Annotated in this window: 47 protein-coding genes and 1 tRNA gene (1 of these 48 running past the window's edge); 20 read left to right on the forward strand and 28 right to left on the reverse strand. The window is 47.3% G+C overall.

Features of this window, described 5'->3' with window-relative positions; translation table 11 throughout:
* Positions 1–345, reverse strand: a 345-nt coding sequence (locus ACEW9O_RS20895) for an ABC transporter ATP-binding protein (protein WP_373552144.1), incomplete at its 3' end; no start/stop codon positions are given.
* Positions 346–366: 21 nt separating this feature from the next.
* Entirely contained in the window at positions 367–2769 is a 2403-nt protein-coding gene (locus tag ACEW9O_RS20900; RefSeq protein ID WP_373552145.1) for an ABC transporter permease, read from the reverse strand.
* Between the two features lie 535 nt (positions 2770–3304).
* Here ACEW9O_RS20900 and ACEW9O_RS20905 point away from each other — a divergent pair.
* The 5 genes from ACEW9O_RS20905 (at position 3305) to ACEW9O_RS20925 (ending at position 12479) form a co-directional block, all read left to right on the forward strand.
* A complete protein-coding gene (locus tag ACEW9O_RS20905; protein WP_373552146.1) occupies positions 3305–4171 on the forward strand; it encodes a sugar phosphate isomerase/epimerase family protein in 867 nt (288 codons plus the stop codon).
* 82 nt (positions 4172–4253) lie between these two features.
* Complete coding sequence (locus tag ACEW9O_RS20910; protein WP_373552147.1) at positions 4254–7106, forward strand: PVC-type heme-binding CxxCH protein; 2853 nt, start codon at positions 4254–4256, stop codon at positions 7104–7106.
* Between the two features lie 310 nt (positions 7107–7416).
* Entirely contained in the window at positions 7417–9138 is a 1722-nt protein-coding gene (locus tag ACEW9O_RS20915) for a lamin tail domain-containing protein (RefSeq protein ID WP_373552148.1), read from the forward strand.
* A gap of 158 nt (positions 9139–9296) precedes the next feature.
* Positions 9297–10382, forward strand: coding sequence for a hypothetical protein (locus tag ACEW9O_RS20920; protein ID WP_373552149.1), 1086 nt, complete (start codon positions 9297–9299; stop codon positions 10380–10382).
* A 243-nt stretch (positions 10383–10625) separates the two neighbouring features.
* On the forward strand, positions 10626–12479 hold the full coding sequence (locus ACEW9O_RS20925) for a stage II sporulation protein M (RefSeq protein ID WP_373552150.1): 1854 nt from the start codon (positions 10626–10628) through the stop codon (positions 12477–12479).
* A 15-nt stretch (positions 12480–12494) separates the two neighbouring features.
* Here the strand turns inward: ACEW9O_RS20925 and ACEW9O_RS20930 are convergent, their stop codons facing one another.
* Positions 12495–13670 (reverse strand): aspartate aminotransferase family protein, encoded by a 1176-nt coding sequence (locus tag ACEW9O_RS20930; RefSeq protein WP_373552151.1) that lies wholly within the window; start codon positions 13668–13670, stop codon positions 12495–12497.
* A 271-nt stretch (positions 13671–13941) separates the two neighbouring features.
* Here ACEW9O_RS20930 and ACEW9O_RS20935 point away from each other — a divergent pair, with 271 nt between their 5' ends.
* The gene (locus tag ACEW9O_RS20935) at positions 13942–14646 is read left to right on the forward strand and encodes a glycoside hydrolase family 25 protein (protein WP_373552152.1); all 705 of its coding nucleotides are present in this window, start codon (positions 13942–13944) and stop codon (positions 14644–14646) included.
* A gap of 41 nt (positions 14647–14687) precedes the next feature.
* On the opposite strand, the gene ACEW9O_RS20940 is transcribed toward ACEW9O_RS20935, so the two are convergent.
* From ACEW9O_RS20940 to ACEW9O_RS20950, 3 genes are read right to left on the reverse strand one after another with little or no spacing between them, the layout of a single operon-like run.
* On the reverse strand, positions 14688–14942 hold the full coding sequence (locus ACEW9O_RS20940; protein ID WP_373552153.1) for a HypC/HybG/HupF family hydrogenase formation chaperone: 255 nt from the start codon (positions 14940–14942) through the stop codon (positions 14688–14690).
* Between the two features lie 12 nt (positions 14943–14954).
* Positions 14955–15833 (reverse strand): hydrogenase nickel incorporation protein HypB, encoded by an 879-nt coding sequence (gene hypB, locus ACEW9O_RS20945; protein ID WP_373552154.1) that lies wholly within the window; start codon positions 15831–15833, stop codon positions 14955–14957.
* 3 nt (positions 15834–15836) lie between these two features.
* Positions 15837–16184, reverse strand: a complete 348-nt coding sequence (locus ACEW9O_RS20950; RefSeq protein WP_373552155.1) for a hydrogenase maturation nickel metallochaperone HypA — start codon at positions 16182–16184, stop codon at positions 15837–15839.
* 392 nt (positions 16185–16576) lie between these two features.
* Between ACEW9O_RS20950 and ACEW9O_RS20955 the strand changes: the two genes are divergently transcribed.
* From ACEW9O_RS20955 to ACEW9O_RS20970, 4 genes are all read left to right on the forward strand, one after another.
* Positions 16577–17701, forward strand: a complete 1125-nt coding sequence (locus tag ACEW9O_RS20955) for a hydrogenase small subunit (RefSeq protein ID WP_373552156.1) — start codon at positions 16577–16579, stop codon at positions 17699–17701.
* A gap of 10 nt (positions 17702–17711) precedes the next feature.
* Complete coding sequence (locus tag ACEW9O_RS20960) at positions 17712–19430, forward strand: nickel-dependent hydrogenase large subunit (RefSeq protein ID WP_373552157.1); 1719 nt, start codon at positions 17712–17714, stop codon at positions 19428–19430.
* A 141-nt stretch (positions 19431–19571) separates the two neighbouring features.
* Positions 19572–20285: a Ni/Fe-hydrogenase, b-type cytochrome subunit gene (cybH, locus tag ACEW9O_RS20965; RefSeq protein WP_373552158.1), complete on the forward strand. Its 714-nt coding sequence runs from the start codon at positions 19572–19574 to the stop codon at positions 20283–20285.
* 211 nt (positions 20286–20496) lie between these two features.
* On the forward strand, positions 20497–20961 hold the full coding sequence (locus ACEW9O_RS20970) for a hydrogenase maturation protease (protein WP_373552159.1): 465 nt from the start codon (positions 20497–20499) through the stop codon (positions 20959–20961).
* A 96-nt stretch (positions 20962–21057) separates the two neighbouring features.
* On the opposite strand, the gene ACEW9O_RS20975 is transcribed toward ACEW9O_RS20970, so the two are convergent.
* Positions 21058–21300, reverse strand: a complete 243-nt coding sequence (locus tag ACEW9O_RS20975) for a MoaD/ThiS family protein (protein ID WP_373552160.1) — start codon at positions 21298–21300, stop codon at positions 21058–21060.
* A 454-nt stretch (positions 21301–21754) separates the two neighbouring features.
* Here ACEW9O_RS20975 and ACEW9O_RS20980 point away from each other — a divergent pair, with 454 nt between their 5' ends.
* Complete coding sequence (locus ACEW9O_RS20980; protein WP_373552161.1) at positions 21755–22879, forward strand: transglycosylase SLT domain-containing protein; 1125 nt, start codon at positions 21755–21757, stop codon at positions 22877–22879.
* A gap of 72 nt (positions 22880–22951) precedes the next feature.
* On the opposite strand, the gene ACEW9O_RS20985 is transcribed toward ACEW9O_RS20980, so the two are convergent.
* From ACEW9O_RS20985 to ACEW9O_RS21000, 4 genes are all read right to left on the reverse strand, one after another.
* Positions 22952–24118, reverse strand: coding sequence for a GNAT family N-acetyltransferase (locus ACEW9O_RS20985; RefSeq protein WP_373552162.1), 1167 nt, complete (start codon positions 24116–24118; stop codon positions 22952–22954).
* A gap of 41 nt (positions 24119–24159) precedes the next feature.
* The gene (locus ACEW9O_RS20990; RefSeq protein ID WP_373552163.1) at positions 24160–24474 is read right to left on the reverse strand and encodes a hypothetical protein; all 315 of its coding nucleotides are present in this window, start codon (positions 24472–24474) and stop codon (positions 24160–24162) included.
* A 10-nt stretch (positions 24475–24484) separates the two neighbouring features.
* On the reverse strand, positions 24485–25054 hold the full coding sequence (locus ACEW9O_RS20995; RefSeq protein ID WP_373552164.1) for a DUF4240 domain-containing protein: 570 nt from the start codon (positions 25052–25054) through the stop codon (positions 24485–24487).
* Between the two features lie 105 nt (positions 25055–25159).
* Positions 25160–26584 (reverse strand): hypothetical protein, encoded by a 1425-nt coding sequence (locus tag ACEW9O_RS21000; protein WP_373552165.1) that lies wholly within the window; start codon positions 26582–26584, stop codon positions 25160–25162.
* Positions 26585–26854: 270 nt separating this feature from the next.
* Here ACEW9O_RS21000 and ACEW9O_RS21005 point away from each other — a divergent pair, with 270 nt between their 5' ends.
* On the forward strand, positions 26855–29716 hold the full coding sequence (locus tag ACEW9O_RS21005) for a T9SS type A sorting domain-containing protein (protein ID WP_373552166.1): 2862 nt from the start codon (positions 26855–26857) through the stop codon (positions 29714–29716).
* A gap of 390 nt (positions 29717–30106) precedes the next feature.
* On the opposite strand, the gene asnS is transcribed toward ACEW9O_RS21005, so the two are convergent.
* From asnS to ACEW9O_RS21025, 4 genes are all read right to left on the reverse strand, one after another.
* A complete protein-coding gene (asnS, locus tag ACEW9O_RS21010) occupies positions 30107–31540 on the reverse strand; it encodes an asparagine--tRNA ligase (protein ID WP_373552167.1) in 1434 nt (477 codons plus the stop codon).
* Positions 31541–31588: 48 nt separating this feature from the next.
* On the reverse strand, positions 31589–31981 hold the full coding sequence (locus tag ACEW9O_RS21015) for a thiol-disulfide oxidoreductase DCC family protein (RefSeq protein ID WP_373552168.1): 393 nt from the start codon (positions 31979–31981) through the stop codon (positions 31589–31591).
* A 23-nt stretch (positions 31982–32004) separates the two neighbouring features.
* Positions 32005–33384 (reverse strand): DNA repair protein RadA, encoded by a 1380-nt coding sequence (gene radA / locus ACEW9O_RS21020; RefSeq protein ID WP_373552169.1) that lies wholly within the window; start codon positions 33382–33384, stop codon positions 32005–32007.
* A gap of 332 nt (positions 33385–33716) precedes the next feature.
* Complete coding sequence (locus ACEW9O_RS21025; RefSeq protein WP_373552170.1) at positions 33717–34457, reverse strand: DUF4197 domain-containing protein; 741 nt, start codon at positions 34455–34457, stop codon at positions 33717–33719.
* A 167-nt stretch (positions 34458–34624) separates the two neighbouring features.
* Between ACEW9O_RS21025 and ACEW9O_RS21030 the strand changes: the two genes are divergently transcribed.
* Entirely contained in the window at positions 34625–35248 is a 624-nt protein-coding gene (locus ACEW9O_RS21030) for a TetR/AcrR family transcriptional regulator (protein ID WP_373552171.1), read from the forward strand.
* A gap of 56 nt (positions 35249–35304) precedes the next feature.
* Positions 35305–36204 carry an alpha/beta fold hydrolase gene (locus ACEW9O_RS21035; RefSeq protein WP_373552172.1) on the forward strand — a complete coding sequence of 300 codons (900 nt, stop codon included), beginning with the start codon at positions 35305–35307 and terminating at the stop codon, positions 36202–36204.
* A gap of 126 nt (positions 36205–36330) precedes the next feature.
* Here ACEW9O_RS21035 and ACEW9O_RS21040 read toward each other — a convergent pair whose 3' ends face one another.
* The gene (locus tag ACEW9O_RS21040) at positions 36331–37680 is read right to left on the reverse strand and encodes a vanadium-dependent haloperoxidase (RefSeq protein WP_373552173.1); all 1350 of its coding nucleotides are present in this window, start codon (positions 37678–37680) and stop codon (positions 36331–36333) included.
* Positions 37681–37841: 161 nt separating this feature from the next.
* Entirely contained in the window at positions 37842–38852 is a 1011-nt protein-coding gene (gene galE, locus ACEW9O_RS21045; RefSeq protein WP_373552174.1) for a UDP-glucose 4-epimerase GalE, read from the reverse strand.
* A gap of 36 nt (positions 38853–38888) precedes the next feature.
* Between galE and cysQ the strand changes: the two genes are divergently transcribed.
* Positions 38889–39668 carry a 3'(2'),5'-bisphosphate nucleotidase CysQ gene (cysQ, locus tag ACEW9O_RS21050; RefSeq protein ID WP_373552175.1) on the forward strand — a complete coding sequence of 260 codons (780 nt, stop codon included), beginning with the start codon at positions 38889–38891 and terminating at the stop codon, positions 39666–39668.
* 12 nt (positions 39669–39680) lie between these two features.
* Here the strand turns inward: cysQ and ybeY are convergent, their stop codons facing one another.
* The 7 genes from ybeY to ACEW9O_RS21085 form a co-directional block, all read right to left on the reverse strand.
* Positions 39681–40154: an rRNA maturation RNase YbeY gene (gene ybeY / locus ACEW9O_RS21055; RefSeq protein ID WP_373552176.1), complete on the reverse strand. Its 474-nt coding sequence runs from the start codon at positions 40152–40154 to the stop codon at positions 39681–39683.
* A 17-nt stretch (positions 40155–40171) separates the two neighbouring features.
* Positions 40172–40576, reverse strand: a complete 405-nt coding sequence (locus ACEW9O_RS21060; protein ID WP_373552177.1) for an ATP-binding protein — start codon at positions 40574–40576, stop codon at positions 40172–40174.
* Positions 40577–40909: 333 nt separating this feature from the next.
* A complete protein-coding gene (locus ACEW9O_RS21065) occupies positions 40910–42070 on the reverse strand; it encodes a PLP-dependent aspartate aminotransferase family protein (RefSeq protein WP_373552178.1) in 1161 nt (386 codons plus the stop codon).
* A gap of 51 nt (positions 42071–42121) precedes the next feature.
* Positions 42122–43018 carry a DUF4435 domain-containing protein gene (locus ACEW9O_RS21070; protein ID WP_373552179.1) on the reverse strand — a complete coding sequence of 299 codons (897 nt, stop codon included), beginning with the start codon at positions 43016–43018 and terminating at the stop codon, positions 42122–42124.
* Between the two features lies 1 nt (position 43019).
* Complete coding sequence (locus ACEW9O_RS21075; protein WP_373552180.1) at positions 43020–44294, reverse strand: AAA family ATPase; 1275 nt, start codon at positions 44292–44294, stop codon at positions 43020–43022.
* Positions 44295–44449: 155 nt separating this feature from the next.
* The gene (locus ACEW9O_RS21080) at positions 44450–45787 is read right to left on the reverse strand and encodes an APC family permease (protein ID WP_373552181.1); all 1338 of its coding nucleotides are present in this window, start codon (positions 45785–45787) and stop codon (positions 44450–44452) included.
* A 160-nt stretch (positions 45788–45947) separates the two neighbouring features.
* Positions 45948–46499, reverse strand: coding sequence for an acyl-CoA thioesterase (locus ACEW9O_RS21085; protein ID WP_373552182.1), 552 nt, complete (start codon positions 46497–46499; stop codon positions 45948–45950).
* 121 nt (positions 46500–46620) lie between these two features.
* Here ACEW9O_RS21085 and ACEW9O_RS21090 point away from each other — a divergent pair, with 121 nt between their 5' ends.
* The gene (locus tag ACEW9O_RS21090; protein ID WP_373552183.1) at positions 46621–47364 is read left to right on the forward strand and encodes a glycosyltransferase family 2 protein; all 744 of its coding nucleotides are present in this window, start codon (positions 46621–46623) and stop codon (positions 47362–47364) included.
* Between the two features lie 120 nt (positions 47365–47484).
* The gene (locus ACEW9O_RS21095; RefSeq protein WP_373552184.1) at positions 47485–48786 is read left to right on the forward strand and encodes an aminopeptidase P N-terminal domain-containing protein; all 1302 of its coding nucleotides are present in this window, start codon (positions 47485–47487) and stop codon (positions 48784–48786) included.
* A 130-nt stretch (positions 48787–48916) separates the two neighbouring features.
* On the opposite strand, the gene ACEW9O_RS21100 is transcribed toward ACEW9O_RS21095, so the two are convergent.
* The 3 genes from ACEW9O_RS21100 to ACEW9O_RS21110 all read right to left on the reverse strand — a co-directional run bounded on the left by ACEW9O_RS21100 (position 48917) and on the right by ACEW9O_RS21110 (position 51513).
* On the reverse strand, positions 48917–49690 hold the full coding sequence (locus tag ACEW9O_RS21100; RefSeq protein ID WP_373552185.1) for a zinc ribbon domain-containing protein: 774 nt from the start codon (positions 49688–49690) through the stop codon (positions 48917–48919).
* Positions 49691–49702: 12 nt separating this feature from the next.
* A complete protein-coding gene (locus ACEW9O_RS21105; protein ID WP_373552186.1) occupies positions 49703–50518 on the reverse strand; it encodes a Nif3-like dinuclear metal center hexameric protein in 816 nt (271 codons plus the stop codon).
* A 68-nt stretch (positions 50519–50586) separates the two neighbouring features.
* Positions 50587–51513, reverse strand: a complete 927-nt coding sequence (locus tag ACEW9O_RS21110; RefSeq protein ID WP_373552187.1) for a PfkB family carbohydrate kinase — start codon at positions 51511–51513, stop codon at positions 50587–50589.
* A 98-nt stretch (positions 51514–51611) separates the two neighbouring features.
* On the opposite strand from ACEW9O_RS21110, the gene ACEW9O_RS21115 reads away from it, so the two are divergent.
* The 3 genes from ACEW9O_RS21115 (at position 51612) to ACEW9O_RS21125 (ending at position 55904) form a co-directional block, all read left to right on the forward strand.
* Positions 51612–51685 (forward strand) — tRNA-Asn (locus tag ACEW9O_RS21115).
* 160 nt (positions 51686–51845) lie between these two features.
* Positions 51846–55271, forward strand: coding sequence for a M1 family aminopeptidase (locus ACEW9O_RS21120; RefSeq protein WP_373552188.1), 3426 nt, complete (start codon positions 51846–51848; stop codon positions 55269–55271).
* 237 nt (positions 55272–55508) lie between these two features.
* Positions 55509–55904 carry a LysM peptidoglycan-binding domain-containing protein gene (locus ACEW9O_RS21125; protein ID WP_373552189.1) on the forward strand — a complete coding sequence of 132 codons (396 nt, stop codon included), beginning with the start codon at positions 55509–55511 and terminating at the stop codon, positions 55902–55904.
* 64 nt (positions 55905–55968) lie between these two features.
* Here ACEW9O_RS21125 and ACEW9O_RS21130 read toward each other — a convergent pair whose 3' ends face one another.
* A protein-coding gene (locus ACEW9O_RS21130; RefSeq protein ID WP_373552190.1) for a TonB-dependent receptor plug domain-containing protein crosses the window boundary here: on the reverse strand, positions 55969–57671 show its 3' portion. It continues 781 nt past the right edge of the window; 1703 of the gene's 2484 nt are visible here — the last part of the coding sequence; the start codon falls outside the window, past its right edge — the gene reads right to left on this strand; its stop codon occupies positions 55969–55971.

Below are 57671 nucleotides of genomic sequence, written 5' to 3' on the forward strand. Positions count from 1 at the left end.
TCCCGAGACTTTTTTGTACAACAGGGGAGTTTCCAGGTTTTCGTATACCGTCAGCTCATCGATCAGGTGGTATTGTTGGAATACAAAGCCGATGTAGTGCTTGTACAGATCGGTGCGCTTTTTTTCCGAAAGTTTGTGTACGGGTTCGTCCAAAAAGTAATACTCTCCTCCACTGGGTTCTTCCAACATGCCAATGATGTTCAGCAGTGTACTTTTGCCAGCCCCGGAAGGCCCCATGATGGAGACAAATTCACCTTCAAAAATATTCGCGCTGATGTCCTTGAGCACCCAGTTTTTCTGGATGCCACTGTTATGGTACTTAGCTATGTTTTTTAGTTGCAACATGTGTTGTATAAGTTGTAGTTGTCATTCGTTTTTAATCGCAGTTACAGGGTTGGCCAGGGCCGTACGCAGGCTTTGGATGCTTACCGTCAGCAAGGCCAGTACAATCACACTAAGGCCCGCCGCCGCAAAAATCCACCATTCCACCTCAATCCGGTAAGTGAATTTTTTCAGCCATTGTTCCATCAGGTACCAGGCAATCGGACTGGCAATGAGGATCGCCAACAATACTGGCCGCAAAAATTCGGTCGACAGCAGGCTCATCACATTGCCAACGGTAGCTCCCATTACTTTGCGGATACCAATTTCTTTGGCCCGTCGGGCTGTTGCATAAGCAGCGAGACCAAAGAGCCCCAGGCAAGAGATAAAGATAGCCAGTCCCGTAAAGATGCCAAAAAGTTTGGCCATGCGGTCCTCGGCTTTGAACAGGGTATCAAAACTTTCGTCCAGAAAGAAATATTCAAAGGGTTTATCGGGGCAATGTTTTTTGTACAATTTCCCAATGGCTGCCATACTCGCTTGCACATCGGCTGTTTTTGACAACTGCAGGTACAAAGTGCCTTTAAAATCTTCGCCCACAATCGACATCGCCAGTGGTACTTTTTGATTCAAACTCATTTCGCTGAAGTAAAAATCATTCAACACACCCACCATGGGTTGTCCCAAAATGCTGCCTACTTCACTAGACTGTGCCAGGGACGTCACCCCCAAATCTTTGGCTGCCAGGGCATTTAAGACCAGTTTTCCCTCCCAGCCAGCCGTGTTTTTTAAATCGGCGGGCGGAATTTTCCAACTCAAACCCAACATATCGATCAAACCTGCGTCGACCCCAATGGTATGGAGCGGTACTTCTTTCTTATTGATGGGGGAGGTGACGAAAAAAATCGAATTGTAATCTTTGAACAGCGCCAAAGAGGCGCTGCCCGTTTTTTCGATTCCATTCAATTGAGAAACGGCGTTGCGGAAAGCGTGGTAACCATCTTCCGATGGCGTCATCATCAATACTTGGTCTTTGTTGATGCCCAGTTTGCGCGATTGCAAATAACTGAGTTGCTGTTGGGCCACCAAAGCGGCAATGACCAACACGATGGATGCAACGAATTGAAACACCGTGATGCTTTGGCGAATCTGGATGCCCCCTTTGCTGCTTTTTAAAAAACGACCTTTCAACACTTCCACTGGTCGGAAAGCCGAAAGTACCAAGGATGGGTAAGCACCAGCCAGTACAATACAAGCCAACATCAAACCCACCATTGGCAGTATCACGATTGGGCTCAACATAAAGGCCGCGTCAATTTGGAGATCCAGTCGATCAAAAAAGATGGGCCGCAGCAAAAAAGCCAAACCAAATCCCAATACAAAAGAGAGGCAAGTAACCAGTACCGATTCTCCATAAAACTGACCAATCAATTCGCCACGAAAAGCACCCAAGGCTTTGCGTACCCCTACTTCCCGAGCCCGTTCGTTGGCCCGAGCGGTGGTCAGGCTCATGTAATTGAGCAAGGCCAGCAGAATGATCAACAAGGCTACACCCGCAAAAATGTATACGTTGCTAATGCCTCGCGCCTCGCCACTGGTAGTTTCGCCCATGTGGAGGTCGGTGAGCGCGGAGAGCGTAAATTTGTTGCTTTTGATTTCTGATTCTGGCATTTTGCCTCGCCGCATCAGTTTGGGAATATTCTTCAAAACTGACGCTTGAATCGAAGGATTGGCCAAATGCAAGTAGGTCTGAAAGGAGCCTAAACGCACCACATTATCCATCTTGAGCAAATCGTCTTTCAGTTCAGGATTAAGCAATTGTTGAAAAGCAAACAAAGATTGCAAGGGGCCAATGATGTCGAAAGCCAGCGAGGCATTGGAGGGTGCATTTTTGATGACTCCACTAATCATGAAATTCAAGCCATTGTTGAGCGTCAGGGTGCGTCCCAGCACGTCGCTATCGCCAAAATATTTTTCGGCAATGGATTCACTCACTACTATTTTCCCGGGTTGATCCAGGGCAGTGCGGGGATCACCTTGTAAAAAAGGAAAACTGAATACTTTGAAGTAGCTGGGGTCGGCGAGTACAAAACGTTTTTCGTAAAAAATATGGTCAGCGTCGCTTTTGAACGCTAGTTTTTCATTAAAGGAGGTGAACATCCGCACGTAGTCCTTCACGCCTGCCGTACTTTCCTTGAGGGCTGGGCCCATGTAGGCCGACATGCCAGTGCCCTGCATTTCCTGTTCGCCAAATTTGAAGGTGGCCTTCAGGCGGTAAATGTTGTTGGCATTTTTATGAAACCGATCAAAACTTAACTCATGCCCTACAAAAACCAAAATCAGCATGCTCACCGCGATACCTACCGCCAGGCCGCCAATATTGATTGTACTGTAAAACTTGTTGCGCCAGAGGTTGCGGACAGCAAATTTGAGTTGAGTATAGATCATGGTTTGATTCGTTTGTATTGGCATTCAAAAACCCAGGGTTGGAGCAAGCGCCTTTGCCTGCTCCCAACCTAGAGCGAATTGCAACGAGATTAGTATGAAATAACAGTCAGCGTAAAATTCTTACAAGAGTCGGTGTCGGATGTAATACTGGGTTAAAGTCACAGACCGTGCCAATTTTATAACAAATTGAAAATCAGTTTTTAAAAAATATTTTTGCCGCAAAATCATGTTCACATCTGGACAGTTTGTGTTCGATTTCGGACACTTTTTCACCGCTATTTTTGTGTAAAAAACAGCTCATGCTCAAGAAATACCTATCTCAATGGGAGTCCTGATCAAAAAAATTGTGCTCTTGTAAACACCCGTTACTCCTCGCTTAATCCCGGTCAATTCAAAAAGTGCATTTTTTAATTTTGTTTTGGTCAAAATAATATCGTCAAAAGTCAATTTGTAGTGGCAAAGCAGCAAAATGAGTTGTTTTTTTGTATTGTTTTCAACTCATTGGTATTATTTTGACCAAGTTAAATAAACGATCATGTCCTTGTCCCGTCGTCAACTCTTGCACAGCTCCGCATTGCTCGGTGCCGGGTATGCGCTCGCTCCTTCACTCGACTTTTGGGCCGATTTTAAACGGCGTTTCCACATTGGTGCTTGTGACTGGTCACTAGGCAAAAGTGGCAATATTGAAGCGTTTGAGCTAGCCAAAACCATCGGCCTATCCGGCATTCAGGTAAATCTGGGCAACCTCGCCAATGATCTGCACCTGCGCCAACCCGCCCTACAAGCTCAATACCTGGCCATGAGCAAAAGTACGGGAGTCAAAATCAGCAGCCTCGCCGTCAGCGAATTGAACAACGTACCGTATAAATCCGATCCTCGCACCGAACAATGGGTATCAGATAGCATCGATGTAGCCCGCGCCTTCGGCGTATCCGTCGTGTTGCTGGCTTTTTTTGTCAAAAACGACCTGCGCAATGACCCCGAGGGCATTCAGGAGGTAATCAGACGGTTAAAAAAAGTAGCTCCAAAAGCCGAACAAGCAGGCGTTATCCTTGGCATCGAATCTTACCTTACTGCCGAAGAACACCTGCACATCATGCGCGAGGTAGGCTCTCCAGCCATCAAGGTTTTTTACGATTTCCGCAATGCTGCCGATGCGGGCAACGACATCTATACCGAGCTCAAAACCTTGGGCAAAAAAAACATCTGCGAATTGCACATGAAAGAAAACCGCCTCTTACTCGGCAAAGGTACCATCGATTGGCCTCGGGTAGCTACTGCCCTACGCGAAATCGGCTACCGAGGCGACAACTGGATGCAAATCGAATGGGCCAAACCAGATGCGGAGAATGTGGTGACGGCTTATCGGCACAATTTGGCGTATTTGAAAGATTTGTTTTGAACTGAACCTTGGAACTTTGGAACCCCATAACCCTGGAACCATGGAACTTTGAAACCCTGGAACCTTCAACCTCTACCTACTCATGAATCGCATCTTTCTCTTCATTTTTCCTTTGGTCTTAAGTTTATCCTGGCCAATACCCAATCCCCAGGAGCCCCTCAAACTCTACTTGCCCGACGACCTGGAAGTAAACCTCTGGGCCGAAAGCCCCCTGTTTTACAACCCCACCAACATGGATGTGGACAGCAAAGGGCGGATTTGGGTCACCGAAGCGGTCAATTACCGCAATTTCAACAACGATTCGACCCGGTTCCGCCACCATCAAAAGGGCGACCGCGTCATGATCCTGGAAGATACCGATCAAGATGGCAAAGCCGATCGTTCCAAGGTGTTTGTCGAAGACCCCGATCTGGTTTCACCGCTGGGCATTGCGGTGATGGGCAAACACATCCTGGTATCCTGCGCCCCCAACTTGATTGTCTACACCGATGAAGACGGCGATGATAAACCGGATAAAAAAGAAATCCTGCTCACTGGTTTTGGAGGCAAAGATCACGACCACTCTCTCCATTCCGTGGTAAGTGGCCCCGATGGCAGGTGGTACTTCAACACTGGAAATGCCGGGCCGCACCTAGTCACCGACCGGGCTGGTTGGAACCTCCGCTCCGGCAGTGTCTATACCGGAGGCACCCCTTACAACAACAAAAACGAAGGCAACCAACGCAGCGACGATGGCAAAGTCTGGGTAGGTGGTTTGCAATTGAGCATCAATCCCGACGGCACGGGCCTGCGGGTCTTAGGCCATGGCTTCCGTAACAGTTATGAAACCTACATCGACAGTTATGGCGACATGTGGCAAAACGACAACGACGATCAAGTGGTCACCTGCCGGGTTTCCTGGCTGATGGAAGGGGGCAATGCGGGGTTCTTTAGCGCCGACGGCACCCGCTACTGGTCGGCTGACCAACGCCCAGGGCAAGATATGTTCACGGCGCACTGGCACCAGGAAGACCCGGGTTTTATGCCTGCTGGCGACAATAGTGGAGCGGGTTCGCCCACGGGTATCGTGGTCAACGAAGGGGACGGCTTGGGTGAAAAATACCGGGGTATGCTGCTCAGCGCCGATGCTGGGCGCAACGTCATTTTTGCTTATCAGCCCAAAACCCAAGGCGCTGGTTTTGATTTGGGCAAAAGGCAAAACCTGTTGACCTCGGTAGCCCAGGACGATGAAGGTTACGTTTGGAATAATCCGGACTTCAAGACCGACCTCAGCAAATGGTTTCGCCCTTCAGATGTGATGATCGGTACGGATGGTGCCATGTATGTGGCTGATTGGTACGACCCCGTAGTGGGTGGCCATCAAATGAAAGACAGCGTGGGTTATGGCCGCATTTACAGGATTACGCCCAAAGGGAAAAACTTGCGTGCACCTAAGCTGGATTTGAGTACACTTGAAGGTCAAATAGCCGCCTTTCAAAACCCCGCGCCCAATGTGCGGGCACAAGGCTATCAAGCGCTACTGCAACGTCGGGCTACACGCATTCCCGAATTGGAATCCTTGCTAAAATCGGAAAATCCTTACGTGCGAGCGAGGACCATTTTTTTATTGGGAAAAATATTGCCCGCTCCTACCCTGCTTCCTACTTTGGAACCCTTGCTGAACAATGCGGATGAACGCCTGGCCATCGCCAGCTTACGCGCCCTGCGCAATGTTTTGCCAAAAAATGAGCTCCTGACCTTGTGCGCTCGTCACGCTCAGTCAGGTAATTCCATGCTGCGCCGGGAAATCGCCATAGCTTTAAGAGATTTTCCGCTGGAACAAAAATCACCCATTTTACTTCAACTCGTCCGGCAATACGATGGTCAAAACCCCTGGGAACTGGAAGCACTGGGTGCAGCCATGGAAGCACACGCCCAGGAATTGTGGCCCCAACTTCAGGCCATCACCCCCCAACTGAGCGAAGCTGTATGGCGCAAACTCGCCTGGCGCTTGCACCCCGCCGCGGCGGTCACCTCCTTGCAAACCTGGGCTAGCGAAGCCAATACCAGTGCCGCTTCCCGCAGTCAAGCCCTGGTGGCCTTGGCGTATGTCAAAGACCGCAAAGCCGCCGAAACCATGCTGGCCTTGATCAAAAGTTCTTTGCCCGATGTGGCCGAGCAGGCCAAATACTGGCTTTCCTTCCGCCAAACCAATGATTGGGCCAACTTGCTGGACTGGCAAAACACGGGCCTGGATTTGGCCAAAGAGAAAAAAATGGCCCAATGGAAAGCCCAACGCGCCAAACTGCTGAATACCAAAATTGTAGTCTCGGATCGCCTCAATACCGCCGAACGAATGGCCAAGGATTCCTTGGGTGGGCAATTTTTAATGGGCATGTTGCTGGACAATAAACTACCTGCCGACTTACACGAACGGGTGGCCAAACATATTTTCAGCAACCCCAGCCAGGCTATCCGCATCCAGGCCGGGAATTATTTCAAAAGGCCAGGGAGTGATAAACTCTGGTCGATACCCAACATTGCGGCACTGAAAGGCAATGCGGCCAAGGGCAAAAAGGTGTTCCAAAACAGTTGTGCCAATTGCCACCGCGCCGGAAAAACGGGGCTAAACATTGGGCCCGAACTGACTTTGATCAAAAAGAAATTTGACCAACTCGGTTTGTTGGATGCCATCATCAATCCCTCGGGGGGTATCGTTTTTGGTTACGAGGCCTGGAGTGTAACAACCCACGATGGGGAATCGGCCTTTGGGTTTATCGTCGCCGATGGTCAAACCCTGGTGATCCGCGACCTGCTGGGGCAGCAACATGCTTTCCCCGCGAATAAGGTGGCCAAACGGCAAAAACAGCCTGGGTCATTGATGCCAGATCCGGTGGCGCTGGAGCTGTCGGAGCAGGATTTGGCAGATGTGAGTCGGTATTTGTTGGAATTGTAGGTGCGACAAAAGGGCGACACCCTTTTTTGAAAGATACCGCCCTTTCAGGGCTGGTTCATGGTTGTGTAAGGTAAGCTACTTTTGGTTAATGCTGATCGGGAGTTACTAAACTTGGTGAGAGCATCTGGTAACTGCGCTCGTCGAGCTTGACGCCCAGGCGTCAGTCAAAGCTCGACGAGCGCCCACATAGTGGCAAGTAAAATTTTGGGGATTGCTTACACACTACTTTTATCTTATTTTTGCTACAAGATTCAGTCCTTTCTACATTCGACCAGCAATTACCCACGATTTCCCAACCAATTTAAGTAATATGTCAACATTCTTACGCTTAATTTTTAGCCTGAGCATTTTGCTGACCGTGTTTCAGCTCAATGCCCAGGTAGCTGGCGACTTGGCCATCGTTGGTTTCAACGCCGATGGCAACGACGATTTGGCCATCGTTGCCCTGGCTGAAATCCCAGCAGATCGCACCATTTATATTCGTGACGACGAGTGGTCGGGTACCGCTTTCCGTGATGCGATTGAAAGTACCCTGGCCTGGAGCACAGGCAGTGCTGCTATCCCGGCGGGTACGGTTATTGTTTTCTCCGATCTTAGTACAACTCCTGCCGCAAGTGTTGGCAGCATCATGTATGTTGGAACGGGCAACCGTGGCTTGGCGGCAACGGACGAGGCCATCTTTTTTTACCTCGGCACCGATGCCAACACCCCGACCACTTTTTTACACATGGTCACCAATGGTACTATAGCAACGGCAGCAGGTTCGCTGGATGGTACGGGTTTGATTGCGGGTACCAGCGCCCTTTTGCTAAAGGCTGCCGCTGATGTGGCGCAGTACAAAGGGCTGCGTTCGGGCCTGGATAAAGCCGGTTATTTGGCGGCCATCAATGATCTGAACAATTGGGATTCCCAAGATGGCGGCGGCGACCAATCCAAGGATGGAATAGTTCCCGATTTGCCTTTTAATACAACGGCTTTTGTAATTGGCGCAGCCGGGACGGATACCAATCCACCCGTGGTTTCTTCGGCGGTTTTGCGCAGCAGCAATACCATTCAGGTGCTGATCAGCGAAGCAGTCACCCGCGCTTCGGCGACCAATCCGGCCAATTATAGCCTGGAGCCCAGTATAACCATCAGCAATTTCGCCTATGACTCGGTGGGCCGCAGCGTCACGCTGACGACCACCAGCCCCCTGAGCGATGGCCTCATTTACCGTTTGAGTGTAAGCGGACTGGTGGACTTGGCCCCGGTGCCCAATACCATGAGCGCGACTTTTGTGTCCAGTCCCTTGTTGTGGAATGGCTATACCGGTGAGGATTTGGTGATTTCCGAAATCATGTACAACGCCGGAACGGGTACCGATTCCCTGGAGTTCATCGAAATTTACAACCGCAGCAGCCAGGCCATTCCGATGGGTGGTTTGCGCCTTTCACGTAGTGCCAGTGGGGTGCTCGGAGTTTATACCTTAGCGGCCAAAGGGCTGTACATCATTGCTTCGGATTCACTGCGGGCGGGTCGTTTTTATGGCAAAACCTTCCAACAGTGGGGCACCGGATTTTTGAACAATGGCGGCGCAGCCATCGTTTTGTCCAACTCCGCAGGAGTAGTCCTGGACTCGGTTAGTTATGACGATGCCGCCCCCTGGCCGATTACGCCCGATGGCATGGGCCCTTCGCTGGAACTGAGTGATGCCAATGCCGACAACAACGTGGGTAGCAATTGGCAGGCTTCCATTACTGAAACCGGCAAGTTGATCAATAGTGTAGCAATTTTGGCTTCACCTGGGGTGTACAAGTTGACGGTGGGTACCCGTGAAATTGGCCGTCCTGCCCACAGCTTCAAGGTATACCCCAACCCAGTCCGTGAGCGCCTTTATTTCAGCAAGGTGCTGAGTGGCAATGTGTACAATGTAATGGGGCAATGGGTTCGTCGCTTCCAAAAAGTGGATCAAGTAGAAGTACACAGTTTTGCCAAAGGGATGTACGTGCTGCAAGCCGAAAATGGCGAATACATTCGTTTTATGGTAGAATAATCCTGATCGCTCATGGCTGATCGCTAATCGCTAAAAAACACTTCCCGAATTTTGCCAGATGGCAGGGTTCGGGATTTTTTTTTGAAAAAATTAGTCCTATTCGGAACGTGCGGATGGATACAAAACACCTTTATCAAAATCACCTAAAACCCATTTTTATGAAACCGCAATTGTTCCTTTCCTATTTCTGCACCGCACTGTTCAGCTTGATGTTGCTGCCTTTGGTAGCAGCAAACTTGGTACAAAACCCCAATTTTGAAGTAGTGGGTGCCAATGGTATCTTGGTTAATTTACCCGGCGCACCTGCACCCTTTGAATCCCCCGCTAAATCCTGGTTTTTGCACACCAGCAACAACAACGCACCTTTGAGTTCCCGCATGCTGCCTTCAGATGGCCCCAATGCGCCCCGGATGATCGAAATCCGTTGTGGTGGCAACGAAAGTGGGGTGTTCCAAAAATTCAATCCCAATGGCCACAAAAAAGTAATCGTTACAGCTTATGTCAAAGTGGTCACGGGCCAGGTACAATTGGGCGTGGGCGTAGATGGCTTTACAAGTCAGGCTGTTTCGGTGGGTCCAACCAATAAGTGGGAAAAACTCAGCTTCGTCACCGACGGTACCAAACTCAACAACTGGGTATGGGTGTACAACCAAAACCCGAATGGCGGCTTGTTTTTTGTCGACTTTGTAGAGGTTGAACCTACCTGTACGCCGGATATTTTCACCCTGAACAACAGTTTTTCGGAGGTAGGCCCAATCGGTCTCGGAATGAACCACGTAGGTCCAATGCCTGCTGGTGGCGTTCCTTCCGCTGCCAAAGAATGGCGGGCACACAACAACAATGCAGGTGCCTTTGTATATACTGGCCTGATCGGCTCAAATGGTCCCGATGGTGGCCGGATGATGCTGGTACGTACGCTCGGCAATGAAGGTGGTGTATTCCAGGTATTCAACCCCAATGGTGTGAAAAAAGTAATGGTTACGGCCTGGGTATACGTGATGAAAGGCAAGGTGCAATTGGGCCTGGGTAAGGATGGTTTTACCAGCCAGGCCGTGATGAGCACCAAGGTTAACCAGTGGGAAAAACTGACCATTGTATCCGACGGCGCTACGCTCAACAACTGGGTGTGGGTATACAACCAGGATCCGAATGGTGGCGATTTTTACATCGATTTTACGGAGGTGAAGTCGATTTGTCCGCTGGTGTTGATCCCAAGTTTGGCGCTAAGGGTTAATGGTAACTAATCGCGAGATAACCAAAGTGGCATATTTTTTCACAAAGAATGCACAAAGGAACACAGAGGACACAAAGTTAGACGTTGACAACGCTTCGCTTTGTGTCCTCTGTGTCTCTTGTTTTTTTTCTTTGTGATAAAAAAATGTCGCTCATGTAAAACGCTAACCTAACCACTCTCTGACACTTAAATTTCCCCTCAGTGTAACATCTTTCCCATTTTTTTCGTAAAATGCCCCTCGTAAAGCCCAATTATGCGCGAGACCCAATTTATTCAGCAGAATAAGGAAAAATGGGGCGAGTTTGAACACATCCTGGAGGATGAATACAAAGACCCCGACAAGCTCAATGACCTGTTTGTACAGATTACGGATGACCTATCCTACTCACGTACTTTTTATCCCAACCGTTCGGTGCGGGTATACCTCAATGGCCTGGCCCAGCGGATTTTCCACGACGTACACAAAAGTCCTACCTCGCCTTGGCGCGCTTTTAAACATTTTTGGACCGAAGAATTGCCGCAGTTGTATTACGAAGCACGGCGCGACATGCTGATTGCCTTTTTGGTGTTCTTGTTGGCGTTTGGCATTGGGGTACTTTCTTGTGCGATGGACCCAGATTTTCCCGAAATCATTTTGGGAAAAGGTTACATCGACATGACCGAAACCAACATCAAAAGTGGCGACCCCATGGCGGTGTACAAGCAAAAAGGCATGTTCAACATGTCTTTGGGCATCACCCTCAACAACCTGATGGTGGCACTTTTGACCTTTTTGACGGGGGTATTTATTGGGGTAGGGTCTTTGATTGTGCTGGTTTTTAACGGCATTATGGTGGGCGTTTTTCAATACTTTTTCATCGAACGGGGTTTGTTTTGGGAATCTTTTTTGACCATCTGGATTCACGGCACCATCGAAATATCCTGCATCATTGTGGCAGGTGCGGCGGGCATAACTATGGGTCGTGGCCTGGCTTTCCCGGATACGTATGCCCGCGATCGCTCCTTCCAACTCTCGGCCCGGCGGGGCATGAAAATGATGATTGGCATCGCCCCCCTGATCATTTTGGCGGGTATTATTGAAGGCTATCTGACCCGCAATACTGATGCTCCCCAGTTGGTTCGGGGCATCTTTATCCTGATTTCCCTGTTTTTTGTATTGAGTTATTTTTTGTGGTATCCGGCATTAAAAGCACGAATCGGTTTTGCCCCACCACTACACAATGCCGACCTCACGCCCGACCTCAATCTAAAAATCAATTACCACAGCATCAAACGCAATGGTGAAATTTTTACCGAGGCGTTTTTATTCATGCGGAATCACCTTCGTTCGGTGTTTTTGTTGGTATTCGGCAGCACCGTTTTGTATTGCCTGCTGGTGTTTTCGATCAGCCCGGCGATCAACGACGAGGTTTTTTATTTGCCGACTGATTGGTTCGCTTTTTTGGACAATTTTGACGACATTATTTTTAATGATCGCTTGCCGGCCCTGCCCTACTTTATGGGCGTTTGTGTGCTCTTGCTGACCACTGGTATCAATCGCCTGATGATTCGGGATAGCGATGCTACCTGGCCGAGTTGGCAAAAGTTGGGCATCGATTTATTGGCGGCAGTGCCCGGAACAGCGGTTTTGCTGCTCCTTTTTTACGCACCTGGTGGCGTTACCTGGCTCGCAAGTAGTTTGGTTTTTCCACTTGCGCTACTCTGGATATTTGTCACTCAACGCGAAGCGGGTGGCAATCCCTTCAAAGGCATCCAGCGGACTTTTGCCCTGAGTATGCCCCAATTCGGCAAAATGTGGGGCTTGTCGCTCATCATGATGTGCACGGGGGTATTTTTCATGGGTTTGATGCATACCGGTGTAGTGGGCTTTTTCCTGGATGTAGTCAATTGGATCGTCAATTTACCTGCTAAACAAATGGATAAATTTGGCATCATCTTTTTAATGGGCTTGCAAATTTTTATGACCTTTTTTGTCTTTGCGATGCTCATCATTGGGTTTGGGCTTTTGTATTATACCTTCTCCAGCATTCAAGATGCGGGAGATTTGTGGGATAAAATTGGGAAAATCGGGCAGCAGCGGCGGATTCGGGGGCTGGAGCGGGAGTAGGTTTTAGACAAGCTCTTAAGCCAGACTCTCCAAAATCACCCCACAAGCCCATCTGATCTCCTCCTCAGAAATAATCAGTGGCGGCGCAATCCGCACTGATTCCGTATTGAACAAAAACCAGTCACTGATCAGCCCGCGCTCCAGACAGTGGCGAATGGTGTGCATCACCGCATCAAAGGAACCCAAATCTAGCGCCATCAGCAGGCCCGCACTGCGCAGTTCCAGGATTTTGGGGTGTTGGAGCAATTCATGAAAAAGCGCTTCTTTGGCTTTTACTTCTGCTATATAAGGTGTATCCAACAAAGTTTGCAAATTGGCCAATGCCGCCGCGCAGCACACGGGGTGCCCGCCAAAGGTGGTGATGTGCCCCAAAATTGGGTCATGCGACAACACTTGCATCAATTCCCGCGAAGCTACAAAAGCGCCAATCGGCATCCCGCCGCCCATAGCTTTGGCCAGCAAGAGTATATCCGGTACAATGTCATATTGTTCAAAAGCAAAGAGGCTACCCGTACGCCCAAAACCCACCTGAATTTCATCCAAAATCAGCAGTGCACCAACTTCAGTGCAACGTGCCCGGAGTTTTTGTAAGTAGTTTCGGGTTGGTTTGCGCACCCCCCATTCCGCTTGTACCGTTTCAACAATCACCGCAGCCGTTTTTTCCGTGATTTTTTCCAAACAACGCTCACAGTTGAACTCGATGTGGTGGATGCCGGGCAGCAGCGGGTGATAGGCTTGGGTAAAATCTGTGGGCCACATCAGGCTGGCAGCCCCTTGGGTGCTGCCGTGGTAGGCACGTTTGCAGGCCACAATTTCGGCGCGGCCAGTGGAGCGTTTGGCCAGTTTCATGGCGCCCTCAGTGGCTTCGGTTCCAGAGTTGACAAAATAGACCGACTCCAATGGGTCGGGGAGTTGATCGGACAGGAGTTTGGCGAGTTGCACCTGGGGGTCGAGCACGTATTCCCCGTATACGAGGGTGTGCAGGTAGCGATCCAATTGGTGCTGTATGGCCGCAATTACGCGGGGGTGACGATGCCCTAAATTGCTGACGCTGATGCCCGCGATCAGGTCCAGGTAGGCTTTGCCTTGGGTGTCGTAGAGGTACATGCCTTCGGCGCGGTCGATCTCCAGCATGAGTGGGCTCGGGCTGGTGGGGGCGAGGTGTTGTAGGAAAAGTTGTCTGGTATGCATGGTGATGATGGTTTGGGGTTAGGTCTTGAACATGACAAAATTGGTGAAAAACTTACTTGCAGCAATCCCGACTAGCAATTATTTTGTCGAAGCAAAAAAACAGGATTTGGAGGGAATTTTAAAGGGTAAAATTCGGTTCTGAATTTTTGTCATTTGTCACTAAAAATTTAAAGCTCGAAAATGCTTTGCGAAAACAAAATTTTTTCTGTATCATTGAACGCGAACTCAAAAAGGAAAGATTTGTGTATGCGTTTGATAAGATGTTAGTCCCATGAAACAGTTGTTATTGCTAATCAGCATTCTAATCTCAACCGCTCTTTTCTACTTTAACGGACCAGCGTCTTGGTCCGACGACTATGCCGTTCGTGGCATTGACGTATCTCATTACCAGGAAAACATAGATTGGAACAAGGTAGCTAAACAACAAGTGGATTTTGTTTTCGTCAAAGCAACGGAAGGCAATACCCTCAACGATAAGCTGTTTTGTGACAACTGGGAAGCCATCAAGGCCGAAGGCATGCACCGTGGTGCTTACCATTTTTTCCGCGCCAACGTTTCACCCGAACAACAAGCACTTAATTTCATCCGCAATGTCAAAATGGAAGCGGGCGATTTACCTCCCGTGTTGGATGTAGAAACGCTGGATGGTTCTGGCAAAATTCAATTGCTGGCGGGGGTGATTACCTGGTTGTACATGGTGGAGATTGCTTACGGCGTAAAACCCGTCGTTTATACCAATCAAAAATTCTACAATACTTATCTGGCCGGGCATTTTGACGATTATCCCCTTTGGATAGCTCGTTACAATGGCATTCGCCAACCCCGCCTCGCTGATGGCCGCAAATGGGAATTCTGGCAACGCCACGATACTGGTAAGCTGGACGGCATTGCTGGCGCAGTGGACCTGAACGTGTTTCAAGGCAGTAAAAAAGACCTCGAAGCAATGTGTATGCCTGAGATTTCCAGTCGGCCTTAATAATTCAGCCAATTATCTCATTAGCCCATCAACAAATCACCTCATTCCAGGTGTAAATCCTCCAATTCACCAATTTCTTGCAGGTAAGAAAAAGTCCGTTTGGCTTCTTCTTCGTCTACTACGCTGATGGCTACGCCTACGTGTACCAAAACGTAGTCCCCCATTTGGGCGTCGGGCGTCATGGATAAATCCACCGTTTTAGAGATACCTCCAAAAGAGACCTTGGCCTGGCGGACATTTTCATGCAACACTGAAGGTATAATAGCCGTGATTTTTCCGGGAATTGCTAAGCACATCGTAACAGCATTTTAATGAATGACTGCATAAGTAGTCTTTTCTTGACCAACTGGGGCTGGGTTTAGTTTCACTCTGGGGCGAGCCAACAACCATTGATACCAGGATTCCATCCCGGTCCTTGCCGTTGCCGATACCTCAATAAATTCCAAATTGGGGTTGACGCGCCGGGCAAAATCTTTGGCGCGTTCCAGGTCAAATTTTACGTAGGGCAATAAATCAATCTTGTTGATCAGGCAGAGTTGGGCGGAATGGAACATATCCGGGTACTTGATCGGTTTGTCATCGCCCTCAGTGACGCTGATGATGACAACCCGGGCGGTTTCACCCAAATCGAACATCGCCGGGCAGACCAGATTGCCTACATTTTCAATCATCACCACTGCATCTTCAGCGGGGCGCAACTCGTGCAAAGCCCGGTATACCATATCGGCATCCAGGTGACAACCCTGTCCAGTGTTGATTTGTACCACTGGCGCGCCGGTGGCTGCGATGCGGTCGGCATCCTGAGTCGTTTGTTGGTCGCCCTCAATGACCGCGAAATTCATTTTTTCCCGCAGGTCGTGCAGGGTGCGCTCCAACAAAGCCGTTTTACCCGAACCTGGCGAACTGACCAGATTGAGCGCCAGAATGTTTTTGGCTTCAAAGTAACCTCGATTGCGTTGAGCCGAGTGGTTGTTTTTGGCCAAAATATCTTGTTCCAAATGGATGGTTTTTTTTTCTCCTGAACTTGTTGTGGGCACGGCGGCTGGAGCACTGTGTTGATGCGGGCCATACCATAAAAAATGCCAAAAACGCCCCCAGCCACTCAAGTGTTGGTGCTGGGCCTGCTCCCCTACCCGGGTGATGCTGACCCCATCTTCGTGTGAACTACAACCACAGGTGGTACACATAATTCAAACAGTTTCTAAAGTGATGGATTTTATTTTCAACTCCCTACCTTCTGTCACTTGTATGAAATAACTGTTGCAAATGGGGCAAGGATCATACAAGGTCGTTACCGGAAAACTCAGCCCACAATCGCTGCACTCCGCTTTACCGGGAATGAGGGTAAATTTTTTCTCTGCCTGGGCTAAAATTGAGCGTTTGATGCCTTCACTCCAGGCAAATTCCAGGGCATCCAATTCAACACCAGACAAGGCACCGATTTCCAACTCAATGGCATCGATGCGTTCGGCCTGGTTTTCGTGCGCAACTTGCGCGGCCGCATCCACTACACTCAGGACGATGGATAACTCGTGCACAGCTTTGTAAATCTGATTTTTATAAAAAAAATTCCACAAAGTAGTGGGGCAAAAATAAGTGCTCATTTTTCCTAAGCCAGAGGATTAGATAAGACACTTAAAATGAAACGTTTACTTATCTAATCCTCTGGCAAAATGGTCACTTATTTTTTTATTGCCCCTATGCAATATTAACTGCGCATCGCAAAAAGCCGGATGACAAAAATCATTGACGGCAATGATCTGTATCACTTGAATCGCCAGTTCCTTTTGCAAATTTTGTAACATCCTATAAAATACAATCATTCTCTACTCATTCTCCCTAAAGCCTACCCGGCCACCATAATTTTCTAAAGCATCCTTTCTACCGAGGTTCGTGAAGAGCCAGCGGAAGATCGCAAAACGCAAGAAAAATGGCCGTACAAACCGACCAAAAGCGCCCTACCTACTTCGAAGAAGTGATGCGCAAGGGCTATGAGCGCAGGGATTTTTTAAAATTCTGTGCCACGATGGCTGCCTACATGGGCCTGGAAACCTCAGGCGTAGCCCAGATTACGGACGCCTTGATGACCAAACCTCGCCTCCCGGTGATTTGGTTGCACTTTCAGGAATGTACCTGTTGTAGTGAGTCGTTCATCCGCTCCTCCCACCCGATGGTGGCCGACATTTTACTAGATCAAATTTCACTGGATTATACCGAAACCTTGATGGCTGCTTCCGGCTTCCAGGCTGAAGCCGCCATGCAGGATACCATGAAAAAATACAAGGGTGAGTACATCCTTTGTGTGGAAGGCTCCATTCCTACTGCTGCCGATGGCGTTTATTGCTGCATCGGCGGCAAATCGGCCCTGCAAATTCTGGAAGAAACCGCAGCCAACGCCAAGGCCATCATTGCCTGGGGCAGTTGCGCGACCCACGGTTGTGTACAGGCGGCTAAGCCCAATCCTACCAAGGCTACCCCGGTACGCAAAATCATCAGCGGAAAACCAATCATCAATGTACCGGGCTGCCCGCCAATTGGGGAAGTGATGGCCGGGGTGATCGTCCACGTGGTCACTTTTGGTACCATTCCTGAATTGGATAGTTTGGGTCGCCCCAAAGCTTTCTACTCCAAACGGGTACACGACTCCTGCCAACGCCGCCCTTACTACGACGCCGGGATGTTTGTGGAAAGCTTTGATGATGAAGCCGCCAAAAAAGGTTATTGCCTCTACAAAGTGGGCTGTAAAGGTCCTTCTACCTACAACGCTTGTGGGGTCATGAAATGGAACAACGGGGTCAGCAACCCGATCATTTCTGGCCACGGTTGTATTGGCTGTAGCGAAGAAAACTACTGGGACAATGGCCGCTTGTACGAACGGGCTTCGGTTTTCCCCGGTTTTGGCATCGAAAGCAATGCGGATACTGTTGGCAAAGTTGCTCTTGGGGCTACCGTTGCCGGTATCGCAGCCCACGCGATCATGACCAATGTGCGCAAAAAAGAACTCATTTCTGATTTGATTGGGGAAGGAAAGGAAACGGAGAGGGAAATAGAATAAAACCAAAAGCATGAGCCAAAGAATCGTCATAGATCCAATTACCCGTATTGAGGGTCACCTGCGTATTGAAGCAGACATCCAAAACGGGAAAGTATCCGATGTATACAGTGCGGGCACGATGGTCCGCTTGCTGGAAGAAATATTGCGGGGTCGTGATCCACGCGATGCCTGGGCCTACGTTGGACGTGTGTGTGGGGTATGTACCTCTACGCACTCACTGGCTTCGGTACGTACGGTTGAGGATGCGCTAGGCATCGTTGTTCCCCCTAATGCCGAGATTGTGCGCAACCTGATGTTTGCCACCCTGTACATGCATGACCACGTAGTGCATTTTTACCACCTGCACGCCCTGGATTGGGTGGATGTGGTCAATGCCCTCAAAGCAGATCCCAAAAAGACTTCCGAACTGGCCCAGAGCATATCCAACTGGCCCAAAAGTTCGGTAGGTTATTTTTCGGACCTGCAAAAACGCATCGGAAAGTTTGTAGAAAGTGGCCAATTGGGCATTTTCACCAACGGTTACTGGGGGCATCCCGCTTACAAACTGCCGCCGGAAGTCAACCTGATTGGCCTGGCGCATTACCTGGAAGCCTTGGAATGGCAAAAAGAAATTGTCAAAGTCCAAACCATTTTTGGTGGCAAAAACCCTCACCCCAACTATCTGGTAGGCGGGATGGCCTGTGCCATTGGACTAGACGACGTCAGTGCCATCAATGCTGAACGCCTCGCTTACATCAAACAACTGCTGGACGATGGCAAACGCTTCATCGAACAGGTGTACATTCCTGACCTTCTGGCGGTAGCCTCTTTCTACAAAGATTGGGGTGCAATCGGTGGCGGTTTGGGTAATTATCTGGTGTACGGCGATTTGCCTACCAATGGTTTCCGCGATCCCAGTTCCTTCAAGTTCCCAGCAGGTGCTATTTTGAACAAGGATTTGTCCAAAGTACACGAAGTGAACATGCGGGAAGACAGCGAAATTCAGGAGTTCATCAACAAATCCTGGTACACGTATGAAGGTGGGGACGATGTCGGCTTACACCCCTGGAAAGGTGAAACCAAGCTCAATTATACAGGTCCAAAACCACCGTACGAACACCTGAATACGGAGGAAAAATACAGCTTCCTCAAAACGCCCCGTTGGAAAGGGCACGCAATGGAAGTAGGTCCATTGGCACGGGTACTGGTGGGTTATGCCAAGGGTATTCCCGAATTCAAAGAAGTGGTCGATTCGGCACTGAAGCACCTGGACGTACCAGCAACGGCGCTCTTCTCTACCCTGGGCCGTACCGCTGCTCGCGGCCTGGAAGCCCAACTGGTGGCCAACTGGGCGCAGGAGTTTTATGACCAATTGATCCAAAACATCAAATTGGGCGATACCCGCATGGCCAATACCGAAAAGTTCCAACCCGAAACCTGGCCAGCCAAGACCAAGGGGGTCGGTTATGCTGAAGCACCTCGTGGCGCGTTGGGGCACTGGATTGTCATCGAAGATCAAAAAATTGCGAACTATCAACTGGTGGTTCCAACGACCTGGAATGCTTCGCCACGCGATCCACAGGGGCAAATGTCGGCTTACGAAGCAGCCTTAATGGATACGCCGATCGCCGATCCGGAGAGGCCAGTAGAAATTCTGCGCACCGTGCACTCTTTTGACCCTTGCATGGCTTGTGCGGTACACTTGTACGATGAAGAAGGTAAGCACCTCAGTCGGGTGAAAGTTCTTTAGGGGCGATAAAAAATAAATTGTTCATTTTGCCAAAGGATTAGATAAGTAAACGTTTCATTTTAAGTGTCTTATCTAATCCTTTGGCTCAGAAAAAATGAACATTTATTTTTGCCCCACTACTTAATACAAAAAGCTAAGGTTATGAGCAAGCATCAGATTGTTCACCACAAACTCCTGCGGGTTTTTGTATGGGAATTGCCCGTGAGGGTTTACCATTGGCTCAATGCAGCCAGTATAACCGCTTTGGTGGTGACCGGGTTTTTGATTTCCAACCCTCCTGCTTTACAGGTTAGTGACGAAGCGGTTTTTCGCTTCTGGTTTGGCAAAGTGCGGTTCATCCATTTTGTAGCGGCGTACCTCTTTTTGTTCAACTTCATCATTCGGATTTACTGGGGCTTTGTGGGCAACAAATATGCTTCCTGGAAGAATTTCATCCCCACAAATCGGCGCTTTTTCCAGGAGATGTGGCAGGTCATCAAAATGGACATCCTACAGCTCAAAGGTAAAGAACACATGGCCGTAGGGCACAATCAGCTAGCTGGGTTCATTTATTTTCTGACTTTTATCGCTTTCGTGGTGCAGGTGATTACTGGATTCGGATTGTACGCAGCCACGAGCACCTGGTGGTTTCCACAATTGTTCGCCTGGGTTCCTGGTATGTTTGGAGGAGACTCGCCGCTGCGGCATTTCCACCATGCGGCGATGTGGTTTTTCATCCTCTTTGCAGTAGTCCACGTCTACCTGGTTTTTTACCATGATTATGTGGAAGGTCGGGGTGAAATTTCGTCGATGGGCGGTGGTTGGAAATTCATTGAGGAAAAAGCGGTAGAAGAGCTAAAAACAAAGCATAAGTAGTGGGGCAAAAATAAGTGATCATTTTTCCTGAGCCAGAGGATTAGATAAGGCACTTGAAATGAAACGTTTACTTATCTAATCCTCTGGCAAAATGATCACTTATTTTTTTATCGCCCCTAAGTAAGTCAATTAACAGTAATATTTTCTTCATTGCAACATTGTCGACCGGGTGAGTGCGATTCACCCGGTCACTTTTTAAATTAGCGACCTTATGGCAGTTCTAATCATGGGCATTGGCAATTATTTGATGGGCGACGAAGGAGTTGGTGTACACGTGGCCCAACGCCTGAGCAATGAGACACTGCCCGAAGGCGTGGATGTGCTGGATGGAGGAACTGGTGGTTTTTTTCTGATGGAATATTTTGAAAACTACCCCGTAGTCATCCTGGTTGATGCAACGCTGGACGATCGGCCAACGGGGACCATCCGGGTGATTGAGCCACGTTTTGCCGCTGATTTCCCTAGGGCGATGAGCACCCATGACATTGGTCTGCGCGATTTGGTAGAAGGTTTGGCCATCTTGGGTAAGCTGCCTAAGATATACTTATTTGCGGTATCCATAGAAATGATACAGTCGCAACAGATCGAATTGTCGCCAACATTGGAGCAGGTTATGCCTGAATTGTTGGCGCAGGTAAAAAACATGGCGGTGAGGCAGCAATTGGAGCTAGTTTAAGGATTAAAATAGCGGTTTGCCTCCGGGACACAGGGCAGCCACATAGAGTTGCCCCAACACACTCACACTATCACACTCACACTATCACACCCATTCTTATCCCCCACTTACCGGTGGAATCAACACCACTTCATCCCTTTCAGTTATTTTCTGCTCCTCGCTGGCATAGTCCGTGTTCAGCGCGATCGCCAGGTTGTTTAGCTTTTGCAAAGCTGGATATTCGGCGTACAATGCAGCCCGCAAATCGGCTACATTGGCATCGGCAGGAATTTGCATTTCGACCGTACTGCCACCTAAAATATCCCTTGTAATCCCAAATGCCAAAATTTTTATCTTCATTACATGTATTTTAGTGTGCATATATTTCCTGCAAAAAGTGTTGTTATGAGTCAAAAAAACCTGTGGAAAACCCTAGGTTTCGTCACAAAAAGGTCATAAAAACGTTAAATAAGTAAAAAAATATACCACTTTTCAGGTACACTCGTTTGGCCGAATCCATTGCATTTATTTGGATTTTCATAAGGAAAGCCCCAAAATCACCTCTAAACTGGCAAAAATTACCAAATAATTTTCCAAAATACTTAATCGTTTACAAAGGGCATCTAAATCGTGATTGATTTACAATGCATTGCGTAAACCGATAAACGGGCTTAACTTTGCCTCACGGCGGTAACGAAATGGAGTCTTCGACACACATCTAGTTGCTGGGGTATATTGCCCAACTGAACTGACTAGGTCAAACTAATGGAATTATTGCAAAAAAGTTAGTTCAGTATCACCAAATTTTGTTTTGATGAATTTCCCATGGACAGTTGCTACGGCGCTGGTGATCGGCTTGACCGCTTCTCCAGCTGTTGTTGGCGCGAAAGCACACAAAACCGAGGTAAGTATTATTTCCAGCAAAACTGCACTTACCGAAACACTCGTGAAGGAACGGCTTGTTAAACTAAGCCTACCCATCGAAGTGAAAACCAGCGAATCAGTAATGACTCGGATTCGTCAGTACATTGGTACTGGTAAAAAAGAGACAGAACTCGTTATTGGTCGCTCCAACCTGTACTTCTCCGTATTTGAGCACTATCTCAATCAATACGGATTACCTGAAGAGCTCAAGTATTTGTCGGTCATCGAATCGGGCTTGCAACCGCAAGTGCGTTCTGCTGTAGGTGCCTCGGGCATCTGGCAATTGATGCCTATCGCTGCACGCCACTATGGCTTGTTAATGGGCGGTGGAGTCGACGAAAGACTTGACCTGTACCGTTCTACCGAAGCAGCAGTACAAATGCTGAAATACCTGCACGATGAACTCGGTGATTGGACCTTGGTGTTGGCCGCATACAATTCTGGTATCGGTACCATCAAGTCGGCAGTGCGCAAGGCTGGCACCAAAAATTACAGCGTTGTTAGCAAATATTTGCCGCACGAAACGCGCCGTTACGTCCCCGCTTATCTGGCTACCGCTTACGTGATGAGCTACTATCACAAACACGACTTAAAGCCCGTTATTCCATTCTACTACTCGCCTGATGCTCGGGTAGTCCGGATCTACCGCACCTTGTCTTTTGGCGAAATTGCCCGTATCTCTGGCGTAAAAACTTCAGTGATTGCGGCGCTAAACCCCAGCTTCACTAGCGGTATCATTCCCCGCAGTGCCAAAGGCCATCTGTTGATGTTGCCCAACAGCGAAAGTTCACTTTTGCTGCGCAGTTACCTGGATAGCAATTCGAAGTTGCCATTCGGTACCATCAAAACGGCTTACGTGACTACCAAGGGTGATGATTTAAGCAGAATCGCCACCTTGTTCAGCACTACTGTAGACAATCTGGTGAAATGGAATGACATTCGTGAAGGTAAACTCGTCATCAATCAAGAACTTGTACTTTATCTTCCTAAAGCGTTTTTCATCAAGAGAGCCTAAGTGCTCAATTGCTTGAAAAATGCAAAATACCCCTTCGGCTGGATGGCTCCACCGAAGGGGTATTTTTTTATTTTACGCAATCTCCATAAAATAATTCGGCTCCACCACAATCGACTCATCCAGTGACTTTCGGTAACCGACATGCACCCGATCAATCCAAACTCCCGTTTTCATGTAAATGCTCACCGCCTCTTTGTTGTGGGCTCTTACTGTGGTCAGGTAGATGTTGTCGTAACGTTTTTGGATGTAATCGGAATTCATGAACTCCACAATAAAGGCAAAAATACCTTTGGTTTTGTAAGCTGGATGGACCCCAAAGCCAGTCCCCTTGGCCTGTCGGCGCCTGGATAGTTTGAGTTTGAGCAAAAACAGGGGGGCTTTCCACCAGTTGAGTTTGCCTTTGGTAAACTTGAGGTAAGGGTTGATGTCGGGGAAAAATGCACAAAACCCGGCGGGTTTGTCTTCATAATAAGCAATGCCCAAAAATTTGGGATCGATGATGTTTTTGACCTCCTTCATCAATTTTTTAAATCCTTCCGGGTCAGCAGGCCGAAAATGTTCGTAGTGGCCAAAGGCAGCATTGTACACTTCGGTGAAATCATCAGCGTACCGTTCCAGTTTTGCTGGATTGTAGGTTTCCACGCGGATGTTGTTGTTGCCCGAACGGACTCGTTCGATGACGGCTCGCAATCGCGACAGGTCGATGTCTTTGGGGTGCCCCTTCATGGTGAGGATTTGCTCCCAGGCGATGTAGCCATTGGCCAAAAACATGTCTTTATAATAAGGTGGGTTGTACGTTTCTTGAAACAGGGGGGGATCGAATCCTTTTTCCAACAAACCCCAGAATTTATCGCGCCCACCAAAGTTGATCGGTCCATCAATGGCTTTCATGCCCTTTTCAAGGAGGTAGTTTTCTGCTGTTTCAAATAAAGCCTTGGCATAAGCCGGATCTTCGATGCACTCAAAATAGCCGATACCCCCCAATGGATAAGGCTGTATTTTATTGTTGCGGTGGTCAATAAAGGCGGCAATGCGCCCGGCTGGTTGGTTTTGTTCATCCAGAAGTACAAAAACTTTGGCTTCGCCGTGCTCAAAAGCATGGTTCTTGCCCGGAGTAAAGGTGCTTTGGACATCGCCTTCCATCGGTGTGATCCAATTTGGATCCTTGGCATAGATTCGGTGGGGTACTCGGTGGAACAGTTTCCAGTGTTCTGGGCTTTGGACTTCGATGATGGTCATGGTGGTAGTGGTTGTGGGGTGCGAAGATAGCTAGCGTCTTTTTACTTTTTGCGGTTGCGCTTTAAATTACCACGTGGAAGTCTCCCTTTTTCTTGTTCAAATTTATCCATATGCTCATCTTCAATGTCTTTAGCCTTCAGGCGACCAAAGATGTTGGTTAAAAGAATTCGGGCAATGTACCTCAACCAACCCACCGCAAGATTCATATCCCTTAGTTGTTCTCTTATCCTTTTAGAAAGTCCATCTTCTTCAATTGGTTCTGAACTTATGCCGTATTTAAAAACTTCCTCCTCTTGATTGTCCCAAACTTCGTACAAATGATGAGGGTCTTGATTCTGATTGGAATTTCGATGCATAACTGCAGATTTAGGCCCAGCCCTCTTCGTTGCTGTAGGTTTCGTAATTGTATTTGGGCGTATGGATAAATGGCTTTTGTGTTTTGGTTTCATATGCCTCTGCCGCCAAAAACAAAAGTGCTTCAAAAACGATTTCACGAGGCATTTTTTCAGGATGCTGCACCACATCCACAAAATACTGTTGTCCTTCGGCCACTACAGCACATCGCGCATAAAGAAAATCGTCCACCGAAAGCCGCCCTTTTGGATGTTCATCAATAAATACTTGGGCATGTTGCTTTGTGTCGAGCAACCATAGCTTTTCTGAAAGAATATCCTGAAACTGATGGATGTTGGCAATGGGCATTGCCGCTAGTTTATCAATAGCTGGTTTAAGCACAACTTGATCATCCTCCGGCTGAGACCAGTCCAACAAATCAATAATTGCCCAGAAATCTGCCTCAGTCAGCCAATTTTCTGGTCTCTTCCGAATATGAATCTCTAATTCAACTGAGCCAAGTTGTTTTTTTAGATCATCCAGGAAAGAGGAATCCAGAGCATCGATATTGACGTTGAAGGTAGTATCAGTTGTGTCTATCATTCATTTAAAGTATTTGTGCTTCAAAGAAAAAAATTGAAACGCAGGTGTTTTCTTTTTTTCAAATTTACACCAATTATTTGAAAATGTCAAAGGCCAAAAATCCTATCATCGCCTCAATTTTTTTAATTGCTCCACAAACCACTCCTTCATGTGCGAAGGCAAAATCCTTGAATTGGTGATCTGACTGTTTAAGATTTCAATCTTCTTGCGGTCGTTGAACTGGATTTTGATCAAACGTTTGGAGGCACTGATCAATTCTTTAAAGGACATCTTATGGTAGGCCAGCATTTTTTTGCGGTTGATGTAGGCCCGCATGCTGTCTAATAGAGATTCCAGCGCCATAAACTCATCCTTTTCGTAGTACACGCGAATCAGCATGGTTTTGGCGGTGAGGTTGATCAAAATGTCATCGATGTCGAACTGAATTAAAAGGTCTTGGGCCCGGTCGTAGTCGCCTTGCTCAAAGTAGAGGCGCGCCATCGCAAATTTCACGAAATTCTCGCGGTACTCGGGGGCCAGGTTCTGCTGGTATTCCTCGATAAAGGTGCTCACCCAGTCAAATTCTTTGAGGGTGGTACCAATAGAAACGATGTTCCGAAAATTCAAGGGGCTTAAAAAGCCGTTTTCTAATAAAATGGAATGCTCCAAACCTTTTTGATAAAACTCAAAAGCCTCCCGCACGAACTGTTTGCTCCCGATGTTCATTCGGCCAATGCAATAATTGATGGCGATCAGGTACAAATCCGATTTTTCGGCATTGCTGAACGCATAATCGTAATTCCGCAAATTATTTTTTACCTCGTAAAAGTGTTCTTCTTCCTGCGGAAAGCGAAACAGGTTGTAAATGTGGTAGTACACCTTGATAAATGGGGTGTCCAAAATGGCCTCTTTGGTTTTAAGGTAGTCCAAAAGAGCATCCAGCATGCCAAAATCGTAATCTTTTTTGTAGATTTTTTGATGGGAAAGCATCAGGCAAGCCATCTTTAGCTTCTTGGCGATAAAAGCCATTTCTGCGATGTCCGACATTTCCTGATAGTTCAAGGCTACTGCCCGCGACTTTTCACTCAATTGCAGCGACTTTTCTTTTTCTACCAGATACCGCAACTCCATTGATTCGTCGTTGAGCAAAGGTTGGAATTCCTGTTTTTGCTGAATTTCTTTCATGATTTTATCGTGGAGCTTCATTAATTTACGCTCCCGATAACTTTGGGCGAGGTACAGCTTGGATAATATTTCATCTTCTGCAGCTTTTTTAAAGGTCAAATAATTTTCAATCGATTCCTGCAAAAAATGAATCACTTGCCGCATCCGGGCATCATCATACGCCTCTTTGGGGTACAATTTTCTAAAAATCCGCTCCTTTTCTAGGCTTTTGTCATCCTCAAGGCGGTTCCCACTCGTAAGATACTCATATAATTGTACCACGTCCGAGCGTTGATTATGGATGGGTGAGACCAGCCATTTGCGCAATTCCCGGCTTTCTTTCTTAGAAAGTGCAAATAAAATGTGGGTGAGTTGACTATTTTGCATGGGTTTAAAAAAATGTTTTTTCAACAGAATTTTCAATGCATGCAAAGTTATAAAACATTGTCAATCAAAAAATAAAAAAGTCATAAGACCATGATATCGCAAAGGAAAAAGGTATTTTTTTTCAACAATTGCCGTTTTTTGTCTTTGTTTCTAGCAGAAAGGTGCTGCATCTTTGTATTGCATTCAGCAGTAAAGCAATTAGAATTAGCACTCATGAAACTCCGACCTGCAAATAACATGATCACATTGCATTCTTTTGTAGTTGCAATCATGTTATTGTTAACGACTGCAGGCGGATTGAAAGCACAGGGATGGCAGTTCAACTTTGGCGGTTCTAAAGAGGACGAAGGTTGGGCGGTTCTGCAAGCTGAAGACGAAGGATTTATCGTAGTTGGGTTCGGTGAATCTTTCGGCACAGACAATGACCAGAACATCTTCGTTGTACGTACCGATATCGATGGTACCATTTTATGGACCAAGTACTACGACGAAGGTTTTCAGGAACAGGCTAGAGCAATCATCCCTACGGCTGATGGAAATTACCTCATCGTTGGCAACATTGTTGGCAAACCAGGGGAGAGGGAAAACATATACCTTTTAAAAATAGATCGCAAAGGCGGTCTACTGTGGAGTAAGCAATTTGGTGGAGCAGGCAGCGAGCGCGCAAGCGACGTTGTTCTCAATTCAGACGGAGGATTCTCCGTGATTGGTACCAGCAAAGCAACCACAGACGAAGATGAGAACATCTTATTGGTTCGGTTCAATGCCGATGGCACAGCGATCTGGTCAAAAACCTATGGTACGCCGCGCAAAGATGAGGGCAAAAGCCTGAGTCGCATCGGAGAGGGTTTTGCACTTTTGGGCAATAGCCGCAGCGAAACTGGATTCGACAATAACATCGTTCTTTATCGGGTTGACAGCACGGGTAACATCATCTGGGAACGCCGGATCGCCAATAGTTTCCGCGAAGAAGGTCGCGCCATTATCACTACACAAGACAATGGATTAGCGGTTGCAGGAGTGATCAACGACAATGCTGACGCCCTCATCGTAAAATACGATGCGAATGGCAATCAGCGCTGGATGCGCTCCATCGGAGACGACAATGTAGAAGAAGAAGCCAACGCCATTACTGAATTAAAGGATGGCAGTTTGGTTATCACCGGCCTGAAATTGGTAAGTGCTGCAAACGTAGACCTTTTGGTCGCCAAAGTTGACGCCAAAGGCAACATACTATGGGAAAAAGCGATCGGCGATGCAGAGTTTACTGAAGAAGGTCGCGATATTCAAGCCACCAAAGCAGGTGGATACATCATTACCGGTTACAACGGCCAGCTACTCAACACCTTTAATGACCTCATTCTGGTCAAAACGGATGCCTCGGGAAACACCATTACCAATCGCCTTAACGGCCGGGTTTTTGTAGACCGCGACAACCAATGCGATTATGACAACGGAGAGGCCCCCCTCTCAGGTTGGATCATCAAAGCAACCAAAGGTATTCAAGTAGTATATGGTACCAGCGATAAAAATGGCAACTACAGCATTCTGGTAGACACCGGAGTGTACAACTTAAAAGTACTGCCACCCAATCGCTACTGGGCAGCTTGTAATGCAGAAGGAGTAAACGTACGCCTTCGTGAGTTTTACGATTCTTTGCGGGTTGATTTTGGTGCCAAGGCAGCAGTGGATTGCCCTTACATGGAAGTGGACATTACAACTCCATTCCTTGCTGAGTGCAGCGACGTAGATTATGTCGTCAACTACTGCAACACCGGAACGGCAAATGCCACAAACGCCTACGTTGATCTGGCTTTAGATAGCAAGCTGACCTTCAAGTCATCTAGCATCTCGGCAGAACAACTCAGCGATGGTAAATTGCGCTTCCGCCTCGGTACAGTTCCAGTCAACGGCTGTGGTTCATTTTCGATCAGCACTGCACTTGCTTGTAGTGGTATCGCAAATGGCCAAAGTGGACTGGTTTCCGCCAGGGTTTTCCCAGATACATTTTGCTTGGATCTCGATCCCCGCTGGGATCGTTCAAGCATCGTTGTACGCGGCGCATGTAAACAAGACACGGTAATTTTTGAGATTCAGAATATTGGCAAAGGCAATATGCTGGAACGGAAAAAAGGAATCGTAGTTGTCGATGACGTGATCATGCGCGATGTTAACCCGACTTATCAATTGCAAAGTGGACAAACCATTGAGGTCCGTATTCCTAATCCTGCGGGATCAACCTTGCGCTTGTTTGCAGAACAATCGGAAGGCCACCCAGGAAGAAGCTTGCCAACAGTGGCAGTGGAAGGATGCGCCGAAACGGGAACACCAATAAAAACGGGACATGTAACCCAGTTTCCTGAAGACGATCAGGATGCTTTTGTCTCGGTTGACATACAAGAAATTTTAAGCGCTGTGCAGCCGGTGGCATTAAGAGGCCATCCCAAAGGCTATGGTAAACAAAGTACCATTGATGCAAAAACCGATTTGACATTTACTGTTTTATTCCAAAACTCCGGCAGTGATACCGTTCAGCGTGTAGTAATCAGAGATACCCTGAGCCAGGCAATCGACCCCACCACAGTCATACCTGGTGCCAGTAGCCATCCTTACTTTTTAGAAGTATATGAAGGTGGTATCCTGAAGATTACATTCGACAGTATCAATCTGCTGCCCGCCAACGGCGGCACAACGCAAAAAACATACGGATACGTTGAATTCCGGGCATCCCAAAAACCGAACAATCCCAGGGGGACGGTGATCGACAATCGCGCTACAGTGTATTTCGATTACCGTTTACCCTCCGGAACCAACACCGTACGCAGGATGGTCGATCACTTCCCTGATTTTGTGAGTATTCTGACTTCGAGTCAGGAAGTGTTCGTCCCTAGTGTAAAAGTAGACATCTATCCCAATCCTTTTAGTGAGATGGTGACTTTGGAAGTCAAAGGCCGTCAATACAATAGACTACAGCTGAGCGTCTATGATCTAAGTGGAAAATTGATTCAGCAAAAGTTCTTTAACAGCAATATTTGTCATGTTTATCGTGATCAACTAGCCGCCGGTATTTATTCGTATCGGTTAACATCTGAAGGGCAACTAATCAACACAGGCAAGTTGGTCGTGCGGTAATCATAGTCCCATAAACTTTAAAAGGTTCCTCGCGAAAAAAATGCGGGGAACCTTCCATAATCAAGCTGTTAAAGGCAACAAAACTTGACATTAGTTCGTTCTAATAAAGATTTTTAGGTCGTCTTATTTTTTCATGAGATTATGATTTGTTATTAGCGTGAGGCCGTGCATCAGAGTACGGCTTTTTTTTTGCCCGCAACTCAACGAAAAGCATCGAATTGTCATAACAACGTCATAATGGTACAAGTATAGGGACAATATTTCAAAGTAGGAGAAAAATTATATAAAAATTTAAAAAATACCCAAAATATGGTAGGGATAACCCTGTGTGGTTATCCATTTTGGTGGGCAACCACATAGGGTTGCCCCAACAAGCCGCCCCAAGAGAGATCAAAATTCTGCATTTCCTGGCGTCCGTGGGAATGGAATCACGTCTCGAATATTTGACATGCCGGTAATAAACTGCACCATTCGTTCAAATCCCAGGCCAAATCCAGCGTGGGGCGCACCACCAAACTGACGCAATTGAAGGTACCACCACAAATCTTCTTCTGGAATGCCCACTGCTTTCACCCGCTCGAGCAACAGATCGTAGCGATCTTCACGCTGAGACCCCCCGATCACTTCCCCAATACCCGGGAACAATACGTCCATCGCGGCTACGGTTTTATCGTCGTCGTTTAGGCGCATGTAAAAAGCTTTGATTTCCTTGGGGTAGTTGCGTACGATGACCGGTTTTTTGAATTCCTTTTCCACCAGGTAGCGCTCATGTTCCGATTGTAAATCGATCCCCCACTCTACCGGAAATTCAAATTTTTTCTCTTTGTACGGTTTCGATTTCATCAAAATCTCTACCGCTTCGGTATAGGTAATGCGTTCAAAAGCATTGTCGACCACAAAACGCAGTTGCTCAATCAAACCCATGGCCCGACGCTTGTCTTTAGGCAAAGCATTTTGCTCTTCTGCCAAACGTTTGTCCAACAACTCGAGGTCAGCCAGGTGATTTTCGAGGCAATAATTGATCAGGTACTTGGTGAATTCCTCCGCCAAGTCCATGTTGTCGTAAATGTCATTAAAGGCAACTTCTGGTTCAATCATCCAGAATTCTGCCAGGTGACGGGGTGTATTAGAGTTTTCAGCCCGGAAAGTAGGCCCAAAAGTGTAAATTTTCCCCAGCGCCAAGGCCGCAATTTCGCCTTGCAATTGACCAGAAACGGTAAGGTTGGTCGCTTTTCCGAAGAAATCCTGGCCAAAATCTACGCCACCCTCTTCTGTTCGAGGTGGGTTGTTGACATCCAGGGTGGTGACGTGGAACATCTCGCCGGCACCTTCTGCATCACTCCCCGTAATGATGGGGGTGTGCATGTAAAAGAAGCCTCGGTCGTTGTAAAACTTATTCACCGCAAAGGCTACGGCATGACGCAAACGAAATACCGAACTAAAAGTGCTCGTCCGCATGCGGAAATGTGCATTGGTACGCAAAAACTCCATGGTTTGAGCCTTGGGCTGCATCATGTACCCATCTTCAGGATTACACTCGCCCAATATATCCACATTTTCCGCCAATACCTCTACCGCCTGGCCAGCTCCTTGGGAAGCCACCAATTGGCCAGTTATACTCAAACAGGCGTGGAATTTGATTTTTTTGAGGATGGACTCCTCCATTTTTTCCGCATCCAACACAATTTGCAAAGTATGCGGGGTGCTGCCATCATTGAGGGCAATGAAGCGATTGCCACGAAAAGCCCGCACCCAACCCATCACAGTAACTGATTCATTGAGTACAGGTTGAGCCAATACTTTAGCAATTTCGGTCCTTCTCATTTGTCGATTTTTAAACGGGGGCGAAAATAGGGATAAAAAATGAAGAGTTTATAAAAACCGTTGCCGTAATTCCGGAGTCGGAATCATACAGCTTTCTCGTTGTCCAAACCAACGGTAACGATTGCTGGCTACCCAGTTGTAGAGGCGGTTGCGCAAGGACAATGGAATCAACTTAAAGACCAGCAAAAGCCGCCAAAATCCACCCAATTGCCGACAAATTTCCAGGGGAACATTAGAGTGGGTAAAAATTTTACCGTTGTCGTAAAGCACGACTGTACTTAATTCATTGACAGGTAATTGTGCTTTAGCCATTACCTCTTGTCCAAAGTCAGACTGCAGCGCTGCAAATTGGAATTTACCTTGTGGGTCAATCTTGATGATGTATTGGACAAATCCATTACAAAGATTACATACCCCGTCGAAGAGAATTACTGGTTTCATAAAAAGCGATTAATCGTTTAAAACTAAACAAACAAGGCCTGATACAGTTCCTCCACCTTGCTGATTGGCCGCAATTTTATGCCGAAACGTTTCTGGTCCAGGCCCTTCAAATTGTATTTGGAAAAATAAATTTCATTAAACCCTAAGCGCTCGGCCTCTTGAATGCGCTGCTCGATGCGGTTGACGGCGCGAATTTCACCAGATAGCCCTACTTCGGCGGCAAAACAAATGTTGCTGGGCACCGCCACATCTTCCAAAGAAGAAATCAAAGCACTCACGATGGCGAGGTCAATTGCCGGATCATCCACCCTAATCCCACCGGCAATGTTGAGGAATACGTCATTCATGCCAAAGGGCATACCCCCTCTTTTTTCTAATACCGCCAGGAGCATACTCAAACGCCGCAGGTCAAAACCCGTGGCCGAGCGTTGGGGGGTGCCATACACCGCTTTGCTCACCAGCGCCTGCGTTTCGATTAGCATGGGGCGCATACCTTCCATCGTTGCTGCCACTGCACTGCCACTTAGATCTTCTTCTTTTTGGGAAAGCAACAACTCCGAAGGGTTCGATACTTCGCGCAGGCCATTGGCTTGCATTTCATAAATACCCATCTCGTCGGTAGAACCGAAGCGGTTTTTGATGGTACGGAGGATGCGGTAAGTGTAATGCTGGTCGCCTTCAAATTGCAGCACGGCATCCACAATGTGCTCCAGGAGTTTAGGTCCGGCAATGGATCCGTCTTTGGTAATGTGCCCGATGATGACTACCGGGACATGGCTGGTTTTGGCAAAACGTTGCAAATCTCCCGCACATTCGCGCACCTGCGAGATGCTCCCTGGAGTAGATTCTATGTACGGCGATTGTAAGGTTTGGATGGAATCAATGATGACCAAATCAGGTTCCAATTCGCTGGCAAAGGCGATGATTTTGCTTACATTGGTTTCGGTCAAGATATAACAATGGTCCTGGGAATGTGGAAGTCGATCGGCACGCATCTTGATTTGTTCTTCACTTTCTTCGCCAGAAACGTATAAAACCTTGTTTTTCAATTGCAAAGTCACCTGCAACAAGAGTGTGGACTTGCCAATTCCGGGTTGGCCACCAATCAAGATCAAAGAACCGGGTACAATACCACCGCCTAAAACTCGATTCCACTCATTGTCGGGCGTCACCAGGCGCATCACATTACTCGCACTGATATTGGGAAGGGCGATGGGCTTAGGGCCGTCCAAGGGGCCTGCTTTGGGCTTCCAGGCATTCTTTGCAGTTTCCTGCGGGGTTTCTTTAAAGATAATTTCTTCCTGATAGGTATTCCATTCGCCACAAGCGGGACATTTACCGACCCATTTGGGGGCAGTGGCTCCACATTCTGAACAGGCGAATATTTTTTTTACTTTAGCCACGTTGTTGGTTTATGTCCAAAATTAAAACATAAAATTGAGAAAATGACTAAAAAGTGGCTCAAAAAAAAATGCTTTGGACTCCGTATATTTTTCTACTGGTTTTGACGTTTTTGTAAAACACAAGTAGTAAACATTTTTTACTTTACTTTCTTTTAAGTTAAAGTGCTGTTAAAAGCTGAAAAATAAGCGAATAGCTGCATTTTTTTGCAATATTGGATGTAGATTTCAATTCTCTTGAAAAAGAGTATTCATATGTAGATTGTTTTCATTTGGTTTTTTGGGGTTATTCAGGGCGTCCATGAAGACGCCCTGCTTTGTTTTAGCTTTAGAACTTACTTCTTGTCTTGCTTGGCAAATACCTTCTTCAACAGGTCACTGCTGCGGGAATCCACATTTTCACGAATTTCCAATTCCTTTTTCTCTACCAATTGGAACATGCCCAATAGTGCCTTTTCGGTGACGTATTTGTCCAGCTCTGGGTTCATTTTTTTCACCAATGGAATTTTGTTGTAGGCAGTCACCGCACTCGCCCAATATTCGCGGGCTTTAAATTTGTCCAACGAGGTTTGAATCACCGGCAAAAAGGCCTCGGTCAATGGCGAAGTAGTGGTAGTTTGCAGGTATTGGGTAGCTGCATTTTTTTGCCCCATTAGGATGTTCATGGCATCCTTAAAGGTCATTTGTTTGATGGCATCGACAAAGATGGGCTTGGCTTGAGTAGCCGCATCTTCCGCAGCCCGGTTCATTTTTTCCAATAAATCCTCCTCAAACTTGGCAAAGCCAGGGATAATCTTCAATTTAGCCGCCATGGCTTTGGCTTCCTCGGGCATCAAAATTTTATAGGGGCTGGCATAATAGCCATCTTTGGCCGAAAGGAAACTTACTGCCTGATCAATGCCCACATTTAAGGCCTCTTTAAGGCCGGAGCCAGCCTCATCAGCACTCAGGTCGCCACCTTTGCCGATTACGGCATTTTTGGCTTTGTTGATTAAACCGCCCAACTGGGCTTCTACTGAATTGTGCAAAACACCCCAGGCTAGAAGGGGCAGCAGTACTAGGTAACGTCCGCGCATGGTAAATTTTTTTTGTTACAAGAACGCTATTTTGACGGCAGCCGTACGCTAAAGTATCAAGCCAAAAGTGGGTTTAACTTTTTTTTAATACCCATTTAGTCAAAAACTTGCTCAAAAACTCGCTTTTTTAACGATTGTTCAATAAATTGAGCCAGTAAATTTAACTCATGCCTACCATCAAAACCAGTAAGGAGGAAGTGCTGCAAAAATCAATGCTCTTGATTTGGCAGAAAGGCTACCACTATACCAGCATTGGCGACCTCGCGTCCGCTTTGGGCATGCACAAATCGCACTTTTATTACTATTTCAAAGATAAGGAAGACCTAATGAAGGAAGTCCTCAGCTACATGTTGGAGCAATTCACCCAAATGCTCAAGCGTATTGTCGAAAATACTGAGCTGGATACATCCGGTAAACTGCAAAAATTGGCCGGCAAGATGGCCCGCTTTTATGACTTCAACGGCTATTCCAACGGGTGTTTAATGGCCAATACTGCGCTTGAATGTTATTTTCAGAAAACCAAAACGCAAACAGAAAAAGAGTATTCAACAGCCAATACTGCCATTGAATCCGTAGGAAAAGAGTATGCTTTTTTGCCCATCGTGCGCAAGTTTTTCAGCACCTTTATTGAGTATTTAACCCAGATTTACAGTGAAAAATACCCAGCTGAAGAGGCCGCTCAAATGGCGGTTCAGGCAGTGCAAGAGTTTGAAGGTGCCTTACTGCTGACCCGCTTGTTTGCCGATGAAAACTATTTGAAGCAAGCTTTGGAGCGAATCGCCAGTCGTTAATTTTTTTTGCTTAATAATTTTAACGAACGATCAATAAAATAAAAACATCCATAACCATGTCCGCAAACATCCCGACCCGAAACCTATTGGCTCCAGCCGAAAAACTCAGCATCACCTGCGCTGATGGAGTGCCCCTTTCTGCCGTGCTCTGCGCGCCTGCCCAAGCTCAAGCAGCCATCATGCTCAGTGGTGGTACCGGATTTAAAAAAGAATTTTACCTGCCGCTGGCCAATTACCTCGCTGAACATGGCCTGGCTACCATTGTATACGATTACCGGGGAACTGGCGAGTCAAAACCCGCAGACATGCGTCAGTGTGACTATACTTTTTTGGATTATGGTCAAAAAGACATGCCTGCTATATTGGATTTTATGGATGCCCGCTACCCGGATTTACCCAAATTGATTTTAGGGCATAGCGCGGGTGGGCAACTAGTTGGGTTTATGCCCAATGTACACAAAGCAAAAGGTTTGGTAGCCATAGCTACCTCGGTGGGTTATCTGCCTTACATGCCTTGGGGTTATCGACTCAAGAGTTATTATTTCTTCTATTTGTTTACCCCCATAAGTATCCTGCTGAAGGGTTATATTGCTTCCAAAAGGTTCAAAATCATGGAGGATTTGCCACGCAAAGTGGTGACCCAATGGAGGGCCTGGTGCAGCAAGCCCAATTACTTTTTTGATCCAAAATTTTATAGCAAAAGTGTCCCTACCGGAGTTTTTGATCAAATGCCTTTTCCCATTCACGTTTTTTGGGCCACTGACGATCCCATCAGCAATGCCCGCTCGGTACCTGCTTTTTGGAATCATGTCAAAAGTGAGGATGGCCTGAGCTTTCAGGTGTTACGCCCCGAAGATTGGAATACGCCCAAAATTGACCATTACGGGGTATTCCGGGCTCAGTTTAAGGATTCCTTGTGGAAGGAAGTATTGGGTGCCTTACAGCGCATGCTGTGAAAGATATGCTGAAAACCTGCATTTAGTAGCAGGTTATATGGCTGGCGCAATAACCCGCGCCAGCCTTTTATTTTTTTCCGTCCCTTAGTAGTGGGGCAAAATGAACACTTAATTTTTTATCGCCTCTTATCGGTCTCTGAATTTCAATAAACTGATGTTTTTTCCTACTCGAATACCTTGCAAGAGCCCCTGTTCATTGCCTACACGGTAGTGAATTCCTCCGTACAAACGGCTTACCGCAGCCTCGTTGGCAAATTCAAAAAATGTGCTGAAGGTGCGTGGACCACCGTCGATGTCGGTGCGAGCTATGTGTGCCCGATCGGTAAAGGCGTAATTGTAGCCGAATAAATCGGATAAAATTTGTGCTGTTGCTCCCGATTGGGTGGAATGCCCTGAGGTGTATTCAGGGAAAGGGGGCGTGGTCAGATGCGCATTCCAAGAGGCATCAATCTGGGCTTTGACGTAAGTGATTGGCCGCATCAAATTGTGGGTGTACTTAGCATTCCAGCACGACACAAAAGCGTCGTGCACCCCCATGCCAACCCGGGCAAAAGCTTCAGCGGCAACTGCCAGGCTAGCTTCTTCTTTTTCCAGTATTTGCTTGGTAATGTCGATGGAATGCCCTGGTGGAGTGAAGGTTTTCCCGGGATCATCACTCCAATATTCAGCGATCGTTTTTTGTTCCACCGTCAGATTTTTAACGGTCGTGTACACTTCCAATGCTTGTTGATAAAAAGGAGAAGTTTTGTCGGTAGAGTAAGTAGGCGGCGCTGGTACCATTGATACATCGGCATTATTGGGATAAAAAGTCCGCACTTTACCCCAAAAAGGCTGAAGTGGTATTTTTTGGAAAGCTGGTGCAGTAGGTACCCACAAACTCGCCCCAGTAGGTGCCGTATAAGTAGTCGGAAAGTTGGTTTGGTAACAGAATTGTTGGCCATCCCCATTGGAATAATTGGCAATGGCATTGGCAACCGCCATGCCGTATTCGGTGGATCGTTTGTGAATGTCATCGTGGATGGTATTCCGATAGCGTTCGGTATACTTCTGCTCCAGACTGGCGATCAAAAACTTATTTTGCTCTGTAGCGGGCGCATAACAAGCTTTTACAATTTGGGCCAGGGCTGCATTGCCCACCAGAGGCCAGTGGTATTCCAGATTGGGATCAATTTCGGGCAAATTAGACGCTTCTAAACCCGTAACCTGCCCCGCCATACTCAGGCCACTGGGAATCCCGGGGCGGACCGACTCAAATAAAGCCAAGCCAACGTACCCAAACATTCGGGCTGCTACTGGTGGGGTATAACCAGCAGTTTCTTTGGTGAGTTGCAGCGTAAGATCCATCCAGTCCTGGACGAGCTCTGAGTCGTACTCATCCGCAGTAGGTAGAAAGGTTACTTCTTTGCCATCAGGGTCACAAGCAGTGACGAAGCCCAGCATGAGTAGTGCCAGACACAAACGTAGTAGGTGATTCATGGGTAAATCGATTTATTGAGGAAATAATTGTTTTTAAACCAATTTTTTAAGGTAGGTAGACAGTTGTATTACTCAAAGCATCAGGCAATTGCAAGAAAGAACCGCAATATAACGCAAAGGGAGGAGTCTTCAGCGTAATCGATCTATTTTTTAAGGTTTTGTCAGCGTTTTTGCTCCCACTCCCAGGCCGTACGCATAATGTCACTAATGCTGCGTTTGGCCTGCCAGCCGAGGCGCTCGGTGGCTCGGTTGTTGTTGGCATAAATAGCCACCACATCCCCCGCCCGGCGAGGGCCAATAATATAATTGAGTTTTTGCCCGGAAACCTCTTCAAAGGCTTTGATGGCCTCTAGTACTGTCACCCCTTCACCAATACCCAGGTTGAATGTTTCGCAGTTGCTTTCCTGCCGATTGGCTAAGAGGTATTGAATGGCTTTGGTGTGCGCATTAGCCAGGTCCATCACGTGGATGTAGTCGCGTACACAACTACCATCGCGGGTAGGGTAATCGGCTCCGAACACGGTCATGCTCGCCCGTTTGCCTGCGGCAGTTTCAGTGATTACGGGCACAAGATTGGTGGCTGCCGTAGCTGCTTCACCGATCAGGGTACTTTCGTGGGCACCTGCGGGGTTGAAATAACGTAGAATGACCGCGTTGGTATTTTTTTCCTGAAAACAGAAGTCGTGTAAGATGTGCTCGCCCATTTGTTTGGTGCGTGCATAGGGTGATTCGGCGTTTTGGAAGGGGGTACTTTCGGTTACGGGCAGTTCGGTGGCATTGCCATAAACGGAACAGGACGAAGAAAAAATGATGTTTTTCACTCCGAACTCCAACATACACTCCAGGACATTGAGCAGACTATCGAGATTGTTGTGGAAATAACGTAGTGGCTGTTCCACACTTTCACCCACGTATTTGAGCGCGGCAAAATGGATGATGCCCGCGATATCGGGATGGGCTTGAAATACGGCCTTCGTTGCTGCCTTGTCGCAAAGGTCGACGGGGTAATTTTGCACCGTTTTTCCGGTAATGGCTTTTACCCCATCGAGGATACTTTCCGATGCATTGATCAGGTTATCAATGGAAACCACCTCAAAACCATTGTCAATCAAATCAACCAAGGTATGACTGCCGATGTAGCCGCAGCCACCCGTAACGAGAATCTTACTCATTTGTATTACTTTTGCGACTCGCAAAGTACCCATTCAATGCAGAAGAAACAACTTATTGCTGAAATTACCCAAATTGCCCGTCGTGCCGGAGCCGCTATTCTGGACATTTATGCCAATGAAGCCGACTTTCAGGTCGAACACAAAGCGGATACCTCTCCCCTCACCATTGCAGACCGAACGGCCAACGCCATTATTTGTAGCGCCCTTGAAGCACTTCCAGTACAGTACCCGATCATTTCGGAAGAAAACAAATTGCAGTCCTACGCCGAGCGTCAAGATTTCGAAAAAGCTTGGCTGGTTGATCCCCTCGATGGCACCAAGGAGTTTGTCAAACGCAATGGAGATTTTACCGTCAACATCGCCCTGATCAACAACGGCGTCATTGAATTGGGGGTAGTGTACGTTCCGGTTTACGATGAAATGTACTACGCACTGAAAGAAGAAGGCGCTTTTTGGGAAAAAGATGGCAAAGTGGAGCAGTTACAGGCATTGTCTTTTGGGCTAAAAGACACCGGTTTAAAAGTGGTTTGTTCCCGTTCACACATGAATCCGGAAACGGAAGCGTTTATCAACGCACTGGATCAACCCGAACTGGTTTCCCGCGGCAGCTCGCTCAAGTTTTTGATGATTGCCCAGGGCCAGGCACACGTTTATCCGCGCATGGGGCCAACTATGGAATGGGATACGGGCGCAGCACAAATTGTACTGGAAGAGGCTGGAGGAACGGTCATTGATCAGAATACCCAACAACCTTTGCGGTACAACAAGGAAAATTTGTTGAATCCACATTTTGTAGCTTATGGCAATGTACATTAACCCACCAGCAAATTAGTCAACCGTTTTTAACAACAGCAAGGCTTCATCCTCCTTTTTGGTCATTTTTGCCTTATCCTCAGGGCCTTTATCCTCGTATCCACAGAGGTGCAATACCCCGTGGATGATGACCCGGTGTAGTTCTTGCTCAAAAGAAACGCCAAATTGGTGGGCATTCTCGTGAATACGATCGATGCTGATGAAAACGTCCCCTTCTACAACCGGTGGATCGTGGTAAGGAAAAGTAATGATATCGGTAAGGGTATCATGCTGAAGGTACTCCTGGTTGAGTTTCAGCAGATAAGGGTCATCACAAAAAATAAAGTTGACAAAATTGAGATCTGCCTTTTCGTGCGCTATGACCTTCTCGATCCATCGGCGCAACAAGGCGGGATTGGCGGGTTCGAAATCAATTTCTTCTGCAAAAAAAGAAATTGGGTCACTTGGGCCATCTTCTTCTAAATCATCGTAGAGTTCAAAATCATCCATAAAAGTTTAGTGAAAAATTAGCGATTGTTGCCACAATTGAGGCGAAACTGCATTTCTACAGTGCGGCCATTGTCGCAATAACGGATGCCATCCGAAAATTGCTGCATCATAAATACTCCACGGCCACCACATTTACAGCGGTTTTCCGGTTGAGTAGGATCGGGTAAACTGCGGTAATCAAAACCACGACCTTCGTCCGATACCCTTACTGCAATACAATCTGCCGACTTGTGCATTTGGATTTGCACATGTTTGGATGCATCTTGCTTGTTGCCGTGAATAATCGCGTTATTCACCGCTTCAGTAAGGCTGATCAGAATGTTTCCGTAAAGGTCTGGGTTGATTTTGTACTTGTTTACCATCTTGTCCAAGAAGGACTCAATTCTAGCGACGCTGCGCGGATCGGAAGGTAATTTCAGCATAACTTCGATTAAGGCTTGTGTTTTGAAAAAAGTAACCTTGGGGTAAACTAATTTGAAACACGCTCTAGAGTGATCAAAAGCGAACGAAAATTAGGGGAATATTACGTAAGATGCAACTGACTTTTACTAAAGCAAAGACTTAAAAGGCTCATTGACAAGGAATAAAACTTTTTGTGTGTTGCTTTTTCTTCGAAACCCCTTGCAATCAGCCCTTTATACGCATGAATTTGTTAAACGTCACGCACCTGACAATTAAAAAACAAAAAAATAATTGTCCAAAGCACAGTTTTTTTTCTGAGCCTTTGGCCAGCCTGGTGAAATTATCAGGTTTACTTACATACTTTCGAAACCTCGATCCAGGTCTTTGATCAGATAATCAGCATCTTCCAACCCTACATATAAGCGTAAAACCCGATGCGCAGGATTGTCCGGGTTGAATTCTTCATCCAGCAAACTGGCACAACCTGGGAGGATCAAACTTTCATGCCCACCCCAACTAACCGCCATCATGATGTGGTGCAAACCTTCACAAAACCGTACAATCTCCTGTCGGGTATCGGCATACAGGTAAAAACTAAGTAAACCACCAGCCCCACTCATTTGTTCGCGGGCCAGTTCATATTGCGGGAAGGTCACATCAAAGGGAAACAATACTTTTTCAACCTGGGGATGGTGTTTTAGGAAATCTACAATTTTAGGCGTAGTTGCAGAAACCCGCTCCAGCCGGGCAGAAAGGGTGCGCAAACCCCGGATCAGCAACCAGGCATTAAAGGGTTGAATGCCGCTCCCGATGTTCAGGTATTCGCTGTCAAAGATTTTTTTGATCATGGCGCTGCTTCCACTGAGTACGCCTGCCACGGTATCACTATGCCCACCAATGTACTTGGTCGCACTTTGCAGCGCCAAATCGATCCCCATTTCGATGGGCCTTTGGTACAGGGGCGTACAGTAGCTGTTGTCGCAAATGGTGATGATGCCGTGATCCTGTGCGAGCTCTGACACCGCCCGCAAATCCTGCAGGGCATAACTCCAGCTATTGGGGCTTTCCAGGTAAATGATCCGGGTATTAGGGCGGATGGCGTCTGCAAAGTTTTCCAACAGCGTGCCATCTACGTAAGTGGTGTCGACATTGAAGCGGGGCAAAATGTTGTCAAACATCCGTTGCGCCCAGGTGTAGGGCTTTTGTACACTCACGATGTGCTCATCCGCCTGAATGTTGGCGAGTACTGCGGCAAAAATGGCCGCCGCGCCACTGTTGAACACCAGGGCATCTTCGGCCCGGTCCAGCGCTGCCAGTTTTTCTCTTAAAATATCCACCGTAGGGTTGATGCCCCGACTGTACAAATAACCACTTGATTCGTCGGCGAATAAATCCCGTAACTCATCCACCTTCCGCACCTGAAAATTGCTGGTTTGGATGATCGGTGGCGCAATGGCATTGAAGTAGTCTGCGCGGTTTTCGCCTAGTTCGTTGAGGATGAAAGAAAGTTCCATGAGAATGAGGTTGGGGCAATCGCCCGTGGCAAAATTAATTTTTCCAGGGGCTTAGCCTAAAGTATTGATGGCCTCGATGATGTCACTGCATTCTTCGTGGTCGATGAATTGGAGGGCATCTTGATGCAAATCTGCAATTTTATGGTCGGTCTTAAGCTTAAAATATGACATGTACGGGGTTTGGCTACGAAGGTCTTTGTTGCGCCACTTTTCGTCAATTGAGACAGCAGCTTCTCTAGCTCGAAAAAGATAAATCCTAAGCATCCATTTCCCATTGACAACAAGCTTCAGATTTGTAAAATCAATTCCTTTCTCACTCGCAAAAGCATCTAAATCCATTTTATTCATAGGGAGAATTTTTGTTGCAAGATGCCGTAACTTGTCAAGATTCATTTCTGCTCCATACGAGATAATCGCTTGGTAATTATCAGCGCCGAGACATTCTTGTTTTAATGCATCAAGTGAGACGTAATAAAGTGGTTCATAAACCTCTCGTATGTGATTAAGGACAAATTCAATTATTTCATCGTCAATGTCTCGAAATGTTGCATGAGTTATTTTTTCAAGAATTTTTACAAGGTTCTTCTTTGTCGCAAAATAGCTTTCAATAGAGTAGTATTTTAGGATATGAAGATTGATTAATGTTTCAGGCGTAGTGTCTCCTTTATAGGGTCGACTATCTCGATCAATAATTCCTAAGACGTATCTTCGATTGGTTTCGTCGTTCGCCAATTTAGCTTGTAATTGAGTGAGGCATTGAATAACACTTTCACACCCTGCATGAAAATCCTCAAATTCAGCTACAGCGTGAATTTTTGCCTCTTTGTTTATTTCCACAGCAATACGTGAATAGATTTGCCGATCATCCTTGCCCTCAACGACAACAAAAGGCTCCTTAATCATTCTTGCCCTAACCAGCGTATCTACCAGGCGGTGTTTGAACTCCATCTCAGACCAATTCTTTTAAGTATTCAGTATGTCCGTCAGCTATTTCAGGGCTGTGGGTAGCGACGATGATTTGGGCATGGGGGGAGAATTCTGAAAGTAGAGCAAGTAATTTTCTTTGCCATTTTATTGACATGGAAATTTCAGGTTCGTCGATTAGAAAAACTTTTCGATTACGGCCAAGGATTAGAAACAGGGTTAGAAAACTTAAAAGGTGGCGCTCGCCACTTGAGAGGTCTTTAAGTTTGTGCCTTGAACCATTAGGAAGTTGGATAAAAGTTTCGACAGAGTTAATGATTAGTTTTTTGTTATGAATTACGAAGGAATTAAAGGTCTCTACAATAGTATTAATTGCCTTTAAATCAAGATTCTCTCGTTCATCTTGCTCTGTTTTGAGTAATAAATTTACCAGCAATGCCTTAAATACAGTATTTTCATTTTCTAGATCATAAGTTTCGCTTTCAATGAAATCCTTTATCCGATTTTTAGTCTTCGATTCGTCCAAGCTTTGAATAAAAGACAAGAAAAAATCTTTCCTTAATTTAAATTTCTCCTGAAAATTTTCTGGAAAATCAATTTTTTCACTAATATTTATAGCATTGTCAATAGTAGAAAAAAAGGCATTATTCATCCCTTTTAATAAAGCTTTTTGGCCTTTGTCAAATGTTATCCTTAATGCTTTTTCAATTGTGTCAACTTGTAAATCATCAATTGATAAGTGCTCAGTCAATAAATACTCTTCGGCGGTAATGTCTTGAAAGGATGTATCTTCAATCAATGAATCAAGAATCTCCTGGCTATCTTGAGTCAGTGTGTTCTTCTTTGACTTCAATAAAATTAAACGTTCATTGATGTTTTCAAAAAAGATGGAATTGGCACCAATTAACCCTCTATTCGTACCGAAAAGTATAGAATTATTATCAGGGGGCATGGCCAGACTTCGCATTACTTTTCCCTTACTCTCACTTTTGTATAGCCATTTATATATAGTTTTATTGACGGATTCGATTTCGATTTCCAAATAGGAAATATTTTCCATCTGTAATGCAGATATATCTCCTTTTAGTGCAGCCTGAATTACACGTAATAGCGTGGTTTTTCCAGATCCATTTTCCCCAAAAACAATAGTTGTTTGCCCTTTAGAGAATTCAAAAGTTACATGTCGATCTGGGTTTTTAAAACCTTTAATCTGAATCTTTGAAATTCGGTGAAATTTTTCAGCGTTAGGCCCTCTTCCTCTTCTAATAGGATTAACCCCAAGCCTTTCATTCATTGCCATAATTTTCCAATTTTTATACTACAAATATAATCCAAATCCAGCAAAATTACCTGAAGCCCTCCGCCAACCCACGGATTTATCCGTGGGAGGCTACCCTACCGCCTTACCCCATGACTTTAGTCGTGGGCTTCGTGGGAAGGCGAGACTCCCGATGCTTAGGTCCTCTTCGGCCTCCGCAACACCCCAAAATACAACACCCCCAACCCAACCAACAATCCCAGCCCAATCCCCGCCGCCCCGGGCTTCTGAATCACCACCGCCACCATCGAATAACTCAGCACAAAAAACGCCGCCAAATAAGGCGTGTATTTTGCCAAAGCCCCAGTCACCCGTGCATCGCCCTCACCCCGGTGCCGCAAAATAAACAAAGTCGCAGCAGAAGTACACATGCCAATGCTGTCCAAAAACATGGTAAAGCTCAAGATTTGGTCGATTTGTTTGCCGATGAGCGTGATGATGATGGTCAGGATGGCGTACACCGTCAGCCCAGGTACCAGTGCGCCTGTACGTGGATGCCGCCGACTGAAAATTTTAGGCAAGACCCCATCTTCACTCATGGCGCACATCACCCTTGGGTTGCTCATTAGAATGATGTTGACGTACGTGAGTACCGAGAGGAACATGGCCAGGTCGAACACTTTACCACCAACTTTGCCAAACCAGGCTTCAAACAACAAGGAGCCAATCGCAGTGGCATTCTTCATTTTTTCAAAACCAATCACTTGTACGTAAGCGTAGTTGATGGCGAGGTAGAGGAAAATGGCGAGCAGCGTGCCCGCGATGATGCCCTTGTGTAAAGCCGGGCCGGGTTTGGCTTCTGCCCCAAAATTCAGGGTTTGTTGGTAGCCCCCATAGGTGAAGGATACCGCGATGAGGCTCAAGAGCAAAAGCATCACCGTATTGTTGCCCGTGAAAGTTTGCACGGGTTGGTTTTCGTAACCATGCGGCTCCACAACAACCCCAGCGAACAGCGTTGAAATCAGGATCAAGATCAAGCCGATTTTCAACACGGTCATAAAATTCTGGGTTTGGGCGCTGGTTTTTAAGCCCAACAAATTCACGCCATAAAACAGCCCTACTGCAATGGTCGCCATGGCCGTATTGAACAGCACGCCTGAAGGATGCCCAAACACCAAATCGCTCAAATAATCCGCGCCGATCAGGGCCACCACCCCCAGGTTGGCAGCATTGACAATCAAGACCAGGATATTGACGGTAAAACCGACCACGGGGTGGTAGCCATAGTTGAAAATCTGGTAAAAACCACCCATAACCGGATACCTCGCCCCAATTTCGGCGTAAGTCAAAGCCCCACACAGGGCAGTAATGCCTCCAATGATCCAGGCGGCAAAAAAGATCGTTTGAGTTCCGGCGTTGGCCGCAATGATGGCGGGTGTTTTAAATATCCCCAGCCCAATAATGAGGCTGACAGTAATAAGGGTAATGGTGGAAAAGCCCAGTTGGTGGCTTTTGCTGGCGTGGTTTTCAGACATACGGCGATTTTGCGCCCTAGACTACGAAAAATTTGGAAATGTTTAGCATTTTTTGTGCATTTATTGGTTGAGAAGGTTGAGGGAGGTTGAGAAAGTTGAGGCTACCGCAGCGACTTAGACACTGGCGATTCTAAACCTTCCTCAACCTCCCTCAACCTTCTCAACCTTTTTTTTGTAGCTCTACCCGCTCCTTTTGCAACAGATGCAAGTTATCCTCCAAATCCAGGCGATTTTTTTCATTGTCAAACTCATCACTAAAGGCTTCTTTGAGTCGTTTGCGTTTGATGGATTCCAGGCAACGACGGATGTCTTCGTCATCTTCCAGGCCCAGAGGTGGCACTACACACAGCTTTCCTTCAGCGTCCTTGGCTACCATGGTGAAATACGAAGTATTGGTGTGCTTTTTTTCACCCGTGATCACGTTTTCAGATTCCACCCGGATGCCTACCACCAGGGAAGTGCGCCCCACATAGTTAACCGAAGCGTGCATAGACACCAACTCCCCTACCGAAACGGGCTCCCGGAAATTCACCCCATCCACGGATACGGTGACCACGTAGGCTCCCGCGTGTTTGGCCGCGCAGGCATAGGCTACTTTATCCATGAGGGAAAGTAAAATCCCGCCGTGGATTTTGCCACCAAAATTGGCGTAAGCGGGAATCATCAGTTCGGTGATGGTGGTGCGGGAGAGGGAAACGGGTTTGGCCTGCATAGGTGGTAATTTATGCCTCAAAGGTAAGTGCTTTTGTCGCGGATTGGTAACATATGATTAATGTACTCTTTTTGAAAGCCCCAAACCTTTATCTATCTTCGCCCCCGAAATCCAAGCAAGCATGTACAAAGGCAAAAAAGTCATCGTCGTCCTACCGGCTTACAACGCCGCCCGCACCCTGCAAAAAACCTATCAGGAGATCCCTTTTGACCTGGTAGATGAAGTCATTCTTTGCGACGATGCCAGTAAAGACAATACCGCCGAACTGGCCCGCAGCATTGGCATTCACCACGTGATCAAACACGAAAAAAACAAGGGCTACGGGGGTAATCAAAAAAGCTTGTACAATAAGGCCCTGGAGTTAGGTGGAGACATTGTGATCATGTTGCACCCGGATTATCAGTACACGCCTTTGTTGATCCCTGCGATGGTCAACATCATTGGGGAGGATTTGTACCCCGTGGTTTTGGGCTCACGCATCCTGGGCATGGGCGCACTCAAGGGAGGGATGCCCATGTACAAATACATCGCCAACCGCTTTTTGACTTTTTTCCAAAACCTGCTCATCAACTACAAACTCTCCGAATACCATACTGGTTATCGCGCCTTTAGTCGCCAGGTGCTGGAAGGCATCAATTTTGAGCAAAACTCGGATGACTTTGTTTTTGACAATGAAATGCTCTCCCAAATTGTCTACGCGGGTTTCGACATCGCGGAGGTGACCTGCCCTACCAAATACTTTGAAGAGGCTTCCTCGATCAATTTCCGGCGGAGTATGAAGTACGGTTTGGGGGTATTGCGCGTGTCGATCGGGCATTTTTTGAACCGGGTGGGTATCCTTAAACTTAAGATGTACCGGAAATAATCCATCACTGCTATTAAATTCCTTTTGTTTGCTTCCTGTGACCAGGAATGCAAAAAATCATCGCTTTTCCAGCAAAAGCCCCAATATCTTTTATAACTTAAAGCCCAAAGGAAAGCGACCATGAAATACGATCCGATCAACCCGGACTTTTTTGTCAACAACCGCAAGCGTTTCATGCGCAAAATGCAGCCTGACTCGCTGGCTATTTTTTACTCCAACGATTTGATGCCGCGCAGCGGAGACACTTTTTTTCCCTTCCGACAGAATTCGGGCTTGTTTTACCTTAGTGGATTGGATCAGGAAGAAACCGTGTTGGTCTTATTTCCAGGTTGTATTAAGGAAGGCTTTCAAGAAGTGGCTTTTGTGAAGCGTACCAGCGACTACATTGCCATTTGGGAAGGAGAAAAATACAGCAAAGAAAAAGCTCGCGAAGTTTCAGGCATCCAAAAAGTGTATTGGCTGGATGAGATGGGGCCCATTTTACATGAGCTGATCCTGCTGTCCAAGCGCATTTACATCAATACCGAGGAGCACGACCGTTTCCTCCCGGAACTGCCCACGCGCAACATGCGCATGGCGCGCGACGTCATGGAGCGCTACCCGGCGCACAAATACCACCGCGCCCAGCCCATCCTCAAAAAATTGATGATGAACAAGCAGGAGGCCGAGGTAGAATTGATTCAACAGGCCATTGGGATTACGGGAAAAGCTTTTAAACGGGTGCTCGAATTTGTACGGCCAGGGGTAATGGAATACGAAATCGAAGCCGAAATCACCCACGAGTTCATCCGCAATCGTGCATCCGGGCATGCCTACGACCCGATTGTGGCTTCGGGTGCCAACAGTTGTGTATTGCACTACACCCACAACAACCGGGAGTGTAAGGCTGGTGATGTCCTACTGATGGATTTTGGGGCCGAATATGGGCATTATGCCTCCGACCTCACCCGCACCATCCCAGTGAGTGGCCAATTCACCAAACGCCAACGTAGTGTGTACGACGCGGTATTGAGCATCATGCGGGAAGCCCAACAATTGCTCGTGCCCGGCACTACGCTGGAGGAATACAGCAAAGAGGTGGTCAAAATGATGGAAAGCTCCCTCATTGACCTCAAATTGTTGAGCCGCAAGGAAATTGAGCAGCAAAACCCGGAGTCGCCGCTGTACAAACAGTTCTTTATGCACGGCACATCCCACCATTTGGGGATGGATGTACACGATCTGGCGGATCGTTATGTGCCAATTCAGGAGGGGATGGTCTTCACCTGTGAGCCGGGCATTTACATCCGCGATGAAAAATTGGGGATTCGCATCGAAAACGATATCCTGGTTACGGAGAATGGGCCGCTGGATTTGATGGCGAGCATTCCGGTAGAGGCGGAGGAGATTGAGGAGTTGATGTCGGTGATGATCTCGGAATAAACTTAGTTTTTTCACCACCTAAGAAACCCAAGACACCTAAGGATTCACCTAAGCAACTATATACTAACAAAAAGAGGGATACAAATTTGCTTTGTATCCCTCTTTCCTTTTATCCAAGGCCTCAAAAAGCCTATCCAAGCTCAGTAGCCATGTGCTCAGCGATTTTGTCTCCAGTCAGGATGTAGTCATCCACGAGGATACGACCGCAGTGCTCACAAGCGATGATTTTTTTACGCATCGAAATTTCCAACTGTACCTGTGGTGGGATCTTGTTGAAGCAGCCCCCACAAGAGTCGCGCTGAATGGTAACCACGGCCAAACCGTTGCGGTAAGAAGTACGGATTTTGTCGTAAGCCTTGATCAAACGCTCCTCGATGTGCTCACGGGCAGCATCAGATTCAGCGCGCAGGGTACGTTCTTCATTCTCCGTTTTGGAAATGATTTCATTCAATTCCACCTGCTTGGTTGCCAGGTCTGCTTTCTTCTTAGCCAGGCGTTCTTCCGTATTGGCTTGGCTTTCTTCCTGCTTGGCCACGTCAATTCTGGCCTGCTTGATGCGCTTTTCAGCCAATTGGATATCCAGATCCTGCATTTCCAATTCCTTGGTCAATGCTTCGTATTCGCGGTTGTTCTTTACGTTGTCGAGTTGCGTCTTGTATTTGACCTTCAAGGCTTCTGCCTCTTTGATGTTGGTCGCGAAGCGAGTTACAATAGCTTGTAATTCTTTGACACTGCTTACCGTTTTCTCCAGACGGGTCTCCAAACCAATGATATCATCCTCCAGGTCACTAACTTCCATGGGCAATTCGCCCTTCAATACCTCAATTTCACCAATTTGAGCATCGATGAGTTGGAGCTGATACAGCGTTTTGAGCTTTTCTGCTACAGTAATTTCGTTAGCCATGTTTGGTTGTTGTTAATAATAATGAACGGGATTGGTCTTCACGCTCGTGCAATAGCGCGCAAAGTTACTATATTTTTTTGAAATAATCTCGTGTAATAATTCGATGGTAAATTGCTCACTTTCATAGTGTCCGATATCGGCAATGACGATTTGGCCATCGGCGTCAAAAAACTCGTGGTATTTGTAGTCGGCAGTCACAAAAACATCAGCACCAGCGGCAATGGCTTTGGGCAACAAAAAGCCGCCCGAGCCGCCACAAACCGCTACGGTACGTACCTCGCGGCTGCCCAAGGGGGTGTATTTGATGCAGCCCACTTGCATGCTGCTTTTGAGGTGTTGTAGAAAGTCGATTTCGCTCATGCTTTGGGGCAAAGTCCCAATCATGCCCGAACCCACTTCGGGGTCAGGCGCAGGCAAACCGTTTTTCAGCAAAGGTTTGGCCGCCAGGATGCGGGTATTTTCCAAACCCAGTTTTTCGGCAATTTTACCATTTACACCACTGCGGTACACATTGTCGAGGTTGGTGTGGATGGCGTACAGGGCAACTCCCTCCCGAATGGCTTTGATCACCACACGTTCTACGTAGTTGCGCCCGGTCAGGCGTTTCAGTCCGCGAAAAATGATGGGATGGTGCGCCACCAGCAGGTTACAGCCCTTGGCTACGGCTTCATCGATCACAGCTTCGGTAGCATCCAGGGCGATCATTACCCCGGTGATTGGGGTATTCGGGTCACCTACCAATAAACCAGAATTGTCGTAGTCTTCCTGGTAGTGGGAAGGTGCGATGCTTTCGAGGTAGGTGGTAAGTTCGGAGATGGTTGTGGGCATATCTTAAAACTAGCGTTTAGAAGTTGCAACCGTTATTCTACAACAACGGTTGCAACTCCTCATTGGTTTCAAATCTCCATCACCAGATCAAAATTCACCAATTCGACAAAACGTTTGACCCGTTCGTTGATTTGGGCGGCGTCCAGGGATTTGAGGGCATCTACGCTGAATTGCTCTACGCAGAAAGAAGCCATGGCGGAACCATAAATGATCGCACGCTTCATGTTTTCGAAGGAAGTGTCCCCAGTTTTGGCAATGTAACCCATGAAACCACCGGCAAAAGTATCTCCGGCCCCGGTTGGGTCAGTGACTTCCTGGAGCGGCAATGCAGGTGCAAAGAAGAGCTTATCCCCCTCAAACAACAAGGCACCGTGCTCTCCTTTTTTGATCACCAAAAAACGAGGGCCAAGTGCGTGAATCTTGTGAGCAGCCTTCACCAAGGAATGTTCACCCGACAATTGGCGGGCTTCTTCATCGTTGATGATCAGCATATCGATTTTACCCAGTACTTCCATTAGGCTGTCCCAGGCGATATCCATCCAAAAATTCATGGTATCAAGAGCGATGAGCTTGGGGCGTTTGTTCATTTGTTCGATTACCCGCAGCTGTACCGCTGGGGTCAGGTTGCCGAGCATCAGGTAATCCGTATCTTTATAGGTATCCGGCAAAACAGGGTCAAAATCGGCCAACACGTTCAACTGGGTGTCCAGTGTATCGCGGGAATTCATGTTGTTGTGGTAGCGGCCAGCCCAAAAGAAGGACTTTTCACCGGCCTTAACCTGCAAGCCTTCGAGGTCAATTCCTCTTTGGCGCATAAAATTCAACATGTCTTGCGGGAAATCATCCCCAATGACCGATACCAGGCGCAGGTCATTCAAAAAATGAGAAGCAGCCAACGTAATGTAGGTTGCAGCCCCGCCAATGGCCATTTCTGCCCGGCCCATGGGGGTCTCAATGTCGTCGAAAGCAACGGTTCCAACCGCAAGTAAACTCATGATGAAAAGTTTTTTGAAAAAATTACGGCACAAATATTGCACATTATTTTGAGTTGGCATACATTTGCACACGCAATTCGATAATTGCACCGGCAAGTGCCTCAGTAGCTCAGCCGGTTAGAGCGGCGGACTGTTAATCCGTAGGTCGTAGGTTCGAGCCCTACCTGAGGCGCAAAAAGATAAAGGCTTCTTGATCAATTGATTGAGAAGCCTTTTTTCATTTTACTTATTTTCCTTTTAGCATTTGGCAGAAAAAAAAGATTTATCCCTACCTCTCGCCTACGTTTCCTAAGTAAATTCGCCGACATCCCTCATCCACTCAAAACCAAGGCATGCGCATTTTACTCATCCTGCTACTCAGCACAACTATGGCTTTTGCACAAAAAACAGTACCAATTCCCCTGGAAGAAGGCGTTAGTTGGGAATTGGCACAATGGCGGGCCCAAAACCTCAGTGCCATTGCTTATGACCTGAACCTACAAATTCCCCTGGCCAAAACCGATCCCATCAAAGGGACAGTCAACATCAGTTTTGAGCTCAAAAACAAAACGGAGGACCTGTTTCTCGATTTTAAACCCGGCAAAAGCTGGCAGGGCCAATGCAGCATCAACGGGAAAAAGCTAAATGGTCAACACAGCCAAGGGCATTTTACCCTTCCCGCCAAAAAACTAAAAATTGGCACCAACCAGGTACAAATCAGTTTTGAAGCCAGCAATCAATCCCTCAACCGCAGCGCCGATTATTTGTACACCCTCGTGGTGCCCGACCGAGCATCCACGGTATTCCCCTGTTTTGACCAACCCAATCTGAAAGCCCGTTACACCCTGCACCTGGACCTGCCCAGCGACTGGGAAGCCATGGGCAATGGGCCACTGGACAAAAGCAGTGAAAATGCTGGGCGCAAACAATTGCATTTCAAAACCACCGAAGCTTTTAGCACCTATGTGTTTGCCTTTTGTGCTGGCAAATTCCAAAAAGCGACAGAAACCCGCAATGGCCGCAGCATGACCATGCTCTACCGCGAAACCGATCAAGCCAAGGTACAGCGCAACCTAGCCACTATTTTTGACCTGCACATCCACGCCATTGAGTGGATGGAAAACTATACCGGGATCAAATTGCCTTTTGCCAAACTCGATTTTGCCCTCATGCCCGGCTTTCAATACGGCGGCATGGAGCACATCGGCGCGATTTTTTACCGCGAAGCCAGTTTGATGCTGGATGAAAATGCGACGGAAAATCAAAAACTGAGCCGAGCCAGCCTCATCGCCCACGAAACTGCCCACATGTGGTTTGGGGATTTGGTGACCATGAACTGGTTCAACGACGTATGGCTCAAAGAAGTTTTTGCCAACTTTATGGCCGCCAAAATTGTGAACCCCTCTTTTCCAAAGATCAATCACGAACTGCGTTTTTTGCTGGCGCATCAGCCCACTGCCTATTCGGAAGACCGCTCGGAGGGCAGCCACCCCATTCAGCAGGAACTCGAAAACCTCAAAAACGCGGGTAGCCTTTACGGTGGCATCATTTACCAAAAAGCCCCCGTGGTGATGCGCCAACTGGAGGCCATGATGGGCGAAGAACAAATGCGCAAGGGGCTCCAAGAATACTTGCGCACCTATAGTTATGGCAATGCTACCTGGGACCAGTTGATTGGCATTTTGGATCAACACTGCCCCAAAGACCTGGCCACTTGGAGTCAGGTATGGGTCAAAGAAGCGGGCATGCCCCGGTTTGTGTTGGAACAAGTGGGCAATGGTCAGGGTTTGGACAAACTGGTAGTCCGCCAGCTCAAAACTTCTGCTTCTGGTAAATATTGGCCGGAACAAACCCAATTGGCCCTGTTTTATCCCGACAGTGTCGCCTCATTGCCCATTGAAATTGTGGGTGAAAAAACCGAGGTCGAACGCGTCAAAGGGTATGCTTTTCCTCAAGCCAGTCTTTTGTTGGCTTCGCCGATGAGTTATGGGTTTTGCCGTCTGGATATGCGTTCTTTGACTTATTTTTTGCAACAAACGCCCAAAATCAAAGACCCTTTGCTGCGTGGCGCAGCGCGGATGGCGCTTTGGGAGGAGTTTTTGCACGAAGCCATGCCCCCTGCTACCCTACTTGAAAGTATTTTGGCAGCACTCCCTCTGGAACAAGAACCGCTGAATCGACAGCAATTGCTCGATCAGTTGCAGACCCTGTACTGGCGTTTTGCCGATCCAGAATTGCAATTGAGCAATAAGGGAGCTATCGAAGAACTACTCTGGGATTTGTTGCAACAGGCCAAAGACCCTTCGGCCCGTCTCGCTTACTTTGGAGCTTATCAATCCCTGGTCGAAACCTGGCCAGGGGTGCAGAAATTGTACCGCATTTGGAAAAAAGACCTCGCCATCTCCGGCTTAATCCTCTCGGAAAGTCAACGTATTGATTTGGCTTGTGCCATTGCCCTGCGTTGGCCGCATCGTGCTCAGGCCATTTTAGACCAACAATTGGCCGAAACGACCAACCCCGATCGCAAACAACGTCTACAGTTTCTACTTCCGGTTTTTGCAGCCGAGCAGGCCCAACGCGATGGTTTTTTTGAAAGCCTCAAAAAAGATGAAAACCGCGATTACGAGCCTTGGGTAGAAGATGCACTGGGTTATTTGAATCACCCACGTCGTCCAGCCAGTGCAAAACTGCATTACATCCGCCCGGCTTTGGAGCTCCTGGAAGAAATTCAACGCACGGGCGACATTTTTTTTCCACGTCGTTGGATCAGTGCGGTTTTAGGTGGGCACAATTCGGCGGAAGCAGCGGCGACGGTTCGACAGTTTTTGACCCAAAATCCCAATTTCTCTTACCGCTTGAGGAATAAGGTGTTGATGTCGGCGGATTTGTTGTTTCGGGCAGCCAAAATGCGGCGTGAACCAAGCAACAAAGGAGGGGCACCTCAAACCCTTGCTGCCTTACATCAGGCCATCAAAGCTGAACTGGCACGTTGCCCCGAAGCAACATTCCACATTGCTCTTCGCGACCTAAAAAATCCGAACAATGCCGTTTTTATCAACGAAAAAATCAACATCCACCCAGCCAGCACCATGAAAACGCCGGTGCTGGTGGAGCTTTACAAACAGGCGGCCGCAGGTAAGTTTAAACTCAGTGATTCTCTGTCGCTAAAAAATGAATTCAAAAGTATTGTGGATGGCAGTGCTTACTCCTTGAGTGAAAGTGATGATTCGGATTCGATTTGGTACCGGCGTTTGGGGGAAAAAGTGAGCATTGCTGACCTGGCGCGGGCGATGATTGTGCGCAGCTCCAATTTGGCCACCAATATCCTGATTGAACTGGTGGGTGCTGAAAAAACCACCCAAAGCATGCGCGAACTGGGTTTGCAGGACATCATGGTGCGCCGGGGAGTGGAAGACAGCAAAGCCTATGCTGCTGGCTTAAACAATAGTACTACCGCCTACGACCTCATGCTACTGATGGAACGCATTGGCAAGGGCGAGGCGGGTCGCCTGGAGGATTGTAAGGCCATGCTCAACATTCTTTCCGATCAAGAGTTCAACAATGTCATCCCCACCCGACTGCCTGCCGATGTGCAGGTTGCACACAAAACGGGTTGGATCACGGCCCATCATCATGATTCAGCAATATTAATTTCACCTAAGGGGCGTTACTTTTCATTTACCCTCCTGTCTAAAGGCTGGACAAATGAAAAGCTGGCCAACGAAGTGATGGGAAAAGTGGTGGAAATGGCTTATTCGTTTTTTGAGCAACATCCTTAGGGGCTATAAAAAAATAAGTGTTCATTTTGCCAAAGGATTAGATAAGTAAACGCTTCATTTCAAGTGTCTTATCTAATCCTTTGGCACAAGAAAAATGAACACTTATTTTTGCCCCACTAGTTAACCTGAACTTAACCATAAATTAAGTTTCAGATGCTTGCTCAAGTCGTGATTTTTTCTAACATTTGTCAAATTCGTTTCTATTCTCTTTCTTTACCTTATAAAAAACCAATTGAAATGTCATTGAAAGACAAGTACCACTCCGCCCTTGATTTTGCCAAAGAAGTTGGCGCCGAAATGGAAAATTTCCATGAAGAAGACGGTCAGATCGTTTTTAATGGCACCGTTGCTACACCATACCTGCGCAACGCCATTTGGGACAAGCTGAAAACCATCAATGGTTTGAAAAAGGACGATGCTGCTCCTGCGGAAATAAAAGCCAACATCAAAGTCAGTGACGACAGTGTTTATCACAAGCACACTGTGGTTGCAGGTGAAACCCTGGGCAAAATTGCCAAGCACTACTTCGACGATGCCAGCAAGTATGTTGCTATTTTTGAAGCAAATACTGACATCCTGAAGGATCCAAACATGATTGTAGTAGGTCAGGTATTGAGCATTCCAAATCCATAATTGGAGTGGATCATGCGATAAGAAGCCCCCAATTGCTATGACTGGCAATTGGGGGCTTTTTCTTTTATCTTTTCACCATACTCACCGGAATTCCTTTTGCCGTCATCCCTTGCACCAGGATTTCAAAAGCGCCAGCTTTGTCGTTGGTAAAAAAACTAAAGCTTGCTTTCCCTTCCTTGTCCGTTTCGATAATGGGTGCCCAATGCAGGGTTGTGCGGTAATCGGGGCGATCGTGCTCGGGTTTTTTCTTATCGTATTGTGGCGCATAAAACTCGCGGGCTTTGTAAAACCCGGGGTGTTTGAAGTTGATGATGCCATTCACATCGTACTGAGCGGGCTGGTTGCCGGTGCGTTTGGTGTATACCGCCACCACCCCGTTGATGCCGCGGCTCCCAAACATGGCCGCCTGACCTCCTTTAAGCACATCGACAAAAGCAATGGTAGAAACCGGAACATTCACCAAAGTGCTTGCATCCACGACGGTGCCATCCAGTACAAACAAGGCCGGTGTAGGTCCGTTCAAACTGTTGATTCCCCGCAAAACCACCGACTGATTGGGGAAAGAGCCTACAACCTGGGCACCAGGTATCCGCCGCAGGAAGTCAAACACACTCAGCGCAGTAGAGCTCCCTGGTATGGAATCAATAATCATACGATCGGTGGGCGCACGGTAAAGGATGTCTCCAACCCCGTAAGGATTTTTTGTACGTTTGCCTTTCACTTCAAATTCGGCCAAACTCAACTTCCAGATTCCCGGAAACAGAGAATCCAGATCAGCCAGTTTTTTGCTATCGGCCAAAAAACTTTTTTGCTGGGTAGCATCCGTACTGAGCGGCAAATCAAAACCAGCTCGGGGGTCAAGCGGTGGCGGATTGTCTCCATCCAGTCGGATTTTGATGTCGCGATTGCCCGCTACTCCTTGCTGATTGGCATCGCTGTTTTTGCTTTTTTTACTGGCGTTATTACCGGGTTTGGCACCCTGAATCACCACCCGCGTGCTGTCGATGAACGGGAATCCAGAAATGGAAAAACGCCCGTCGGGGCCAGAACTGACCTGCTGAGAGATGCCTTTCTCCATGGCGACTACCATCAAATTTGCAGCAACGGGTTTGTCAGGCTGGTCGAGTTTGGTGGTTTGGCCACTGATGGTAAAACCCTGCTCGGGCAGCCAAGCCAAATCGGGCAGAGTTTCTTGTAGTACTTGTTTCCAACTAAAGCGCCGCCACCCCTGGGTCAGCATCAACATGTCGAGCAACTGTCGACGGGTCGCATTTTCTTCAACAAAAAAATAAGCGGGGTCTTCGATGTATCCCGGCAAGTCGGATTGCAAGAGCAGGTAGGAACGGATATCCTGGCCATATTTGCTCCAATACACGCTTTGTTTGTCGGTTACCGTAGCTGAGACCATTGCTTTGAGGGGATTCCCTGCCTGGTCCTTGAGTTGTAGGGACACATTGACTTTTTGCCGCGCCCCATAAGTGCTTTTGTCCGTGCTGATGCTCAAAAAAGCTCTTTCCCGGGGATTGTCCACAAAAACGAGGCGTTCACAGAGGGGTTCTCCTTTGCTGCTAAAAAGGGTGAATTGAGCGATGCCTTCGGGGATGGAGTCGGTAGGAATGGTGAGGCTGAGTTTATCCAACCCATCGGCATTGCTAAAGGTAAAGATGGGTTCACCCCGTAAATGCCCCAGGATCACCACATCTTTTAGTCCGTTCGGGATGTTGCTGCGCACATTGATCAACAATTGATTTGGAGGGCGTTGGGTAA

It is taken from the genome of Haliscomenobacter sp., assembly GCF_041740695.1.
Lineage (GTDB): Bacteria > Bacteroidota > Bacteroidia > Chitinophagales > Saprospiraceae > Haliscomenobacter.

Excerpts from the sequence above, each read along its gene's own strand:
- ACEW9O_RS20975 (WP_373552160.1), bottom strand. The coding sequence starts at position 21,300 with ATGAAGATAAAAATTTTGGCATTTGGGATTACAAGGGATATTTTAGGT.
- galE (WP_373552174.1), bottom strand. The coding sequence starts at position 38,852 with ATGAGTAAGATTCTCGTTACGGGTGGCTGCGGCTACATCGGCAGTCAT.
- ACEW9O_RS20985 (WP_373552162.1), bottom strand. The coding sequence starts at position 24,118 with ATGACCATCATCGAAGTCCAAAGCCCAGAACACTGGAAACTGTTCCAC.
- ACEW9O_RS20915 (WP_373552148.1), top strand. The coding sequence starts at position 7,417 with ATGTCAACATTCTTACGCTTAATTTTTAGCCTGAGCATTTTGCTGACC.
- ACEW9O_RS21110 (WP_373552187.1), bottom strand. The coding sequence starts at position 51,513 with ATGAGTTTACTTGCGGTTGGAACCGTTGCTTTCGACGACATTGAGACC.
- ACEW9O_RS21125 (WP_373552189.1), top strand. The coding sequence starts at position 55,509 with ATGTCATTGAAAGACAAGTACCACTCCGCCCTTGATTTTGCCAAAGAA.
- ACEW9O_RS21060 (WP_373552177.1), bottom strand. The coding sequence starts at position 40,576 with ATGCTGAAATTACCTTCCGATCCGCGCAGCGTCGCTAGAATTGAGTCC.
- ACEW9O_RS21015 (WP_373552168.1), bottom strand. The coding sequence starts at position 31,981 with ATGAAACCAGTAATTCTCTTCGACGGGGTATGTAATCTTTGTAATGGA.
- ACEW9O_RS21070 (WP_373552179.1), bottom strand. The coding sequence starts at position 43,018 with ATGGAGTTCAAACACCGCCTGGTAGATACGCTGGTTAGGGCAAGAATG.
- ACEW9O_RS20990 (WP_373552163.1), bottom strand. The coding sequence starts at position 24,474 with ATGCATCGAAATTCCAATCAGAATCAAGACCCTCATCATTTGTACGAA.
- ACEW9O_RS21095 (WP_373552184.1), top strand. The coding sequence starts at position 47,485 with ATGAAATACGATCCGATCAACCCGGACTTTTTTGTCAACAACCGCAAG.
- ACEW9O_RS21080 (WP_373552181.1), bottom strand. The coding sequence starts at position 45,787 with ATGTCTGAAAACCACGCCAGCAAAAGCCACCAACTGGGCTTTTCCACC.
- ACEW9O_RS20980 (WP_373552161.1), top strand. The coding sequence starts at position 21,755 with ATGAATTTCCCATGGACAGTTGCTACGGCGCTGGTGATCGGCTTGACC.
- ACEW9O_RS20940 (WP_373552153.1), bottom strand. The coding sequence starts at position 14,942 with ATGTGCTTAGCAATTCCCGGAAAAATCACGGCTATTATACCTTCAGTG.
- ACEW9O_RS21090 (WP_373552183.1), top strand. The coding sequence starts at position 46,621 with ATGTACAAAGGCAAAAAAGTCATCGTCGTCCTACCGGCTTACAACGCC.
- ACEW9O_RS21105 (WP_373552186.1), bottom strand. The coding sequence starts at position 50,518 with ATGCCCACAACCATCTCCGAACTTACCACCTACCTCGAAAGCATCGCA.
- ACEW9O_RS21100 (WP_373552185.1), bottom strand. The coding sequence starts at position 49,690 with ATGGCTAACGAAATTACTGTAGCAGAAAAGCTCAAAACGCTGTATCAG.
- asnS (WP_373552167.1), bottom strand. The coding sequence starts at position 31,540 with ATGAGAAGGACCGAAATTGCTAAAGTATTGGCTCAACCTGTACTCAAT.
- ACEW9O_RS20905 (WP_373552146.1), top strand. The coding sequence starts at position 3,305 with ATGTCCTTGTCCCGTCGTCAACTCTTGCACAGCTCCGCATTGCTCGGT.
- ACEW9O_RS21040 (WP_373552173.1), bottom strand. The coding sequence starts at position 37,680 with ATGAATCACCTACTACGTTTGTGTCTGGCACTACTCATGCTGGGCTTC.
- cysQ (WP_373552175.1), top strand. The coding sequence starts at position 38,889 with ATGCAGAAGAAACAACTTATTGCTGAAATTACCCAAATTGCCCGTCGT.
- ACEW9O_RS20930 (WP_373552151.1), bottom strand. The coding sequence starts at position 13,670 with ATGCATACCAGACAACTTTTCCTACAACACCTCGCCCCCACCAGCCCG.
- ACEW9O_RS21035 (WP_373552172.1), top strand. The coding sequence starts at position 35,305 with ATGTCCGCAAACATCCCGACCCGAAACCTATTGGCTCCAGCCGAAAAA.
- ACEW9O_RS20910 (WP_373552147.1), top strand. The coding sequence starts at position 4,254 with ATGAATCGCATCTTTCTCTTCATTTTTCCTTTGGTCTTAAGTTTATCC.
- ACEW9O_RS20900 (WP_373552145.1), bottom strand. The coding sequence starts at position 2,769 with ATGATCTATACTCAACTCAAATTTGCTGTCCGCAACCTCTGGCGCAAC.
- ACEW9O_RS21000 (WP_373552165.1), bottom strand. The coding sequence starts at position 26,584 with ATGCAAAATAGTCAACTCACCCACATTTTATTTGCACTTTCTAAGAAA.
- ACEW9O_RS21120 (WP_373552188.1), top strand. The coding sequence starts at position 51,846 with ATGCGCATTTTACTCATCCTGCTACTCAGCACAACTATGGCTTTTGCA.
- ACEW9O_RS20935 (WP_373552152.1), top strand. The coding sequence starts at position 13,942 with ATGAAACAGTTGTTATTGCTAATCAGCATTCTAATCTCAACCGCTCTT.
- ACEW9O_RS20920 (WP_373552149.1), top strand. The coding sequence starts at position 9,297 with ATGAAACCGCAATTGTTCCTTTCCTATTTCTGCACCGCACTGTTCAGC.
- ACEW9O_RS21030 (WP_373552171.1), top strand. The coding sequence starts at position 34,625 with ATGCCTACCATCAAAACCAGTAAGGAGGAAGTGCTGCAAAAATCAATG.
- ybeY (WP_373552176.1), bottom strand. The coding sequence starts at position 40,154 with ATGGATGATTTTGAACTCTACGATGATTTAGAAGAAGATGGCCCAAGT.
- hypB (WP_373552154.1), bottom strand. The coding sequence starts at position 15,833 with ATGTGTACCACCTGTGGTTGTAGTTCACACGAAGATGGGGTCAGCATC.
- ACEW9O_RS20995 (WP_373552164.1), bottom strand. The coding sequence starts at position 25,054 with ATGATAGACACAACTGATACTACCTTCAACGTCAATATCGATGCTCTG.
- ACEW9O_RS21065 (WP_373552178.1), bottom strand. The coding sequence starts at position 42,070 with ATGGAACTTTCTTTCATCCTCAACGAACTAGGCGAAAACCGCGCAGAC.
- ACEW9O_RS20970 (WP_373552159.1), top strand. The coding sequence starts at position 20,497 with ATGGCAGTTCTAATCATGGGCATTGGCAATTATTTGATGGGCGACGAA.
- cybH (WP_373552158.1), top strand. The coding sequence starts at position 19,572 with ATGAGCAAGCATCAGATTGTTCACCACAAACTCCTGCGGGTTTTTGTA.
- ACEW9O_RS20925 (WP_373552150.1), top strand. The coding sequence starts at position 10,626 with ATGCGCGAGACCCAATTTATTCAGCAGAATAAGGAAAAATGGGGCGAG.
- ACEW9O_RS20960 (WP_373552157.1), top strand. The coding sequence starts at position 17,712 with ATGAGCCAAAGAATCGTCATAGATCCAATTACCCGTATTGAGGGTCAC.
- ACEW9O_RS21075 (WP_373552180.1), bottom strand. The coding sequence starts at position 44,294 with ATGGCAATGAATGAAAGGCTTGGGGTTAATCCTATTAGAAGAGGAAGA.
- ACEW9O_RS20955 (WP_373552156.1), top strand. The coding sequence starts at position 16,577 with ATGGCCGTACAAACCGACCAAAAGCGCCCTACCTACTTCGAAGAAGTG.
- ACEW9O_RS21005 (WP_373552166.1), top strand. The coding sequence starts at position 26,855 with ATGTTATTGTTAACGACTGCAGGCGGATTGAAAGCACAGGGATGGCAG.
- ACEW9O_RS21085 (WP_373552182.1), bottom strand. The coding sequence starts at position 46,499 with ATGCAGGCCAAACCCGTTTCCCTCTCCCGCACCACCATCACCGAACTG.
- ACEW9O_RS21025 (WP_373552170.1), bottom strand. The coding sequence starts at position 34,457 with ATGCGCGGACGTTACCTAGTACTGCTGCCCCTTCTAGCCTGGGGTGTT.